The following is a 54,136-nucleotide window of genomic DNA, read 5'->3' as shown; positions in this document are numbered from 1 at the left end:
CGTGCCGCAGTTGACGCTGGTTACATCACCTATTCACATCAAGTGGGTCAAACGGGTAAAGTCGTTTCGCCCGATCTGTACATTGCCTGCGGTGTCTCTGGCGCCATTCAACATATTGTTGGTATGCGCAATGCAAAAGTCATCGTAGCCATCAACAAAGATGCTGATGCACCGATCTTTAAAGTGGCACGCTATGGCGTAGTTGGTGACCTGTTTGCGATTGTCCCAGCTTTGACCGAGGCGTTGAAAAAGAAACTTGGGAAGTAGTAAAGTAGACAAGTAAGCAAGTAGACAGGTATACAAATTGAAGGCCTCTGAGTCGATATGGCTCGGAGGTCTTTTTCTTTACTTGTTTCCTTATTTACCTGTTTACCTATTTCGTTGTTTACTCGTTTCCCTCTTTACTCACTCCCAAACCCTGCGGGCGGAATCCCCAGCGCCTGAATTAATCGCGCCCAATAATTGACTTGCGCGGCTGTGCTGGCAAGAATGACAAACTCTCGCTCTGTAAAAGCAGATTTAACCCGCTCCACCAGATCAGGCTGGAATTTCAATGGTGTTTGCGAAATGACGCGTGTGTAAACGATGGCCAGTTTCTCACGTTCTGAAAAAGTAGTAACCGCATCAATATCTCCGCGTAGGGCTTCGGCTTCTTCGTCTGTGATTCCATGCTGGCGGTGCTCATATGAATTCATGTCAATGCAAAACGGGCAGGCCGCTGCATGTGACGCCGTCATCCGAATCAGTTTGAGCATACGCTGATTCATTTGCCCGTCTTCGTGGGCTACCAGTGCTTCCATGATGCCTGAGCCGATGGCGGCTTTGGGGTACCAGGCTAATATCCGCGCGGGGAGCATGGTTTTGCCGGTTATTCTTTCTGAAATTAAGATGCCAAGTTTTAGAAAGAAGGGAATGTGTTTTGGTTGATTGATGAATGTTTCCATATTATTATCTCCGGCCTTATTGTAAAGCAATGATGCAAAGAGGGTCGAACGCCAATTAGCATCCCAACTCTCTTTGTATCATATATTAATGGTGCTGGTGACTGGCTGAACCAAATGCGTGTTCATAAGCAAGCATGGCGTAGTAATACCAGTCAAATTCTGCTGCATAAGAAATGGATTTCCCATTGCGTGATGAGGGCGCATTCTTGAGGTTTTCATCAAGGAATTCCAGCATCTCTGCCCACGCCTTGCCCTGCGCCCCACCGGCTTGAATTCCTGCAACATCTTCAACAAAGGCATGTGGTTGATCGGCGTAAATGGATACTGTATGGGTTACGCCAGCATCAGTGAGTGCATCATCGAAAGTCCGCACTTCTTCCACAGGAATCGATTGATCTGCATCGCCGAAAATCCCCAAGATGGGACCTGGTAAATTCTTTAGGACTTCGGGGTCTGTTTCAGGTGAGCCATAAAACACGACTGTCGCGGCCAGTTTGTTGTTGTGCAAACTGTACACGAGTGAGGTCCGCCCGCCGTAGCAGAATCCTGCAATCGCGATGCGGTTTGCATCCACATCTGATTGGGTTTCAAGCCAGGCATATATGGAATCCAGATCGGCATTGACATCTTCCGGTTTGGTATTACTCACGAGATAAATGGCACGCGGGATCCATGAAGTTGTTGAGCCGCGAAAAGTATCTGGCGCAATGACTATATAGCCTTCTTTCGCCAGCAAATCCGCTTTGCCGATGATGGATTCGCGCAAGCCAAAGAATTCGTGAATCATGATGACGGTTGGGAATGGTCCTTCGCCTTCTGGTCTGGCGACATAAGCCCGTACGTCAGGTCCGCCGTTTAGGCCGGGGACTGTGGTGTTCACCAGTGCGTCGAGACGACTCGCGCCGAGGAGCGAGTCTGTAAAAATGCTGAGGGGAAGGAAAAGAATCAGAATCGCCAGAACAGCTAAAAGTCCAAGAAGGATGCGTTTGAACGTCTTCATAAACAACTCCTAAAGTGAGATTATCCAATTATACAGAAGGGGCCAGCCAATATCTATCAAGTTCAAAAATATTAACCTTAAATCAAGAAAATCAACGCGGGAAAGGCCTTTTTATTCATTTTATTAAAAAATTATTGACATTTGTAAACATTTCTGTATAATATATTGATATTTACAAACAAGACTTATGTTTTCTGGAGGTAAAATGGATAATATTAATCAACCTATCCCCCAACGATGGGCTGTGAAGTACTACACTATTTTTGCTGGACAGGCTGTTTCACTTTTTGGAAGCGGACTGGTGCAGTTTGCGCTGGTTTGGCACTTAACACAAAAGACGGGCTCTGCCACAGTCCTGGCGATGGCGACACTGGTGGCGATGCTGCCGCAGGTTATCCTTGGTCCGCTAGTTGGCGCATTGGTGGATCGCTGGAACCGCCGGATGATCATGATCGTGGCTGATGTGGGAATAGCCGCTTCAACGGCTGTGCTGGTTTATCTATTTTATACAGGCCAGATCGAAGTCTGGCATATTTATTTGGTGATGTTCGTGCGCTCGGTTGGTGATGTCTTCCATCACTCTGCGCTTGGAGCTTCCACCGTGTTGTTGGTGCCGTCAGATCAGTTGACACGTGTTTCGGGCATCAACCAAACTTTGCGCGCAGCGATCAATATTGTTTCGCCTCCCACCGGTGCATTGCTGCTTGGTATTATGCCAATGCAAAGTGTTTTATTTATCGACATCGTGACCGCTTTGTTCGGCGTCTTGCCCTTATTGTTCCTGTCCATTCCACAGCCTGTGCGCGAATTGACCGAAGAGGGAAAACACAAGACAAGTGTTTGGGAAGATATGAAAGAAGGCATTCAATACATCAGGTCGTGGCCGGGATTAATGGCGGTCATTGCTCTGGCTTTGGCATGTAATTTTCTTCTTACACCAACCGGTTCACTGATGCCATTGCTGGTCACAAAACATTTTGGGCTGGGCGCGCTGGAATTTGGCCTGATGGATTCGATCTGGGCGTTTGGCATGGTGATCGGCGGAATCCTGCTGAGTGTATGGGGCGGTTTCAAGAAAAATATCATCACCGCAATGGTGGGTATCATCGGGATTGGCGTGGGCATCACAATTGTTGGATTTGCTCCTGCAAACATGTTCTGGCTGGCAGTCGTGGGCATGACCATATCCGGCATTACCAATCCTATTGTGAACGGTCCGCTGGGGGCCATTCTTCAAGCTTCTGTAAAACCTGAGATGCAGGGCCGTGTTATGGGCGTTGTAATGAGTCTGGCCACGATCATGACGCCGCTGAGTCTGGCATTCGCCGGGCCTGTCTCTGATGTGATTGGGATTCGGACATGGTATTGGGTTGCAGGTATCGCCACTCTGCTGATGGGCATTGGTGGATTCTTCACACCAATCATTATGAATGTTGAGCAAAATAGAAATGAAAGTTCGCCGCCTTTACCACTTCAGGCTTCAACAGACTGAGCATCCAAAATACCATCCACTAAGCGGATGGTATTTTCTTTTTATCAACAGGGTATAATTTTATTCATCAATGAAAAACAATAAATTTACTCACAAAATATCCCCCTACCTTTGGCAGGCGATCTTTCTCCTTATATCAATCGTTATTTTTAGCCTGATCCTGATAAATCGTTCACCCAATTTTCTGCGTCCGATGAGCATGGCGTTACGGACCGGTTTCGGATTGGTGATTCCTGCCACAGGATTAATCCTATATCTTGCATTTCGCATCCCAAACCGCGTGGGAGATTTTATTGGGATGGCTGTCACTCTTTCACTTTTTGCGATGCCGCTGGCAGGGCTGTGGGCTTCGGGACAGTCACAGTCGGTTGCCATTAGCGGACTCGTCCCCTTAACAGATGCATCGTTTTATTATGTTCAGTCTGGCAATTATTACTCTGATCGCGGCGATCACCATTTACTTTAGTGTGCGCGAGATTCAACGCACACATGGTGCAGAAACAGCTGTCTTTCTGCTTGTCATTCTTTTTCTGTATTTCAGACATCATTCAGGAACGAGTCTGTCTGAAACGCTTGGCGTTCCGATCGGGATGCTTGGAATAGGACTGATCTGGCGAGGAATGGAAAAGAACTCTCAATATCTGGCAATTTTTGGCTTATTTGTGATTGCTTTTTCACTCAATATCCGTCCGGGCGCCATGTTTACCCTGCCTTTCATATTATTGTGGCTGGGGTGGGTGTTCAAAAAAACAAATGAATATATCTCAATCAAGGTTTTATTTTTGGGAGTAATTGTAATTCTTGCAAGTTTTGCCTTGAATTCATTTTTCATTCGATTATTGGCAGGACCGTCTGGAACGGCATTTTCCAACTTCTCATGGGCTTTATACGGACTAGCTTCAGGCGGAAAGTCATATACCTACATTTTTGAAAAACACCCTGAAGTTTTTTTGTTACAAAACCCGGAACAATCTCAAGCCATCTACCGCCTTGCATTCGACCTTATTATTCACAGCCCTGCTTTATTTATCAAGGGTATCTTATACGGCTGGTCAATGTTTTTCTCCGACACTGTATACGGCGCTTTTTCATTTCTTGGCGGCGAAAATGCTGTCGTCAATACGATCACTCGCTGGATAATATATACGTTATGCATATTAGGTATTCTGAAATGGTCTCGCAAACCAGATGATCCCTTTAGCGGACTCGTTATCATGGCGACTTTTGGTGTCCTGGCATCGGTCCCATTTGTGCCGCCTACTGATGCGTATCGAGTGCGCCTTTACGCCGCCTCCATCGGGATTTTTGGTCTTCTACCCGGTATGGGACTCTCCCTCATTGTAAGCCGCATAAAAATCGGTCTATTTGCCCAGTCCAACCTGAAGTTTCAAGAGTCAAATAGTACTGCGGTATTTGGCGCGCTTCTCATTGCCCTGATCCTGTGTGGAACCTTAATCACACGCGCCACAAGCCAAACCCCACCGGTATTTAATGCTTTTTCCTGCACTCCGGATAGCGACAAAATCTTAATTCGTTTCGATGCGGGAACATCTGTAAATATTATGCGTGAAAAAGACCTGTTTCTCGATTGGATGCCGAACTTTCATCAGGGTCTCTTTAACCAAAGCGTCCACAGTCTGGCAGATATTCATCTTATTCATTACCTCGAATCGCTTACTTCCCAAACATCCGTTTTTTCTTCGTTGGATTATCTTTCAAATCAATCCGCGCTCATCATCATCCCGACTGATCTATTACCTCCACACGGAACACATATTGGAATATGCGGTCATTGGGAAACAGATCCAAATTTAAAAAAGTATGCTGTTTTTGCCGCAAAGAGTGTGGTTGGTTTGACACAGGCTGCAAATTTAAATATTGCCACCTCAATAACACGTGGTATAATTCGCCCGCTCAAGTAGAGAAATGGAGAGGTCGCGTAGTCTGGCTTAGCGCGCACGCTTGGAAAGCGTGTAACCCACAAAGGTTCGCGGGTTCGAATCCCGCCCTCTCCGCCAACAAAAAGACGTCCCTTTTCAGGGACGTCTTTTTGTTGGCGATAAATCTTCCCAGTAAAAACAGAAAAAAATAGACCTGACAAATTGTCAGGTCTATTTCATAAATATCTTAAATTACGGTGTTGGTGTTGGAACAGGCAATGGCTTCCCTGCAAAGACAAATGAGGCGAAGGAAACTGCTTCGGTATGACCGGGCACATCCGCTTTGCTGGTGACGAGGAAATCATACAATAATGATTTCTCCCAATTACCAGCGCCAAGGATGTCTGTGCCCTTGGATTCAGCATCAGCACGGCGGGAGCCTGCGATTATGCCGGCATAACTACTCAGGTCTAACTGGGCGGGAGAAATCGCCACATCCACTGAATGACATGAGACGCAAGCCAATGAGCCGGAATTCCAAAGATTGGGTTCATTGAAGAGCGGTTCAACATCAGCAAAGGTTGCTTCACAATTATTTCCATTTGCGTCAACAAATTGGAAAGAGTCAGTTTCAGGTGAATTTGCAGAGACCCACGCACCCACCAGATCAGTGGCAACAACGCGACATGCATCACGATCAGATGCGGCTTGTTGTCCATTGCTCATATCCATCGCGGGGAGCGTTGCAGGAATTAAGGTTGGGATGGGAGTGCGATCAACTGGCTGCGCTGCCTGGTTGCAAGAGAGTGTAACCCCGCAAGCTGACACGTAAACGATACTAAGCCAGATAAAAACACCCACAAGGAACACTACGATCGTTCCATAAATATATTTACGTACATCGTCTTTCATCAAAGACCTTCCTTACGGTTGTACTACAACTTTGAGCGTGCGGATGTAATTGATTACGTCCCAGCGTTCGCGGACGGTAAGGTTCTCACTCAAGGGCGGCATTTGACCAGAGAACTCAACATCAGGAAAAAGCGAGTTGTTCGGATTAAAAACACCATTGGAGATGGAAAGGAAAAGAGTGCCGTCACTTTTATCTTGAACCAGATCGCTGCCAAGGTTGGAAGGTTTCTTTTTAACCAGGAAGGCAGAAACGGTTCCATTCCCTTCGCCGGTAGCTCCATGACACATCACACAATGTATTGTGAAGAGTTCCGCACCACGCGCAATGGAAATTTCGTCAGCGGGGACCGGATTGGTCGGTGCTCCATTACCTGGGATGTAGGCCGCGCCTTCCACTGGAATGGATTGTGCAGGGACTGCCAGGGGGTTTTCCTGCGTGCCATAGGAATCCTGAATTTCCATAAAGACAACCCAGTCAATCTTAATCACGTCAAAAGCAAATACTGCCAAAGCGCCGATAACAACGCCGAGTACTGCAAATACGACTACGAGCTGCTTGAACAATCTCATAGGTGCTCTACCTCCGCAACCTCAACCTTTTCCGCGCCGAGGGCGGTCATGGCTTTGGTAAATTTATCCTTGCTCTCTTCTGGACAAATAAAGAAGATGGCAATTTTTCCGTCACTGATTTCCTTCACATATTCCATCGGGCGATAGTTGGGGAAATAACTATCAAGAAACACGCCGAGGAAAGTTGAGAGTAACATACCGAGCATGGTTAACTCGAACAACACAACAACAGTGGGAGGACCGGGAATAAAGGCTTGCCTGCCCACCTGAATTGGAACTGGGTACAGATAGGGTGTGACAAAAGCCAAAAATGCGCCGGCTAAAAAGCCCAGAGCTGCACCACCGCCAGCGAGGCGGGGAACATTCGTCCACTGGGCGGGGCGCCCGAGCATGGCTTCGGTGACAGGAATGCCAGAGATGACATTCATGTGATCGTCGGAAAGGCCCAAAGCGCGGAGTTGGTCAATCGCGTCCGCAGCAGGTGCGAGGTCAGGAAAGACCGCTAACAGGGACACCTGTCCAGAATTCTCTTTGCTGGAAATATTGTCAGCCATGTGAGTCACCTATTCCAATTCGCTGACCGATACAACGGTCTCGCGTCCAAATTTCTTAAGTTCGTGCGCCATCTGGCCTTCTTGCACTTCCCAAACAGGAATGAGAGGGATCAAACGGGAAGCCGCCATATAAAGCAGGATGAAGAAGGCTAATGTTCCAATTCCAAGTGGAATTTCCACACCGGGCGCGTAAAGGCGCCACGTGAAGGGCATACGGTTGATGCTAAGAGAAATAGGAACAATAATATAACGCTCAAACCACATGCCGATATTGATCAAGAAACCAACAACGAAAACGATCCAGGGTGTGGAGCGCCATTTTTGATTCCATAAAACAGCCCATGGAATAGCTACATTGAAGATCAACATGGCAAACCACATCCAGCCCATCGGACCGGCTTCATGGAAGTGCAAAAGCTGCTGCGTCCATTTGTCGCCGCCATACCATTGCACCATATAATCATTGAAGAAAAAGTAAGCCCAAGCCATCGAGATGATGAGCATAAGCCTGCCGATGCCGTCAAAATGTTCAGCGCGAATGAAGTATTTCATATTCTTCATTGTGCCGCGTACAACAGCAAGTACCATGATGACCGCGCCCATACCTGAATGCAAAGCACCTACAACGAAGTATGGACCGAAGATCGAGGAGTTCCAACCCGGGCGTGTGGCGGCTGCAAAGTCCCAGGAGACGATGGTATGTACCGAGAACATAACCGGGATAATGGCAAAGGCGAAGATGTTCATCGCATTGCGTAAATGTGCCCACTCGCCTTCAGTACCACGGAAGCCAAGCGCCAGTATTTTGTAGAATGTCTTACGCCAGCCAGTGGAACGATCACGCGCCATGGCAACATCAGGAATAAGCGGCAGGAAGAGATACATGGTAGAGGAAAGCAAGTATGTGGTGATTGCCAGCAAGTCCCATGTAAGGGGTGAATGCAGGTTGGGCCACAACATACGTTGATTTGCATACGGCATAAGCCAGTAGGAAAGCCAAACACGGCCCATGTGCATGAACACGCTAAAGCCAGCCTGCACCAGACCAAAGGTGGTCATCAATTCTGCGGCACGGGTGAACGGGCGGCGGAATTCCGCTTTGAACACACGCAAAATGGCAGAGATGAATGTACCTGCATGGCTGATACCGATCCAGAAGACGGTGTTGACGAGGAAGATTCCCCAGTAAGACGGGCGGTTCACACCAGCGATACCGAGACCTTCAGCGATCATTTTGCCCCAGGAAAAGAACAGACCATAGGCCACGATCACGCTCAAGGCTGCGAACACAGCCCAGAATTTCCATGAGGTAACGTACATGGATTCCATAACCATGTCGTTCATCTGTCCGCGGGGAAGCGGATCAAGCATTAAGTGCTTTTCGCGGAAGTGCTCTTCACCATGGTTATGAGATTCAGCCTTGGCGTGAGCATGTTCTTCTTTTTTGTTATATCCAGCCATAATTACCCTCCCTTGAAGTAGGTCACATTTGGTACTGTGCCAAGTTCTTCAAGATGTTTCAGACCATTACCGCGTTGAGCTAATTGCGAGACAAGCGATTCAGGATCATCGACGCGGCCAAAGGTGATGGCGCTTGCCGGGCAGGCCTGTGCGCAAGCAGTAGTGAATTCACCATCTACTACTTCGCGGCCTTCTGATTTAGCTTTATCTTGAGCCTTGTGAATGCGCTGAATACAGAAGGTGCATTTTTCCATCACACCACGGCGGCGCACGGTGACATCAGGATTCAATTGATTCGACAAAGGTTCAGGGCGTTCATAATCACGCCAGTTGAAGGAACGCACCTGATAAGGGCAGTTATTACCACAGTAACGCGTACCGACACAACGATTATAGATTTGCAAATTCAATTGCTCAGCCTGTGAATGAACCGTTGCAAAAGCCGGGCAAACAGGTTCACAGGTTGCACTATTGCATTGCTGGCAAAGCATTGGCTGATTGGGCGTCATCTTCACTTCAGGATACTCACCCTCCCAAAAGCGTTCAATGCGAATCCAATGCATGGAACGGCCATAGCCAGAGTCTTTTTCGCCGACGAATGAAATATTATTTTCCATTGCGCACGCGGCTACACAAGCCTGACAGCCTGTGCAAATATCCTGATCAATGACCATGCCCCACTTACCGACATGTTCAGCGCTCATCTTAATTTCTTCAGGTCTAATCATGATTAATGCTCCTCTCCAAGACCCACGCCGTAGACACCCATAATACTTTCAAGGCGTGAAAGGGGTTGTTTCTTTCCAGTCTTTTCGATCTTGACTTTCATACCAGCAAACGCAAGATCGCCAGCTTCATTAAAATGTTGACCAAGCAAGTCGGCGGGATTAACACCGCGATTTGCAGCATATTGACCATAAGCAGTGTGGCCCTGACCAAAAGGAATCGCGATCGTATCGGGACGGATAGCTGGGTAGCGGTAAACAGGCACTTCCAACACGCCCGCTTCGCTGGTGATCTTCACTACATCATCATCTTCGAGACCAAGTTCATGTGCGGTTTCAGGATTGATCTCAACCCATGTGTTCCACATGACTGTGGTGGTTGGGTCGGGCAATTCCTGTAACCAGGGTTTGTTCGCGCCTGCTTCCGCCAGGGTCGGCGAGACGAAAGGCACAAAGAAGAATTCACCTTCGCCAGCAAATTCGGCTTCAGCACCAACCAGATTGCGATTGAGCACATCAGCAGTATTGGGAATAGCACGGGCGTCAGTGGTCTTCCACCAGCCGCCATATTGCTGGAAGTAAGCCATGAATGTATTGATATCGGGAGCAGCAAAGAAACCATCGGTTTCACTCATGAGTGAAGCGACTTTGCTTTGCAAGAACTCAACTTCATCCTTGAATGGCAACGCTTCTGCAAATTTACCACCGGCGAGTTGAGCGGCGGCAATCAAGACATCTACTGTGGCACGGGTGTTATAAAAAGGTGAAACAACCGGCTGTGAACCTGAAAGAACAGGCTGCGCAGAGCCGGTGACTACACGCTGGTAACCCCATGATTCAAGTGCGTGGTGATCGGGGAATACATAGTCAGCTTCCAATGCTGTCTCATCGGGGAAGGTGGCAAATGAGATCACTTGCTCAACACCCTTTAAGGCATTCTTGAAATCTGATGAGGCGGGCAATTCAAAGACAGGGTTGACGCCATGGACGAACAACGCTTTGAATTTACCGTCTGCCATCTTCTGTACAAATTCCTGCATTTCTTTTACAGAAGCGGATCGTTGATATTCTGTCTGATTGGGAGCAAGTGCCGAGAAGAATACGCCGCCGGGTTTACCGAAGTTATCAGCAATTGCATTCAGAGCGAGCACGGCTTCTGCAACAGCGAGGCCGTTGCTCTGGCCGAGCGCAGTACCGCCGGGGATAGCCAACGCGCCAGTGGAATTGGCAAACATCTCAGCAAGATGTTCAAGTGTTTCGAGTTTAATGCCCGATTTCGATGCAGCATCAGCGGGATCAACATCAGCGAACGCGCGAGGCAATGGACCGCCGCGTAATTCAGAGGCGAGTCTGCCGATTGCCAGCACAACCAGAGCTTCAGTTCCGGGGCGAAGCGGCAGCCATTCATCCGCCTTTCCGGCAGTTGAAGACATGCGTGATTCAAATTGAATGAAGGTCCCACGCTTCTTGGATTGAGCCTCGCGCAGACCTGCGAATCCGCGTGTATATGAAACAGGCGAGAGCCACGTCTCAAGGAAGTTGGCGCCAAAGGAGAAGACAACCTGCGCCCCACCCACATCGAATAAAGGCATTCCTGCTTCGCCAAAGAGATTCTCGGCAGCCTTGCTCAATGTAGCGCGCGCTTCAAACATGCTCAACGCACCAAAGCGGACCGGGGAGTTGATTCCTGTTTGGGCTGACAGATCAGATACAAGGTCAAAGAGATGATCCGATGTTGTGCCCATCAGGAAGGCGATCTCTTCGGGTTTGTAATTCTTGAGGGCGTCGGCAACTGTCTGCGTAGCGTCATCCCATGTGACGGTTGTGCCTGCGGCATTTCCGCGAGTGCGTTTGATGGGGTCGGTCACGCGGTCTGGGTTATACAAACCATGCAAAGTTGCCTGTCCACGGGCGCAGGTCTTGCCGAGGTTCAATGGATGATTCGCATTGCCTTCGGTCTTGATCGCGCGCCCTTGTGATGTGCGAACTACGAGTCCGCAGCCGGCCGCGCATTCGCGGCATGTCGTGGCGTAAAATGTGCTCTGGCCGTTGTAGTTGTATTCAGGCATTAACATGTATGGCTCGCGTGTTACATAACGCGAAGCCGGCCCGCAACCTGTGAGGATCGCAGTACTTGCCGCACCCACACCAGCCAGTTTTAGAAAATCACGCCGGGAAAATTTATCGCTCATAATGGTTTCCTTTCACCGGTTAATAATGACACGTGCCACAGTCGGTGAGTTTGACCAGTTTTACATGATCTTCACCGGCATTTTTGACGTGACAATCCAAACACCAACCCATATTAAATACCTGCGGGTTCTCAGCGATGTTTACTTTGGTCATATCACCATGACAATTTTCGCAGTTTTGTCCTGCGGCAATATGTGCGCGATGATTAAATTGAACAAAGTCTGGCACCTGAGCTACAGGCACCCATTCAATGGGTGTTCCACTTTCCACTGCCTCTTTCAAAGGCGCTAAAAGCAAACTGGTTTGAGTCTTCACAATTTGATTATGGCAGCCCCAACATTTGGCTTGTGTCGGAATACCAGCGGCTGGCCCTCGCGCAGCGCCCGGGTGGCAATATAGACACTGAATGCCAAAAGCAACATGCGTTTTATGAGGGAATTGGATGGGCTGTTCAGGCGGCTGTTGAGTCGTGTAAAGTCCGTAGGCTGCGATACTGAACAAAGTCAGAACCGCAATGCCAACAGCAATCAGACCTAGCGGCTGCTTCAGCCAGTCAAAAAATCTTTTGATCATGGATGCTCCTGAAATAATCTTTAAGCACAAAACCGCCGGGCACAGAACACGCGGCGGCAAAGGCTAAATTAACTTAATTTATTAAACAGAAAAAGACAATCAAAATTATTATTGGATGAAAAAAGTACTGACGTCTTGTGTGCATACATAAAACCCGCCCCGATGAAAACCATCAGGACGAGATCAAAATACACAGTTTGCATCGTAACAACCATACCATTCTCCATAATATATAATTGCTGAACCCCGCCAGCAATTAACTCGGCGGATTATACATTGAAAGTGCAGAAAAGTACATATAAGGGTTAAATTGGTGTATTCGAGGCGTGATACAATCATAACCAAGGTCATAATGAAAACATCTCACATTCTTGGCATCGTTTTTTTATTCGCCAGCCTGGTTTTTGTATTGATCACCGCGGCCTTCAATCAACCCACGGTATCTGCGCAAAATCTGGGCGCAACCGCGCTTCGTCTGCAAATCACCCCTGCCCCGTTTGAAGAGGGTATTTCCGAGATCGGTTCAACAGACGGCATTCTGATTATGGGTTTTGTCATCATGTTTATCATTCTCGTACCGATTATCATTTATAAAAACAAGAACTAACTCCCTTAAAAGAAAAAAAATAACTCACCCCCGAAATTAAGGTTTCGAGGGTGAGTTCGTTTTTAAGAACAAATTGGACGCAGATGAACGCTGATTCACGCTGACAAAAGCGAAAAGTCAGCGTTTTCTGCGTGAGTCAGCGTCCCAAATTAAATTAGGGATATGTCATGTTTTTTATATTTACAATGAAATCAAACCCAGCTCGATCCCGCGCTTGACAGCTTCTGTCCGGCTGGAAATTCCCAGTTTTGCATACAAAGATGAAAGATGAAACTTCACAGTATGCTCGCTGATACTTAGTGAAAGCGCGATCTGTTTATTTGCCAACCCTTGCGCCATAAGCTGGATGACTTCCATCTCGCGGGCAGTTAGCTGCTCAACCAGAGACTCTTCACTCGAAGATTCCCTCCGCCCAGACAAGCGGATCAGACTCTGCATCAGGCCTGGTGCGCCAACCCAAAGCCCTTCCCCCACCGCGCGGACTGCCGCCGTCAACTCATCTTCTGTGGCATCAGGTGAGAGTATGCCCCATGCCTGTGTATTTGAATTCAACATGCTGCGCACAGGTTCAACATCATCTGTCAAAAATAAAATAGCGAAATTTGATTTCCTGTTTATAAAACGCGCAGAAGAGACCGAGGCGAGCACAGCCACCTCGGTCTCCATTTCATTGACGCTTTCAAGATCAACTGTCTCACCAACAACTTTGATATCGGGTTGTCTGCCGAGTAATTCACGCAAACCGATCCGTAAAGCAGAGTTTGGCGAAACAATCGTAACTCGGATCAACTATCGTTCTCCAATTTCCACTTTGATGGCTTCCAACTTACCACCGCGCAGCACATCAATTGCCACAGACTTACCCACCACATCACCACTTAAGCGGACGAAAAGATCATCCTGATGCGCAACAGATTCACCAGCCACGCCCACCAGAATATCGCCAACGATTAATCCGCCTTTGCCGGCAGGACTATCCGCTTCGAGGCCGACGAGTAAAAGGCCGGTATCCTGTTCACGCTTCAATGCTTTCTTTGCATCGGCAGAAAGTTCCACGCTCTGGCTGCGGATGCCAAGATAGCCGCGTTTGATCTTGCCATGTTTGGCGAGAGTCTCGGCGATCTTCCAGGCAATGTCAGCCGGGATGGTAATTGCGCCGCCGTTTCCAAAGCCTGAAGTATTAATGCCGAAGATCGTACCATCACCATTCACCAAAGGTCCACCGGAAAAACCGGGATAGGAAACGACATCGGTTTTGATGTAACTCTCAAGCATACTGCCGCGCCCTGTGCGTACCGGACCACCAATGGAATTCACTGATCCAAAACTGGATTCGATTCCTTTAGTAGAAGGTCTGCCGATTGCCAATACAAATTGGCCCACGCGCGCGGCGGTCTTTGAAACTTCAGCGGGAGCGGCTAGAGGTTGATCCAACTTGAGAACCGCCAGATCAGTTCCCGGGTCCCGACCGACGATGCGGGCTGTGACTTCGGTTCCGTCCGCAAGAATCACTTTGATATCTTCTTCACGTTCAACGACATGATCTGCTGTCAAAATTAAATCCTTGGCGAAGGCAATACCGCTGGCAGGAAAGCGGCGGCGCGCATCGACCAATACTGTGGATTTTCCAGCACGCTCGGCGGCGTCTGCGATTGCATCAGAAAGTTCTACCAACATATTTTTAGACATAATTATTTATCTCCTTGCGCATCAGTATAGTCAACACGCAATTGGAGTGTATCGCCTAAATGGACAGCTTGCTACTGGACATATGGGTAGGGATGAAAAATGATGAAAGATGATTTTTTTGTAGTTCGACACAATGTCACATTTCAAAACCTGTAACCACAAATTCACAAAGAAGAACAAAATGCTATTGTGTCATTTATGGTTTAGAACTTTGGTTTCAGTTTTAATGTGACCTTGTCAAAATAATTAGGCCGGTGAGACTGGCAGTTCATCGTGATCTGGCAAAATATCTTCAGCGTTACGAATGGCGGGAGAAAAATAACCGGCCACACCTACCAGCGCGCCAAACACGCCGCAGATGACGAGTAAAAGCCCCATGCCAGAACCAGGCCCGGTTCCAACGAGCCAGCCAAACGTTAAAGAAAGACCCGAGTCTGTCCGCATAGCAGGCTCAAGCACAAAATCAGCCAGGGATCCGGCGATCAGTGGTGAAATCGGATTCGTAAACCAGGCGATTAATCTTCGGGCAGAAAATACCCGCCCTTGCACATCGGGGGCAACTTTCGCCTGCCAGATGGCTTGATTCGATCCATTGATCAGCGGAGAAATAAGCGAGCCTAAAATAATGCCCGTGATCCAAACCGGCAGTCCGCCGGTGAGTCCGATCACTGCCATGCCAATGCCGGCCCAGATCCAGCCGATCAATACGCCATGTACGCGGCGCTTGAAGCCGCCCCAGGCACTCATGATAAGGCCACCAACCAGCCCGCCGATGGCGCCGGCTGTTTCAACGGAACCAAAGATTAAACTGTTGCTGTCTGTGCGCGCAAGGATCATGGGCGCTAAAACTGTATACCCAATGCCAGAGAAAAGATTCCCGATGAAAAAAATTAATTGCAATCCCAATAAACTCGGGCGTGCAAAAATATATTTAAATCCATACGCAGCCTCTTTCCAAACACTGCCCTGCCCTTGCTGACCTTCTTCAGTGCGGACAGGTTGTGGAATGTAGACGACCAACAATGCGCCGATGGCAAATATAAAAGTAGCCACGTCCAGAAACAGAAGGCCGGTCAGCCCAAGGACTGGTAATAACGCGCCCGCCATTAACGGAGCGAACACACCGGGGCCGGCTTCAATAATAGACATCATGCCATTGGCGCGCCCATACTGTTCCTTGGGGACCATGGTGCTGATGGCCGCGGAATATGCCGGCCATTGAAACGCCATTCCCAACCCGTAAATAATGGACGTGACATACAAATGCCAAAACTCCAGGATACCAAAATATTGCAACGCAAGAATTGAAAGCGTGGCAAGCCCCGCGCCAAGGTCGCTGACCATCATCATCATTTTTCGATTATGACGATCCACCATAACACCCGCAATAGGCGATATCAACAAAAAGGGCGTAATGAAAAAGACCTGCATCACACCCATTGCCAAAGCACTTTTGGTCTGGTCATACATCCAGATACTTAAACCAAACTGACTCATCGAACTGGCAAGCACCGAGACGATCTGTCCCAGCCAGACAATGGTGAAGCCAAACATCCCTGTTGGTCGTTTTGTTTTATTTTCCATAAGTTTCCTCACAGTTTTTTTGTCAATCACATTAAAAAAATAACATACCCCATAAAAATAAACAACCCTCATAAGGGTTGTTTATTGACTATTTACAACATCAACTTATAGATGGGATTGCAATATAACAACATGACACACTCTCCTTGTTTATCAAAAGGAAAAGAACCACATTTTTTCTGGCTTTAAAGATTTGGGTTACTCCACGTAAATTTCCACGTGTTCGCCGTCTTCTTCATCTACTACATCAATGATCTTGCCCATTACACCCATGCGCAGGGCTTCCATCACATTGGTCATATCCACGCCTTCCACCTCGGGGGCAAAATGCGCGCCGATCTTCATGCCCGCATCCACCAGCGCCAGCGGAATTTGCACCGATGCTTTTGAGCGTCCTGTGCGAGTATCTGTCACGCGGATGCGCAGCCAGCGCGCAGTCCCACCGCCTGTGCCAGGCGGGCGCGGCGGCACGGGCAGCCCTCTGCGTGATTCACTCAAAGCCGCGAGCAGCTTCGAGCCTTCATCTGCACTGATCTTTCCCTCCTCGATCATCTTCAATATCTTCATTCGTTCTTCACTATTTGCCATGTTACACCTCTTATCCTATGAACACTTGCACACGTTCGCCGCCTGTATGGCTCTCATCCACATTAATGATGAGCGGCTCTTTAATGGTCTTCGCCATATTAATGGCATTGATTACTTCATCAATATTGGTTTTCTTAAATCCGTCAATGTGGCGTCCGAAATTTTTGACGAACCAGCTTGCCAGTCCAAGTGGAAGCGGAAAGGCGATCGAAATTCGTTTCGGCCAATCCTCCGCTTGTGAACGGTCTACATTCACATACAACCAGCGTGAAGTGCGGCTGCCCGCGCCAAGTGAAATAAATACGATCCCTAAAAAAAGAGGCATTGCAAAACAAAAGAACCAAAAATTTAATCCTGCATTCTGCTGAATGGAAAACATGATCCATGCGCTCAAAACCGTAAAGAGGATGCCCAACCCGAGAAAGCCCCTTGAAAAACGGGACGCCCGCCTGCGGACTTCTTCAAACTCTGGAGCTTCGGGTCTTTCTGACCATGAGCCTGATTCTGCTTCGATGATTTGAATCTCCTCTTCAGCAGAGTCATCATCCAGCGTGCGCATGAGAGTCGCAGCTTCTTCTGCGCTGATCTTTCCATCCGCGACCATTTGCAAAATTTTCCTGCGTTCTTCAGATGACATGATGAACCTCCATCCAATTTGACAAGCCTTTTCCTTCAATTGATGTCATGGAAACCTCCTTCAAAATTTTAAGTCGAACGATCAACTGTTTTCCAACACTTCAGCTTTTGCGGGCAAATGAAACTTAAGCATAATGGGAATGATCGACAGCAGAACCACAATACCCGTCACCATAAATGGAAAGCGCGGACTCACCCCCGCCCACAATTGCGCTCCGATCCACGGAGCCGGCAGCGAGATAATTCCCAAACTGGTGCTAAACAATCCAAAGGCAGTGCCGCGCAATTCCGCCGGAACAGATTTACTGATCAACGATTGATACGCGGGCGTCAGCATCCCCACACCCAGGCCTGCCAGCGCCCAACCCGCAAAATACATCCAGATCAAACCTGAGGGAGTTCCGATCAGCATAAATAAAGAAAGACCAACAAAAACCATGCCGATGGAAATCACCAGACGTTCGCTTGTCTTATCTGCCAGCCAACCGCCCGGAATGGTCATCAACATCATGCACAGTCCAAAGACACTGTTCATCCAGCCGATCTGGATCATGCTCATCTGACCGATATCCTGCAAATAGATCGGCATCAGATTCATCGAAAGCGCAAACGACGTATCCCGCACGCCATCGGTGATCAGAATCCAGGTAATCAGTCCGCCGGCGAAGATCATGCCAAACATTGAGGAAAGATTTTGCTTCAAACTCGCGAATGAAAGTTTTTTGGGCTGCGAGTTGCCGCCTTTCGCAGCTTCACGCGCCATGCCCACACGAATGAGCGTGGCAAGAATATAAAAGAACGCAGCTACCAACAACATTCCTTTGAAGCCATACGCGCCAGCTAGCCACCCGCCGAGCGGCGGCCCGATGACCGAGACGATCATAAAGATGGCCTGTGTCACACCAAATACCTTGGCGCGATTTTGTTCCGTTGAATGTTCCGCGATAAACGCATCAAAACTCGGTCCAACCAGAGAACGCGTGATCGCGCCAAGCGCTTCGCCAAGCAGAAGCCACTGCCACGTTTGCGCAAGAATGAGAGGGAAAAACACAAAAATCCCAAACACACTGCCGATCGCAATCGCGCGCAAACGCCCGATCGAGTCACTTAACCAACCACCCAAAATTTGTAACAATAAGGGAATAATCTGCGAAAGCGTAAAGAATAAACCGATCTGTGGAACACTCGCCTTTAGGTCACGCAAATAAAGCGGCATCAATGGACCATACATGTTCCCGCCCAGGTTGGCAAAGATCATCGCCACCAAAAACAGGATCAGGACACCGCTTAACAAAGGTTGCTTTTTGACCCGGGCAATCGTTGTTTCCATTTTCATCCTATAAAATAATAATCGTGTGATCGATCAATTTAATCAGTCAAATTCAAAGTAATGCTAATCTTTCGTTCCGTTCCAAAATCTTCAAATTGGTCATCAGCAGGCTCATCGAGCGCATGCATTAATACGGCAGCCTCTTCTGCGCTGATCTTTCCATCAGAAACCATTTGCAAAATTTTTCTACGCTCTTCAGAAGACATTATTTACCTCCTTCAAGGGCTGATAACAAATTATCGGCTTCTTCTGCAGTGATCTTTTTCTCCTGCAGCATCTTCAAGATCAACAATCGCTCGTCTTCTGAAACGGACGGCTTGGGAGGCATGGGCACACCTTTCGATGAAAGATCCCAGCTCCAACGGCCAACGTTCACAGCAGCACGTACCTTGCCGCGACCCACACGCTCATCCACCCGCCTGCGCGCTTCATCTGCGCGGCGCAAGGCATCGTCTGCCTGTTTGGTTGCACGACGTGGACTTGATCCACTTGTTTGGAAATACGATCGCCAAACCCAGACCAGTCAAAGCCGATGCCTGCAAAGTTCCCAAAGTCTTCGGCGGTTTCACCGGCATTCGATTGATTGGTCACACGGATATCACCGCCCGCGCTTAATGTCACATTGGCAGAGCCATCACCAACTGTGATAACACGAGCAGTCGCATCTTCTTCATTAATTACGCCCTTCCAGTTAATGTCAATTTCATCGGCATTAAGAGTCAGTGTGGCATTGGCTTTGGGCGGCATGACAAGCAAAATATCATTGCCCGCAGCCACAGAATATTGATTACCGGCCTGCGGATCAAGGTAAAGGACAACATCCTCAGCCACATTGGCGCTGACATTGCCGCGCACATCGCGCAGGGCCAGATCATCCGCCACAGATTCAAGAGAAACATTCCCGTCCACATCGCGGACAGACACATCGCCGTGGGCGCTTTTGATGGACAAGTTTCCCTTTGCACCGCGCAGACTAAAATCCGATTCAACAGTTTCAATCGCAACTTCACCCACATCACGAATGGACAGGTCACCGGCAATATTTCTCAATTCAATGCCGCCCATCACACCGCGAATGGATGTGTCACCTTCAACGTGTTGAATAAAAACAGAGGTCAACTTCGGAACACGTAGTGAGACATCATCCTCACAGAAAATAGTGACATTCTCGCCATCCTGTTTACAGCGCATTTCTTCCTCATCGTCGCACTTAAGCAGAATATCCTCCCCTTCCCAGCCAACGAGACTGAGGTCACCGCCAATTTTTTCGATAATGATCCTGGGATTGCGTCCAGCAGAAATTGTTTTTGACATGGGAATTACTCCTCGCCGCGCAGAATGCGCATGGCCTGGTCGGCTGTGATCTTGCCGGCTTCGAGATCGGCAATGGCGCTGCTGCGTTTTTCAGCTTCAACTTCGCCAGAGTCATCCTTGCCCGGCTCATATCCCAAAGCACGGATCACTTCATGTAAACGGTTGCGAATGGTGGGGTAGGACAGCTTAACTTCCTGCTCCATGCGATTGATCTTGCCTTCACAGCGCACAAAGGTGAAAACAAAATCCAATTGTTCAGAAGTTAGGTTTGCGAACTGACCAGAAGCGAAGTTACCTTCAATGGTGGTATCGCAGGATGAGCAATGTAATTTGGCAACAGTTAATTCAGACTGACAGATCGGGCAATTCGTAGGGGCTGGTCGCATGGTTTGGTTCCTCCAAATTTTATAATGCCGTAACATTCGGCATGGTTTCCAATTCAAGTTCCTGATTATGGCGAATACGATACAAGGCAAGGAAGGCAAATGTGGATAACAATCCTACAAAGCCCGCCGCATACCAAAGCAGATTTGGCTTCGGCCCGTCAATGATCAACCCGGCAAGATAGGGGCCGACAGCAAAGGGAATCGCCCATGAAAACCCTGCAACTGCCATGTACCGTCCGCGCATATCTTCGGGCGCAAATGATGCAACCAGGGCTTGTGAAACAGGCGAGACGATCATTTCACCGATAGTAATGATAACCATCGCAACGATGAACATGGCATAGGTATTTACATATCCATACATGGAGAAACCAATCACATACAGGAAAGTCCCCAGCGCCATCATCAACATCGGCGGGAATTTTGTAATACGGCGCGTGATCGGGAATTGCATCAGCACCACCATCGCAGCGATGATGCTCAATAAAATACCGTAGCTGGATTCAGGAGTGCCGTGTACATCTCGTAAATAGACGCCCAGAACTGTGTTCATGTTCATATAAGTGAAGACTTGCAGCAACACTGCGCCAAGGAATAGCATAAAGGCCGCGTTGCGAAAGACTTGCCCGTAACCGGCGAAGGTATTGGTCATGGATTCTTTGGGAGCATCGGGGTGAGCCAGAGGCTTGGTTTCGGGTAGGAAGATGGCGATCAGGATCACTGTCAGCAGGGAAATAACTGCATCGGACAGGAACAGCAAAAGGTAAGAGCGAGCCGCTAAAAATCCGCCGATGGCAGGCCCGATCACTACAGATAAGTTGAATGCCACACGCAGAATCCCGTATCCATCCGCCCGTTTTTCTTCGGGCAAAATATCCGCGATCATGGCTTGATGCGCTGGGCCGGCCACATCTGTTAAAATACCAATGAAGAAGGCCAATACAATAAAGAATTGGAATGAAGTGACGAAGCCCATCGCAACCGTACTAAAAGATGAAGCGATCAGGCCAAACATAATGATGCCTTTGCGTCCAAAACGATCTGTAAGCGCTCCGCCAATTGCAGAACCGGCAAAACTTGAAACTGAAAAAGCAGCGAAGAGCACACCCACATCAGCCATGCCGACATTAAATTTACTGGTAATATAAAGTGCGAAGAATGGAAAAAGCAATGAGCCGCCGATGCGATCAATAAAAGTAATGACGATCACGGTCCAGAAGGTGCGTGGATATTCGTGGTAAATTTTTGAGATGTTTTGAAGGTAGTTTTTTATCATGTCAGTTCCAATTTTTTGAAATACCAATATTAAGGAAAACTTCAACGAAATTAATGTCTACAACCTGATTTCTAATAAAATTATACTCATAAAATAAACTTTGTCAATAGAAAAGTTAATAATTTCAATATAAACATAAATATTATCAATTATCAACAGGAATATTCTCAATTTCAGCCTGTTTTTGGAGAAAAATTCATGATTCGTTCCATTTTCTTTTCACCTGGAAAGCCAACACGAAAAGACGTCCCTCCTGAAGAGTTCCCCCGCTTAATCCGTGACAAGCGTGGACTGCTCTGGGTCGACTTTATATCAGAACCGCCAGAAACAGCGCTGCCTATTTTACAAAGTTTTAATTTCCATCATTTGGCGATCGATGACGCCTTGCAGGAAACGCACGCACCAAAAATAGATGATTGGGGCGATTATCTTTACATCGTCTTAAACTATATGCATCTGATAAAAGCAAGCGAACCCTGGGATACTGAAATTGACGAACTGGATATTTTCCTCGGGCGCAATTATGTCATCACGCATCACGACAACCCCGTTATGTCGATCGATGAAATCTGGGATATGTGTCAGCGCGATCCGCGCTATGCAAAAGATGGGCCAGACCATTTGCTTTACAAGATCATCGACGCAACCGTTATGAATTACATGCCGATCATCGAAAAAATAGACGAGGAAATAGACTGGATCGAAGACCAGGTCTTTGACCGTCCCAGCTCACAAACACTCGCCAGGTTGTTCACTCTTAAACGGGTGCTGCTTGCAATGCGCCGCATCCTACTCCCCCAGCGCGAAGTGTTGAATAAAATGGCGCGTGATGATTTTCAGGTCATTGACCAAAAAGATCGTATCTTCTACCGCGATATTTACGACCATCTCGTTAGATTGCATGACGTAAACGAAAGTCTACGCGATCTCGTAGGCGGCGCAATGGACACCTACCTTTCCGTCATCAACAATCGCATGAACGAAGTTATGAAGACTCTCACCATTATCACTACTCTCTTTATGCCGTTGACCTTTGTAACCGGATTTTTTGGGATGAACTTCTTCGCTGCGAATCCACCCTACGAAAGCTGGACCACCCCCACGATCTTTTATGGAACATTGGGCCTGATGCTCTTTACTCCAGTCATCATGTACTTCTGGATGCGCCGCCGCACCTGGGTTTAAGTCCCATTTTCATCTGTTTTAAACCCGCTGCAAAATCCTTGACACAGAACAGGCGTTCGAGTATTATTTGTAGCACAAATGAGCGAAGAATGCTCACGAATGTCAGCCGTTGCTGGCAGGAGGCTAAAAATGATGATGGTTAGAAAAAGCAAAGGTCTGGGCGAACGTCACCAGAAAATACTTGATTTCATCGCGAGTTATCAACGCGAACACAAACACCCGCCATCAATCCGCGAGATCGGCGAGTATTGTGATATTTCATCCACTTCTGTTGTTAATTACTATCTTGATCAACTTGAAAAATCAGGCAACATTGAACGTGACCGTAAAATATCACGCGGCGTGCGTTTAACCAATGGCGCTCCCATCGGTGATATGTTCCGCGTCCCAATGATGGGCGTGATTCAAGCCGGTGAACCAATCCCCGTCCCATCGAATGCAGACTTCGGTTCCTTTACCCCGGAAGACTCTGTTGAAGTAGCCATGTCCCTTATGCCGGCAAAGGAAAAAGGCAAGGAATTATTCGCCTTGAAAGTACAGGGAGAATCAATGATAGATGCCATGGTCAACGATGGCGATATCGTGATCCTCAAACCAACACAAGACGCCCGCAATGGTGATATGGTTGCCGTCTGGTTATCTGATCGAAACGAAACCACCTTGAAGTTCTTCTTCAAGGAGAAAGACAAATATCGTTTGCAGCCAGCCAATCCCACCATGAAGCCGATCTATATTGATAAAGGCGAATCGCTTGAGATCAAAGGCAAAGTGGTCATGGTCATTCGGAAAGTGGAACGATATAACTAAAAACAAGCAATAAAAAAGACGTCTCTCGCGAGACGTCTTTTTTATTGCAAACTATAATGCTTATTCGACGACGATGACGGCGCCAGCTTCTTCAAGCTTCTTCTTGGCGTCAGTCGCGGCATCTTTACCAACAGCGGTGAGAACTTTTCCGCCGGCGGTTTCAGCGAGGGTCTTGGCTTCGCCAAGGCCGAGGCTGGTCAACTGACGGATGACTTTGATCACGTCAATTTTCTTGGCGCCGGCATCTTTGATGACCACATCGAACTCGGTCTTCTCTTCCACAGGTTCAGCAGCAGCGGCAGGGCCACCGGCCATCATCGCTACAGGAGCGGCGGCGGAAACGCCCCACTTCTCTTCGAGCATTTTTACCAAATCAGCCGCCTCGAGGACGGAAAGTGTGGAAAGTTCATCCACGAGTTTTGCGAGCTTGTCAGACATTGTTTAGTACTCCTTGCTAAGTAAATTGAAATTTGAATATTTTAAGTGAGATAAACTCACCGAAAAACTGAAAACTAGGCCGAAGCCTGTGCGCTTTCTGAATGCGCCTTGATAACAGCCGCGAGACCACGAGCGGGCTCTGCGAGTGTGCGGACGAGTTTGCCGGCAGGAGCCTGCAAAACGCCAAGCAATGTTGCGCGCATAACAGGCAACGGGGGCATATCAGAAAGGGCTTTCACTTGCGCCGCGGTCAGGGACTTGCCGCCCATCAAACCGCCTTTCACTTTCACGAATTCATTGCCTTTTGTTGCATCGGTCAATGCTTTCGCTGTGGAAGCCGGGTCTTTGAACGCGAACGAGATCGCCGTGGACTTTACGAGATAGTCCGCAGGGATTTCCATGCCGTGCTCTGCAAAGACACGACGAGCGAGTGTATTCTTAACGATGTGGAATTCGCCGCCGGTTTCACGGATCTTCGCGCGGATCGCATCGATCGACTTCATATTTGCGCCGCTATATTCCACAAGAATCACTGCTTCACTGCGCTTGACCCAATCTGCATAACGGGCCTGCACTTCTTCCTTGCGTTGTTTAGAAATTGCCAAAGGGTATTCACCTCCTTTCAATTAAAAAGTCTTTGCCACTTACACAGGCAAAGACTTTTAGCCCTCGAAAGGGAATCAGCACTTTCGTACTGAAATTTTCTATCAGTCTCCACCTGAGCAGGAAATTAAGTCTCAAATTATTGTTATTTGAGACACCCGCCTTCAACGGCGAAGTGGTTTTAGGGATAAACGAGTACTACTACTCGGCACCTTCAATATGTTCGTTCGGATCAGCCTTCACGCCAGGTCCCATGCTTGAAGCAATGGTAATGCGCTTGACGAAATTACCTTTTGCGCCTGAAGGGCGGGATTTGTTAACCGCGTCCATCAAAGCAACGTAATTCTCAAAAAGTTTGGCGGCATCAAAGGAAGCCTTGCCAATGGAAACATGAATGTTATTGGTCTTATCAAGACGATATTCCACACGACCGGCTTTCGCTTCCTTAATGGCGCGTTCCATATCCTGTGGGCCAACGACCGTACCAGCCTTCGGGTTTGGCATCAAACCGCGAGGGCCAAGCACACGACCCAAACGACCGACCTTACCCATTGCATCTGGCGTGGAAATGGCGACATCAAAATCCAATGCCCCACCTTCGATCTTCTTCATGGTCTCATCATCATCTGCAACGAGATCAGCGCCGGCAGCACGCGCCGCAACTGCACCTTCACCCGTAGCGAAGACGAGCACACGTACTGTCTTACCCAGGCCGTGAGGGAGCACAACTACATCACGCAACTGTTGATCAGCCTGGCGTGAATCAAGTGTGGTACGCATATGAACTTCGATTGTCGCATCGAACTTGGTGAAGGAGGTTTCCTTCGCAAGGGTAACTGCTTCTTTCGCAGAATATATCTTGTCAATATCAACTTTGGCAGCAGCTGCCGTGTATTTTTTTCCGTGTTTGGTCATATTATCCTCCGTGGTTCAAGCGGACAGCGCAAGCCATCCTCCCACAAAATTAATCGGTTACTGTGATGCCCATCGAGCGAGCGGTGCCTTCGATCTGCTTCAACGCGCCTTCCATATCCACCGCATTCAGATCTTTCATCTTCAACTCAGCAATTTCCTTCACCTGAGCACGGGTCACCTTGCCGACCTTATCTTTATTCGGCACACCAGAACCCTTCTCTACCTTGGCAGCTTTGCGAAGCAAAACAGCGGCAGGAGGAGTGCGGAGAACAAATGTGAATGAACCATCGGTATAAATGGTAATTTCTGCAGGAAGTGTTTCGCCCGGACGGTTGGAAGTACGAGCATTATATTCCTTACAAAAAGCCATGATGTTGATACCATGACTTGCCAGCGCAGGGCCGACGGGAGGCGCAGGATTGGCCTTACCGGCTTCAAGCTGAAGACGCACGATTGCTTTTAATTTCTTTGCCATTTTGACTTAACTCTTTGTGGTTATAACGGGTCATTTTGGGAGACCCTCCCACCGCATCAGGCCTACGGGAGGCCTGTTACTGTCTAATAATTTTTAGATTCCACTTTTGGTTGAATCTACTAAGCTTTCTCAACCTGTAAGAAATCCAACTCTACAGGGGTTTCTCGTCCGAAGAAACTCACCATCACACGTACTTTTGTGCGCTCCATATCGATCTCAGCAACCACACCACGAAAATCGTTGAAGGGTCCATCCACGATACGTACACGCTCACCCACTTTATATGTGACCTTAACAGTGGGAGCTTCCGCTTCCATACGCTTCACGATCTGCGCAACTTCTTCAGGCCGTAAAGGCGTGGGATTGTTTCCCATACCCACGAAACCTGTCACACCGGGAGTATTTCGAACCACATACCAGGATTCTTCTGAAAGCGCCAAATTCACAAGCACATAGCCCGGGAAAATATGGCGTTCCACGGTGCGGCGTTTGCCGTCTTTGACTTCGATCTCTTCCTGTGTAGGAATAACAACATCAAAGATCCTGTCTTTCATACCCATGGTTTCAATACGCTGCTCAAGGTTATGGCGAACTTTGTTTTCATAACCTGAATAACAGTGGATCACATACCAAGCTGGACCTTCAACTGTCGCTTCAATGGGAGGCAGATCGGTAGGGATCTGCGTCTCGGAGCGCGTGGCAGGTTTCGGGTCCGGGGTGACATGCGTAACATCCGCAGGGGCAGACTGCTCCTCGGTTATTTCATCCGTCGGTTCCTTTTCAAACTGCTCTTGCGGTTCCGGTAAATCCATCAGATCCTCAATTCAAAAAACTAAGACCAGGAGCCAAACAATACCAAATTCATCAGCCCATGCGCGAGATAATCAATACCCGCAAGGAAAATACCCATGATTAACATCACCAGGAGTACAAGCCCTGTCAGGCGTTTGGCTTCGGGCCATGTAGGCCAGTTGACTTTGCGAAGTTCACCCGTAGTTTCACGGAAGTAACGCTGAATAGCGTTCTCAGTTTTCTTGACTTTCTTCTCTTTCTCAGCCAAGGCAATACTCCTTCTCTAATTTACGGCTAAAACGCCGCAGAACGCGGCGTTTGCCACAGCAGGCAGGCCAGGTAGGACTTGAACCCACAACCACTCGTGTTGGAGACGAGGACTCTGCCAATTGAGCTACTGGCCTAAATGTGGGTGGAGATTATACCCCACCCAACGATTCTACTTGGTCTCGCGATGTTGTGTATGCTTGCGACAACGTGAGCAGTACTTGTTGAATTCCAACCGATTGGGATCATTACGACGATTCTTCTCGGTGGTGTAATTGCGTTCCTTGCAATCATTGCATTGTAACGTAATTACCGGGCGGACATCTTTCTTCTTGGAAGCCATCTTACTACCTTACTTTCTACTTACTCAATGATCTTGGTAACGACACCCGCGCCAACGGTCAAACCGCCTTCACGAATAGCGAACTTGGAACCCTGTTCAAGAGCCACAGGCACAATCAACTGAACTGTCAAGTTCACGTTGTCACCAGGCATAACCATTTCCACGCCTTCAGGCAGGGTAATGTCGCCGGTCACATCCATTGTGCGAAGATAGAACTGGGGACGATAGCCGCTGAAGAACGCCTTGTGACGTCCGCCTTCTTCCTTCTTCAACACGTACACTTCTGCCAAAAACTTCTTGTGCGGAGTGATCGATTTCGGCTTGGCCAATACCTGGCCACGCTCCACATCTTCACGCTCAATACCGCGCAGCAACAAACCTACGTTGTCGCCAGCCATGCCTTCATCCAACTGCTTGTGGAACATTTCCACACCAGTGCAGACTGTGCTCTTGGTGTCACGCAAACCAACGATTTCAATCGGCTCACCCACTTTGATAATGCCGCGATCAATACGTCCTGTCACCACAGTTCCGCGTCCCTTGATCGAGAATACATCTTCAACCGACATCATGAACGGCTTGTCTGTCTCACGCTTGGGCTCGGGGATGTACTCATCCACCACACGTAGCAATTCTTTAATGGGTGCATACTCTGGTGCGCTTGGATCGGTGCTGGCGCTTTCCAATGCCTTCTTGGCTGAGCCGCGCACGATCGGGGTCGTATCACCGGGGAAGCCGTAGCTGCTCAACAGTTCGCGCAGTTCGAGTTCCACCAGCTCTAGCAGTTCCGGGTCGTCCATCATGTCCACTTTGTTCAGGAAGACAACGATGGATGGTACTTCCACCTGGCGGGCGAGCAATACATGTTCGCGCGTCTGAGGCATTGGGCCATCGGGCGCTGCCACTACCAGAATCGCGCCGTCCACCTGTGCCGCACCTGTGATCATGTTTTTGATATAGTCACGGTGACCGGGCATATCCACATGCGCATAATGGCGCTTGTCGGTTTGATATTCCACGTGCGCGATGTTGATCGTGATACCGCGCGCTTTTTCTTCCGGCGCGTTATCAATTTGATCGTATGCACGGAAATCTGCCTGACCCGAAAGTCCGGCTACTTTGGTGATCGCCGCTGTCAATGTGGTCTTCCCATGATCGATGTGCCCCATGGTGCCCACATTCAAATGCGGTTTACTGCGGTCAAATTTTTCCTTCGCCATTTTCTAACTCCTTTTTTATAAGTAGACAAGAATGCTTTTCAGCAACTGAGCCCTCAACGGGACTCGAACCCGTGACCTCACCCTTACCAAGGGTGTGCTCTACCAACTGAGCTATGAGGGCTTAACGTGCTGACCGAAAATTTCTCGGTAGTGGGCAGTGAAGGATTCGAACCTCCGAAGTCTTCTGACAACTGATTTACAGTCAGTCCCCTTTGGCCACTTGGGTAACTGCCCAGAGAAAATATTTTGCTGATCATTAACCGACATTTTCTTCAGTCAACAACCGCAGAGCCGACGACGAGAATTGAACTCGTAACCTCCCGCTTACAAGGCGGGTGCTCTGCCAATTGAGCTACGTCGGCAAGTGATTAAGCAGGCGGATTATACCAAAACAACGCACCACGTCAAGATAATTACGCTTTCATTATTAAACAAATAAATGGCAATTGCATCTTGACATTCAAATCCTTTGGTTGTATTATTAGAACAGGTGTTCTAATATGGATGAAACCAACCGCTTTGCCTTGATGATCGACGCACTAACAGAGCTTGCTGAAGAAGAGCAGACGCATCTTACTTCACCCGCGCCTGGTCTGCCCACGCTGCATTCTGTTCTCGCTGATGCATCTCCCCTGCCCCCTGAAGCCATCTACCTTGGTTTTGCTGAAGATGGTTTGCCTGTTCTCTTAAATTTGTACGATCCCATTCCAGGACCCGTACTTATCTGTGGAGATCAAGCCAGCGGAAAGACCGCACTCCTGCAAATGATCGCCCGCGCAGTGGAATTGCTTCACATCCCATCAGATGTTCAATCTGCGATCATCACTCAATATCCCGATGAATGGAAAAAATTCCAGGGCCATCAAAATACCGTAGGAGTTTATACCACTCAGGAGAATACTACACAAGAGCTTTTACAATCTCTTGTTACATGGGCTCATAACAATAAAGGTGACGGGCAATCCATTTTACTTCTAATTGACGATCTTGAGGTACTCACAAAACTTGACCCGCAAACTGAACAAAATCTGCGCTGGCTGTTCCTGCGCGGACCCAGCCGCCGTGTATGGCCCATCGTCACCATAAACGCAAGCCGCGCACGTAACGTTGAAGAATGGCTGAACTTCTTCCGCACACGGCTATTCGGTTCCATGCAGGAAACAAACGACAGGCGGCTGGTAACCGGCGCATCTGCAGATTTTCCTGCACAGATTGTTCCAGGCTCACAGTTTGCCATGCGGGAAGGAAATGACTGGCTTAAGTTTTGGAAACCAGCTATCAATTAAGTATCGTAACTTTTTCGTTTAGCAAAAGGAAAAACATCATGCATACTGGAATGTTATGGTTTGACAATGATCCACGCACCACGTTGAGTGTTAAAATTCAAAAAGCGATGGATTACTACAGCAAAAAATTTGGTCATATTCCAGATCTTTGTCTTGTAAATCCTGGCATGTTGGAAAGCGGACAGAAACAAATCGAACTTGGAAAACTCACCATTCGTTCTTATCGGCCTGTAATGCCCGGCCACCTTTGGATCGGCGTCGAGGACCAGAAATAAATTTGGAATACAGTGGGACTCCGAAGTCCTTCGCCAATGACTGCATTCCAACATGTCCTTACGAACATCCCGCGAATACTGGTCGCGGGATGTGTTCTTTTAATTTATGTCTTTTCTACTTTCCAACCGCCACCACAAAAGCAATCGCCTGAGTTTCTGTGTGGCTCAAACTCACAGACCAATCAGACAATCCCAACTTCTTTGCCAGCCTCTCCCCTTCACCATGCAAATACAAATGCGGCGCGTGGTTTTCATCGCCTCTAACTTCAATATCCAGCCAACCCACATCACCGATTCCACAACCTAGAGCTTTGGCGGCAGCCTCTTTAGCCGCGAAGCGCGCCGCAAGGGACGAGAACCTTCCATTGCACTCACGCTGCTCAGTCTCCGTAAAAATTCGTGCGATAAATCGCGCGCCGTGGCGCTCAATCGCATCACGAATGCGGGAAATATCAACAAGGTCAACGCCAGTCGCAAGTTTCATAAAACAATGATTACGGTCCCGCCGTTGCGATCACCAAACGGTCTGGGTCAATATACTTGCGCGCAGTCGCCAGCACATCATCACACGTCACACCGCGCACCAAGCCTTCATAACGCTGATAATAATCCAACCCGAGATTGTAGCGTTCAATACTTAAGAGCGCACCAGCAACGCCGCTATTTGACTCGAACGACAGAGGCAAACGCCCAATATAATTTGCCTGACTATCCGCTAACTCGTTTTTGGTCACACCACTCTTAACAAAACGCCGCAACTCTTTTTCAATCAGATCAATCGCCTTCTTTAAATTCTTCGGATTCACACCCGCACTCACTTCCCAGGTACCGGGGCCAATTCCTGCGCTCAGACTGGATGATGCATAATACGCAAGTCCGGATTTTTCACGCACTACTTCGCCAATGCGTCCCATCATGCCAAATTGACCCAATACCGAATTACCCAGAGATGCCGAAAAATATTCGGGGTCTCTGCGTCTCGGACCGATCATCCCGATCACCAGATCAGATTGAGACTTGCCAGCAATCGAATGGTGCCGCTTGACCGTCTTCTTAACCGGCTTGTGTGGAGGAAGTACCGGCGATCCAACCTGACCTGGAACCTGCCACCCACCCAAAACACGACTCACCGCCTCAACCGCTTTCTTCGGCTCAATCGCACCCACGATTGAAATGACCATGCCCATCGGTCCGAAATGAGCGCGATGAAATTCCTGCATATCTTTGCGCGTGATGGATGGGATCGTCTCCACGAATCCATCAGCAGGACGGCTATAGGGATGCCCGGCAAACAACATGCGATCAAACGCCATGGATGCCATATCAGAAGTATCCTGTGCGCGGATGGCGAGACCGGTCAGCATTTGCGCGCGCAATTTTTCGATTTCGTGTTTGGGGAAGGCCGGTGTTCGTAAAGATTCAGATAGCAGTTTGAGCAAAAGCGGAAGTTCCTCCACCAGGGAACGTCCGCCAAAACTTGTATTATGTACGCCTGAATCAAATCCCATAGTCGCGCCAACAGATTCGAGCGCATTATAGATCGCATCAAAACTGCGTGTCTTCGTACCGCGCATCAAAGAAGATGAGACAAAATCCGCGAGGCCGAGTTTTTCGTCGCTTTCAAAGATCGCACCTGCGGGTAAATATCCACCCATGCTGACAGAGGGGCTATTAAAATTGGAACGTGCCAGTACAGTAATTCCGTTTGAGAGCACAACGCGATAAATATCATCAGGCCCCGGCAGGGATGGTCTTGCAGTTTGCTTCGCCATATTAAGCCTCCTTGCCTTTCGGGATATAGGTGCCGATCACGCGGCTTTTTGGTTGAAAGTATTTTCGCGCCACACGCTGCACGTCCTGCGGCGTGACCTTTGCCAGTTTATCCAAATAATTGGTAAACCAATCATAGGACGCGAAAATTTCCACGTAGCCCATCCAGAAGGCTTGATTGGTAATGTTTTCGCTGCCGTAGGCAAACACAGCGCGTGCCTGCTTAACCGCGCGTTTGATCTCACTGCTTGAGACCAAAACGTCCTGAAGCTTTTGTATCTCTTTATCCAAAGCAGCCAGCGCTTCTTCAGGTTTTGCGCTTGGGATGTTTGGTAATCGTGATGCGATATAGATACGGGTCGATCGTAGCCTCAGACCAGCCAGAAACATCCACAGCAAATTCTTTATCGACTAATGCACGATACAGGCGTGATGTTTTATAAGATAATCCACTGGCTCCGCCAAGCAGACTATCCAACACTTGAAGCGGGAAATAATCGGGATGTGTGGCATTTGGAAAACGATACGCCACTTGAATAAAAGTAGTTTCTCCCGGACCTTCCACAGAGAGGCGCACCTCCCCTTTTTGTTCAGGCTCAGGACGGGAAAGCCTCGGTGGAACGGCACCCTTGGGGATCGGCTCAAACAATTCCTTGATGCGTTTCAGCATGGACTTGGTTTCAAAGTCACCGGCAATCGAAAGCACCGCATTGTTCGGAACGTAATATTTTCGGTAATGGTTATATAGATCGTCACGAGTAATGGTATGCAGGTCCGCCATATCACCGATGATCTCATGGTGATATGGATGCACATGAAAAGCCGTTTGCTGAACGGCTTCGGTCAAGCGGAACATGGGCTCGTTCTCGTGTCCTTCACGCTCCGAGATGATAACCGTGCGCTCTGATGCGACTTCTCTGGCATCAAAGATGCTATTTTGCATACGGTCTGATTCGAGGCGCAAGGCCAGATCGATCTTGTCTGCGGGCATGGTTTCGTAATAACGGGTTGAATCATGCGAAGTGGATGCATTCCAGCGCCCGCCTTCGCGCGAGATGGCTTTATCAAGCAGAGACGCCGGAAATTTCTTTGTTCCCTTAAATTGCATGTGCTCGGTCCAATGAGATACCCCCGTCCTGCCAGTGGACTCGTCTCTTGAGCCGACACGATACCAGACCCACGATGAAATAATGGGCGCGGTGTGGATCTCTTTCAGCATGACCTTCATGCCGTTCTTCAATGTAGTTTGTGTAATTTTATTTACCATTTAGCTCCATGATTTGTTACAAATAAAAACAACGCCATATACCTGTTGACGGTAAATCCCCGTAAAACTTACCCATAAAAATTGGATTACTGACAGGCTGGCCGGTTATCCAGGGTTAATGCATCGGGTTTGAGCATGCAATAGTACGGCTGAACCAGATTACGCAAACCGAGAAATGGATCGTGTAATTCAGTCTTTTCCAGCGGAATATCCACCGGGACATTTAAAACAACAGGTACGGTTGTATCCACAGGAACGGTCAAGTTTAGCACAACGGGCAGGTTCGTCCCCTGCGGCAGGACGATGGTTGTTAATGCTCTGGTGATGTTCAATCCACCGGTGTTGACGGTGACCAGCGCATTAGTGATCGTCACATCCTGACTTAAGATGACGTTGGTATTCTGATTCAGTTGAAGATCAAACTTAACCGGGATCGTGGTTTCCACGGGAATATTGGTAATAATATGAGCGCGATCCATCTTTTCAAAATTCGTATACAACCCGCCCAGCAGGTTTGTGCCCAGATCCATCACACCGGAAACCTGTAAGGTTTTTATGTTCAAGAGCAAAACACCAAGAACAATGAGCAGCACCAGATTTACAATCATTGAAAAAATGCTGGCGATCGTCCAAAAGGCCGGGAAGAAATTAAATTTTCTCTGCGACAAAGCATCAGGGTCGAGTCGCTTTTTTGAAACAGGAGCAGGTTTCAGCGGAGTCTGATGCGCGGCATCCTTATGGGCTGAAGCAGCCGCTTGCTTATCCTCCTGTTCGGGAAGAAAAGAGGATGCAGAAGCGTCCGTCTTTTGGGAAGGCGTGTCAGCGGAGATGTGTTTCCAAGCAATTTTCGTAAACGTGCGCCCGGATCATTTTTGGAATTGTTATTCATGGAGCCTCCTATTGGGAATAAATTTGAAGCAATGATGGCATTTGGTCTATATTAACACAGATGCACAAGTGCTTAATAAAATGGCATCGGGCATAAATCATTATAGCAATAATAAAGGCGCCATTAGAATTTAATTTGGTGGCTTGTAGTTTGTCCAAATACGAAATATAATCTCACCGTTTTTGTCTAATTTATTACGGAGGAAGAAAGTGAACGAGTCTCGTTATTTTGTTGCAGTGATCGGCGCAGGGCCAGCAGGTCTTTTTGGCGCACGCGAATTGGCCAACCAGGGCGCACATGTTGTATTATTTAATCGCGATATAAAACCGGGCGGTTTGGCAGAGTATGGAATTTATCCTGAAAAGCATACGATGAAAGAGGGTCTTCGTAAACAGTTTCGCGGCGCGATGGACAATCCTAATCTTGATTATTATGGAAATGTTGTCGTTGGCAACAATGGCGATATTACTCTTGATGAATTACGCAGTTTCGGCTTTGACGCGATTCTTGTCAGCGCGGGAGCGCAAGGCACCAAGTGGCTGGGATTGCCGGGCGAGAACCTTGAAGGCATCTATCATGCGAAAGAGATCGTTTATGGGTACAACCATCTTCCGCCGTTCAGCCAGAAAAATTTTCGTTTCGGAAACGCTGCGCGATCATTGGCGCCGGCAATGTGATGGTGGACATTGCACGTCATTTGATCAACGAACAAAACGTGGAGGAAGTGACCGCCATTGTGAGACGCGGCCCCGCAGAAGTGAACTTCACCAAAGAAGAAATGAAGCATCTCATCTCCTATTTGGATTTGGATGACTTTGAACGTGAGTTGGCGCGCGTAAAGCCCGCTGTGGAAGCGGTTCAACAGGACCTGGAAACTGGTCGCAAAAAAGTTTTAGATTCTCTCGCGAAAGCAGACCCCAAAACCGCCAACGCGAAATTCCGTTTTGACTTCCTCGCCTCCCCCATTGGCATGAGCGGAGAGAACGGCCTGCTCACCAAACTGGAAGTGGAAGATAATTTTCTGGTTGAAAAAAATGGCGGCCTCAGCGCTGAAGGCACCGGCAATAAACGTACGATTGATGTAGACACAGTCATCTTTGCCATTGGCGATAAAGTGGATGGTTCCTTTGGTCTGCCGACAGAACGGAACGAGTTCATCAAGAATAAAGAACCGCGCTTCCCGGTGGATGATATTTCCTATGAATCCACAATAGACGGTATTTTTGTGGGCGGTTGGTCACGTAAAGCCAGCGAAGGTTTGGTTGGTTACGCGCGTAAAGATGGCACGAACGCGGCCAAAGCGGTTTTGCAATATCTGGAAAGCAAACAACCTACCAACGCAAGCAATGAAGCGGTCACAGCCAAAATCAAAAGCTTGAACAAGCCTATCGTCACAAAAGAAGATGTCAGACGGCTTGAAGCGGTTGAGGCGGAAGAAGCCACCAAACGCGGACTTGAAGAGTTCAAGTTTGACAGCAACGAGGAAATGTTACAGGCAATGGGCCTGGCAGAAACCGCATAATTATCTACTCTTAATTTAGGACGCAGATAAACGCTGATTTACGCTGATAAAGCGGATATCAGCGTTTTCTGATTTATCTATATCCGATTTATTTTTTATGAGGAACTCATGAAACTATCAACCCCTGAATTTCGCGCCATGCAATCCATTCCCCGCAAGCTGGGACAGCGATTCTTCGAAATGCCCACCTTCCGCCAAATGGGGCTGGAGTTACAAAATAAGGATGTGCTTGAGATCGGCTGCGGCTCCGGCTACGGCGCATCTTTACTTGATCAACTTCAACCCAAAAGTTATATTGGTCTGGATGTAATGACCGAGCAAGTGGAATTGGCGCGGAGAAATTATCCGCGGTTTGAGTTCTTGATTCAAGACGCCGAGAATTTAAGCCAATTTGCAGATGAAAGTAAAGATGCGGTCATCATCTTCGGTGTGCTGCATCACATTCCCAACTGGCGCAAAGCGATCGAGGAAATTACGCGGGTGCTCAAACCAAACGGCAGCCTCTTCCTTGAAGAACCACGCGGTGTGGATATAAAGTTTTTTGATTCCATCTTCCGCTGGGGGCATCCCGATACAGATTTTGGTTTGAAGGCTTTGGATGAACATCTTTCAATACAGGGATTAAAAATCGTCAACAAGAGATGGACTCCGTTGTTGACGATGTATCATGTGAGAAGAATCAACAGCGTGAAAACTGTCTGAGAAAGTGTCTGAAAGTCAGTTTTCTTTACCACAAAGACACCAAGTCACGGAGACACCAAGAAAAAAACTTTGTGACTTTGAGTCTTTGAGACTTTGTGGTTAATTTTTCAGACACTCTTTGAGATCTGGAATCCGCTGTGGTTATATCAGGATGCGTGGTTGTGATCCAAAACGATAACTACGTTTCCTTTTACTTTCCTGATTCAACGTAGCGGTGAGCCTCGGGGATTTGTTCCAATGGGAAACGTTTGTCGATGATCGACTTTAACTTCCCGGCCTCGATCAACTCTTTGATGGAATGCAGGTCTGCGATATTTTCACCAGACAACGCACAGATCACTTTTTTATCGCCGATCTTTGAAGTCCATAACATTTGAAGGAGTTGTTTCATTTTGAAACTGGCCAGTAGATAACGTCCGTTTGGATTTAACGAGCTTTTACACTGCGCAAATGAACTCCTGCCCAGGATGTCAAAAATAAGATCATAGGTTTCGCCGTTTTTGGTAAAGTCCTCTTTGGTGTAATCAATCACCTTGTCAGCGCCCAGAGACTTAACAAATTCGAGCCGTGGCGTGCCGCATACTCCGGTAACTTCTGCGCCATAATGTTTGGCGAGCTGCACCGCAGCAGAACCGATCGCGCCTGAAGCACCATTGATCAGGACTTTTTGTCCGCGTTGAATGTTTACTGCTCGAAGCAGATTCAAGGCGGTCAGCGCTCCATACGGGACAAGAGCAGCTTCATCGTATGTCATGTTCGCGGGCTTGATTGCCACCAATCCATTTTCAGGCATACAGATATATTCGGCATTCGCGCCCATGCTCTGAGCACGATATCCAAAAACATCGTCACCGGTTTTAAATAGTTTTACATCTTTGCCGACAGCTTCGATCTTTCCTGCCAACTCGCTTCCCAGAATTCTATTTTTGGGTTTGTTAAATCCAAATGCAAATCGCGCAAGTATCCAAAAAAGAAAAGGCATATTGAATCTGCCAGGGGGAGTTCCCTTAAAGTTTCGCGCCAAAGTATCACCATAATTTACTGAGACCGCGTATATTTTTATCAGAACTTCATTATCCTTCGGTGCAGGTTTTTCAACTTCTGCGAGATGAAGAACATCGGGTGAACCGTATTCGGTGTATATGATTGCTTTCATGATGACATCCTCTAACTTCCTATGCCGTCGCGTTTACAGCGGACGGATTAAATCCTTTGGCGATCAGCCAAATTCCCATAAAGATCTCATTCAAGATGATAGGGAGGGCAAAGATCATGCTTATTCCCATGCCGGCTTCCAAGCCGAACGTTGACAGCAAGTTCAATGTCAAAATCAACACAGCCGCGAGGAGTCCCCAAATTGGGATAAATCGCGGCAGGAGTTTCGATTGAATCAGCGAGAAGTAAAGCAGGAGGGCACCGAGGCTGAAAAAGACGGGAACCAGCAGCCCCGAAATGCTCGCACGTCCGCGATGGACAAAACAGCCGACGCTTGAGGCTGGTTTTGCCCCAACCGAATCAGCGACAACGGGCTGACAACAATCAGACTGCAAAACACTGTTTCCACAATTCTGAGGCTGAGATATCCAACAGCCTGGGTTTCATTGTGCCGCTTCAAGACGGTGAACATGAGAACACCAATTCCAATTACCGCAATGGCATTGACCAGTTCAAGCAGCACGCCCACGACCAGCACTGTCTCATTTTCGGAAACAGCGGTGAAGAGTTTGGGGGCAGAGATAACGGATTCGACCAATCCCCCGCCGAGCAGGCTTGCCACCATCGCAACTAGAAACAACATTCCCACAGTTGAGGCTGTCTTTCTATCTGAAATCATTTTTCATCTCCTTCAAGTTCATATGAAAATACTTCCTGCAATGGCACGCCGAAAACGAGAGCAATCTTGAAAGCCAATTCCAGCGAGGGGGCGTACTTTCCGCCTTCGATGGCGATGATGGTCTGCCGCGTCACGCCGACCTTTTCAGCCAGTTGTTCCTGCGTTATTTCGTCGTGGTTGAATCTCAACTTGCGAACATTGTTTCGGACTTTATATTTATCCATCCTAGAACCCCTTTTGATAAAGATACAGCTGCGAAATATCTCCGATGATTTCGCCAAGGATGGATGAGAGAATCAGCAGGCTGAACATCACGAGCGGCGGCTGACCAAAGGCAAAACTCAGCATGGCAATCAATACCCCGATCGAAAACGCAATGTACGAAACCTTGCTGCCTTTCAGCCCGATCAGGTTATCCCGCTCGTCTTCGATGAACTTCTCCACATGTTCCGATCTTGTCTTTATCGCATGGACGATGCTCAACAAAATGTTGGTCAGAATGTTGCCGATGATGTTCACGATGATGGTTGACACAATGACGATCGCCCAAAGGCTGAAGACTTTCGTCGAGACCAGTCCGCCCGCCTGTTGCATTTGGAACAGATTGACCAGATAGTAGACCACGATCAGCAGGTGGCTGACCAAAGAAACCGCAATACTTTTCTCTTGATATGTCATATTTTCCTCTTTTTGTATACTTATGTTTACTTTATGTAACTTTCGATATACATATAGTATTACAAAGCATACATAATGTCAAGTATTTTTTACATTTTTTTAGGAAAATGGACTGTTGACGGCTGGAATCGCGACTTGCCGCCGAAAAAAGGAACAGCCGCCCAAACGCGACCGTTCTCCAAACTGCTTCCTTTCCTTTTGTGCCACTGACGAATTCTTTTAAACCCAAGTCCACGCATACCAAACTGTGACGACATTGAAAGCCAGGCTGACAGCCACACAGAAACCTTCTCACGGGGGGCAACCCCCCCCCCCCCCCCCCCCCCCCCCCCCCCCCCCCCCCCCCCCCCCCCCCCCCCCCCCCCGACCCCCCCGCCCCCCCCCGCCCGGGGGGGCCCCGCCCCCCCCCCCCCCCCCCCCCCCCCCCCCCCCCCCCCCCCCCCCCCCCCCCCCCCCCCCCCCTCTTTCCAAAGATAAACAATCATCCGCACTCCTGCAGCGCAGGTTTTCATTTGTTATTTATGCTCTACAGTGATGACTACTTTCCCACGCGCCCGGCTTGTTTCAAGATAGCGGATCGCTTCGGGCGTCTCACTTAACGGGTAGGCTCTATCAATAACAGGGACTATCTTCCCGCTTTCAAGAAGCTCCTTGATAAAGAGCAAGTCTTTTTTGTTTGCACTCGCTGTCTCCATCAAACCAACCTGTTTGCCGCCAAAGAACATAGCACTGAACAAAAGAGGCAGGGATGTGAACCCGGCAATGGAACCAATCCCATTGGGAGTTAAAGCGCGCTTCAAATCTGAAACCGAACGATTTCCGATCGCATCAAAGATGAAGTCATAATGCTGACCATTATTCGTAAAATCCTCTTTGGTGTAATCAATGATATGGTCCGCGCCGATCGAGCGCACCAGTTCCAAATTTCGTGTGCTGCATACGCCTGTGACTTCAGCCCCGTATGATTTAGCGATCTGCACCGCAAAGGTCCCCACCCCACCGGATGCGCCGTTGATCAAAACTTTTTGACCGGATTTAATCTGTCCTTTGTCGCGCAGTCCCTGCAAAGCAGTGAATGCCGCCAAAGGAACTGCCGCCGCCTGCTCAAAGGTCATATTGACCGGCTTCAAGGCAAATGTGTCTTCACTGGCGCATACATACTCAGCAAAACTGCCCATTTTATTTAATGACAGTTCCCCAAAGACCTCATCCCCTGTATGGAATTGCGTCACGTTTTTACCTGTTGCTTCCACACGCCCGGCGACATCCGCACCGAGTCTTGGGTGTTTTGGTTTGAAAAGTCCATTGACCAGGCGGGCCAGAAATGGCGCGCCGCGCATAATGTGCCAGTCAGCGGGATTTGCAGATGCCGCATGGACTTTTACCAGGACTTCATCATCCCCGGGGATGGGTTTTTCCACATCCGTAAACTGAAGGACATCCGGCGATCCGTATTTTGTGAATAGTATGGCTTTCATGCTGCTCCTTATTAAAAATAGCCCGAGTAAATCTTTTCTTTCTTTACGTGTTATCTCATAAAAAGGTTTCACAAAGTGCAGGGAGAATCAAAATATGAAAATCGCAAACATTTGATTGATGCAGATATTTCCCGCTATACAAAGTGACCACATCCCTGCCAGAAGATGCGGTCACAGTTTTTACTTGTAGTTTTAAAGCTCTTATGCAAAATCAGTTACGACATCCCATCGCACTCCATCGCCGTATTGAACACAATCACTTGCACCATGCTCCTACGAAGGCAGTGCAGGTGCTTCTGCGAAAAGGCAATAACTTGATTGATTTAAACGTGCTTTAAAATGCTCAAAAAAAAGCGGAATTAAAGTGCAGTGACAACTATACCGATAATAGCCATAACGATTCCGAGACCTTGAATTTTGGTAATTTTGTCTTTCAAGAAAACAATAGCCAGTGTTATCGTCACTATTGATAATGCGGAGGCAATCGGCGTAATTAAATATTGCATCTCCAATTGTCAACCCATAATTAACGAGCGCCACTGCGCCAGCTTCAACTGTCCCCATCAATAAAATTATGCGTTTTGTTTTCGTCGAAACTTTATTCAAACCAATTTCTTGTTTTACAAGAAGCGAATAGATTAACAAGAATAAGACAATTCCAAGTTTTACAAACAGAGTCGTTAATAACCACCCGGCTTGTTCAGAAATAATCTCGCTAATATTCCAAAAAACACCAAAGAAAAAAGCCCCAAAGACAGCTTCTTTGACACCAGCGGAAAGTTGGAATCTTTGATTCCTAATTTCATTCCAATTTAAAGATGCAAAAGCAGCGCCCAAAATAATCATCAAAACACCTACAGTTTGCAAGGTGGAAAGCCGCTGCCCCATAAATATAAACGCAAACAACATGGTGAACACAGCCCACAAATTCATCGTCGCGGCAATAATTGACACATTGCCTATCTCAAAACCTTTGAAGAAAAACAAATACCCGGCAGAATAAAGCGCTGCTGCGATCAAGGACAAAACGAATACCAAAAGAGAACTATTGACGTTTGATTTAAAAACAATGGCAAGCAGCAAGACGGAAATTAAACCAGCCAATTGCGACCAAAACAAAGATTTGAAAGCCCCGATTTTTTTAGCAAAAACGCCGCCGAGAAAGTCATATACGCCCCATCCAAACATGCCGCCTATTCCCAACAATATACTTAGGATGGTTGTACTCATGGATGTTATGAACCTTCTTTGTATCTCAATTAATTTATTTATGACAAAACGAAGCGCTCAACCATTTGTGCAGACTGTCCGCCTGGGCGGCGTGGACCCTGTTCGGAAGCAGAAAAAGCTCGAAGTCACATGTACACGAAATGCTTGAGGTTGGTGCGGCAAAACTCCCAAAGTCCAATCTGCACTTTGTTGGAGCGGTTTTTAAGTCTTACTAAATACTTGATTGTTATATTCCCACTCGTAATTTCCGTGGACATTAAACTGCATACGATCCTGATTTTTTTGGAAATGCAATTCCACAGGAAATGATATTAACTCAAACACATGATCTGCCATACATCGCATGGGCATATAGGGCCAAAATAAGGACGTATATAGACATTTGTTTTATCGTCATAATTAATGATCCATTCTCAGTCTCGGGCTCCATTCTCTGCCATCGATAGGTGCCAAGATATTGCGGCATGTCACATGGATGAGGATCCACTTTCCCATACTCCAAACCCAAAAAGGTGGTGATTTCCTGCGAATACTGATCCCATTTTTCTTCGCTTGTATCTATTTTAATCTTTGAACACTGTAATCGATCAAATATCTGCATCATCTTGATCTGTTCATATTCAATGGCAGCAAACATACTGTTTTCGTTTACATAATCATGATGCTTAAAGTACACATGCAAATCATCTCTTCTAAGCATTAGGTCGCGCCACCATTTCCCCCGGGCGAGAAAGGCTTTTTCCAGGCTTGCCCGAAGATTCGGACGATGTAGGAAAACCAGGATGGGATTTAATTCGTTGATGACCTCCAATACCTGCGAAGAATAGGTAACGATATCATCCTCATTCCAGAGACTATGAATAAAATACCGGTCGTAGGCATGCAAAAAACATCCTTCAGTAACACACACTTTCCCAGACGACTTGATTGAATCTCGAAATGCCATCCACTTCTGTAACATCCCAACCCTATTTAATTCCATGCCTTCAGTAGTATTCAATTCGCCAAAGGTGAATTCTTGATGCCGTATGGGATGAGTTTCGCACTCTTCATGCAGCCAGTAGACATCATGAGTCAGGGCGATCTGTTTATATACACTTTTTGAAATACTGGATTTACCTACTGAGCAGTGTCCATCGACGATGAGTAGTTTTGTGTTCATTCAGGATCTCCATCGATTCTTTCTAGTTCCCTTAACGTTCAACCGTTTACGTAGACTGTCTGCCGGGGCGAAGACGGCGAAGCGCCCCAGCATCAAGTGCATGGTTTGTTGGACGGTGGTTTTAAAATGGCTCTACGCTACTCGGTTTCATAATCTTTTCGATATACGAGAACATCTTGTATCGTCTGAAAATCAAACGACTCGTAAAGCCGAAAAGCAGTATTCCGATAGTTATCTGTTTCAACAAAAATATTCTGCGCTCCAAGAGACTGGAGGCGGCGTAATCCTTCTGAAAGAGCGACTCGCCCAAGAGCATATTGTCGAAAATCTTTATGGCTGCCTAATGGCTCAACATGCCCTGTCATTGAATTTTCATCGAACCAGCAAATACAAAAAGCAACCAGACGTTTATCAGGAGATTCAACAACTATATCTAAATCTGGCTTGTAACCAGGATGCTGAAGTGTGCGAGTGCGCCAATCTAATGTCATGTTTTTGCTTTCAAAAACAGATTGATGAAGTTCCACATATTTCTGAACTTCTGCCAATGGGCGAACAATAAAACCTGAGCGAGCTTCATATATTTTTACAGGTGTCTGAGATGAGCGACGCATGAGCACTTTTGACCAAGAATCTTCGCCTACATCCGACTGACATTTGAAACCTGCATTTTCCAAGTCGCGAATACGGTTATTTTGGCCGGAGAAAACCATGACAAACCATGCAGGACGCGCATACAGCGTATTCTGTGTTGCTTGCGCGCGTTGATCTGCCCATGAAAGGATTTCTTGATGCAGATGCGATTCTTGTTCAGGATGACATACATAATCAATAGTCCAAAAAGGTGTTTGAAGTACCGCCCAAGCAACAAGTTGTTGGTTTTCATCAAACCATAAACTGATGTTTTCAGGATTGTCAAACGCCCATGAACTAAAACGGTAGGGCAAATCTACATTATGGAGATTGCTTTCTGAACATTGGCGAGCCAGAGCAGACATTAGATATTTGTCTTGCTCGGTTGAAAAGGGGCGTTGAGTTATAGCCATACGATAATCATCCATAATTATTCTGAAATTTCTACTGAGTGAACCGCCCAACCGTTTGCGTAGACTGTCTGCCGGGGCGGAGACAGCGAAGCCATCCAACTGAAAAACTGCTCGACACGAAGTTTGCCGCAGAATACCGCACATCAGATGCACGCTTTTTAGGCTGCCTATTTAGGCTGTTACGGCTGGAGAGCATTATCACCGCTCGACTCTCAAACAAAAAGCGTCTTCTGATTCTTCATAAACTTTCATACCTGCTTTATGTAATACTCGCTGTGAAGCCAAATTCGACTTCCTGGTATTACGAGCAACAACTGCGCGACAAGATGTTTCTTCAAATGCCCACGCAATCATTGCTTTCACTGCTTCAGTCGTGTAACCTTGTTGTTGGTAACTTTGATCCATTCCATACCCAATTTCAGCTTCGCCATTCTGGTCGGGGGGTCCTTTAAAACCAACCAGACCTGCCCCGAAAGATACAGCACGAATAACGAGCAACCAATATGTATACCAGGCCAATTGGGCTTGATCAGCATGAGACATCTTAGAGAGTTTTTTACGAATAGCACGCTGTGTATCTTCGGTAACTATTTCTCGTGAGATCGGAATACCTAATTCCTGCTCCAACAAGTCTGGATATTCAAGATATTGTCGTAATTGAATCCGGTAAGTGGAATTATATCAAGCCGTTGAGTCTGTAATTTATACATCGACATTGTGACCTGCTTATTGAGCCGCCCGCCCCGGCGTCCAATTCGCTATTTGCCAGCCGGTTCACCGAAGTGTTATATTTTTGCCTTTGGGAAAAAGTCCATTGTCCAGTTCGTTTCCCAGGTAGCTCCCCCATCAGCAGAGAAAGCTTGTTCCCAACGGGGTTGATTTAATTTCAACAACTCCCACTTGAACTGAATCTTTATCGGCATGCCTTCGAGTATTTCATCGGCGAAGAATAAACCGATGCCGTTGGAAAACTCTCCCACCACAGGAGTATCCAGGGAATCAGAAAGCGACCATCCAACCACCAAATAGACCACTTTTTTGTCTCTGCATTATAGGAACGCAAGGCTATGGCGCGAAATGATAAGGCTGGAAAGTGAAGAAGGTTATCTTCCAGGTTCCCAAACCTCCAAGAATTTTCTTTGTGGAAGATTCCATCAAATTTTCCCATCTATTGCAGCCTTTAATCTTTCCTTTAGTCTGCGATGTTTAACCTCCCAATCACCAATTTCAAAATCAAAGTCATCTGGCGCACCCGGTAATAATTTCAGTAACATTAATCACCCCTGATAGTTTTAAATTTGGAAGCAGGAAACTGCTCGACGCGATTTTTCCTGTGCAAGTCAGCATCGCTTTGTTGAGCGGCTTTTTTGCCTTGAAATACCTGTAGGTTGCTTATGACTTTCATCTGTATGATTTCTTAAAGAAAAAATAATTATAAATACAAAGACCTAATGTCAATATCAGCATGAGAATATCAATGGTTGATGCTTTTGCTCCAATTACATTCCAACGATTGAGAAAACCAAATGTGGTGAAATCTAACCAACAGACAGGAAACAACAGACAATAAAACGCTATTTCTTTTTTCATCAACATTAATAACAGCGTAACTACGCCGCCAAAAACGTTGATAGTCCAAAACACAAATGGAACTAGGGGATAATTTTCAAAATAATCGATAACGACTTGATTGTAACGAAGATACTCAAAATAAGTTTGATTATGACTGACGGTCATAATGTAATCATACACAGCAATCCCATAAAGAAATAGAAACACCGCAACTATTAGAAGTAGATGCCAACTATACCGAACATTCTTTTTTTCTTTGCTCATTTCAATACTCTATCTGGCTCGTTAGTCTTTATATCTCCTGACTAACTAACCGTTTTGTATGTCCACAATTGAAAAGCAGATTACGTTTGCTTCACTTTTCAGCGTACAGTCTCACCTAACCGTTTGCATGGACTACGCTGACGCTGGAACAGCGAAGCCGTCCTAAAGTCAGATGTACGCTTATTAGGTGCTTTATCTCTTTAGCCAAACGATTATTAAATTCTAGGATTAGTTATTATCTTTTTGCATTATTACAACCCGGTACTTTTGGATTTTGCAAATTATCAAATTCTCAACAGTCCAATGAAACCAGCGTATTAAGAATAATCTTAAGGTCATTCCATGAGTTGGCTATCAATGTATTGTCTCGATAATTTTGTTTCCAAAATCTCGATAAAGTGTACGAGAAAAAGCAACTCCTATCTAAAACATCTGCGCAAGATTCCTCCATCTGGGATCTGATAATAAAGGTGCCGTATTTATCTCGATCTTTGTCGTCTCTTCGCCTACTTCGAGGTGGCGAAAATGTCCCCAGTCTTGTTCTCGTATACGATCTTCAAAGACTTTAATCACGTGGGCTACAATGTTTTTAGCTATTTGCGCATAAGTTTGTGGAGGTGATAGAAAGGCGAAAGGTATACGTGGACGGATCTTGTCCAATAATTTCTTTAATCTCTTTGCCGTAGTATTTAAGGCTTGATTAATACCCTCCTCTGTGAGGTTCAAAGCAAAATCAGGAACATTTTCATACTTGCGTTTATCAACATTACCTTCTGATTGACCATGTCGAACTAAAATTATGCGTTTTGATCCATAGGCTCACTTGAAATGGAGGAAAACACCCAACCGTTTGCATGGACTGCGCTGGAGCAGGGCCAAAGGAGCCGTCCAATTAGAAAGATGATGAGGCGCAGGAAACTGCTGAGGTTTTGCACGCGAAGCGCCCCAGCGTCAGATGTGCACGCTTTGTTGGGCACGTTCTGGAATTACTGCTAGCGAGATTTCTTGGCAGTTTCTTCTTGACAATCGTCCGTTACTTTCATTGTGTTTGACTTTTCTTTTCTCTTGAGTTCGCATCCAAATTCCAAGTTTGAATATCCATTGAATTTCTTCTGCGCCATAGTGCCATCGTAGCCTATTGCATATAGAATGTGCAGGCAGGTAATCTTCTTCCGCGCAAACCTAATTCGGCAAGAGTTGGCTCGTGGTTATACATCGTGAATGCGCCTGACATATCACCATCGAGCGTCCATCTTTCTTCAAGAGTTTTGAAATTTTTAGCAGAACCTTCATCTTTTACAGTCTTACTACCTTTTTTCATTTTATCCTCCATTTCCAGTTGAACTACCCAACCAGTTGTTATACAGCAATATTAACGCGTCTAACAACTCATATATAACTTCCCGATAACCCTGAAATTAAACACAGCCATGGTTATATACCCAATTAGTTCGCCAACTCCCTCAACACCTCATCAGTGTGCTCCCCCATCAACGGCGGAGGCAGGCGATATGTCACAGGCGTAGCGCTCATCTTAAGCGGCGAGCCGACCAGCGGCAGCTCGCCAATCGTGGGATGAGTCACCTTGATCAGCATCTCACGTTCCTGCACAGTTGGCATCGAAAAGACCTGCTCGAAATTCTGTATCGGTCCGCATGGAATTTCAGCCTCGTCCAGTTTTTTGCAGCTAATTCAGTAGCGTAGAAGCTGTTTTGAAAATTAAAACCAGCAAAGCAACGATCTCTTTCACGGTTTTGCACACGCGCAGCATCTGTGACGAATTTTTCATCCATGCCAAGCTCGGGCTTGCTAAGCATCTCGCATTAAGCGGGCGCGAACTGAGGTCATTTCCCACCGCAATTGCGAACCAAATCCGTCACTGGCTTGAAAACTTTGATAGGGAACAATATTCGGTGAAGAGGCCGTGACGTTTCGGCAGATCTCCCCGAGATCAAATAATTACCGGCCACATTCGCCAGCCAGCCCAATTGAGAGGCAAACAAGGCAATATCCAAATACTGCCCCTCACCTGTCAACGTGCGGGCTTGTAAGGCCGCCAGAATCGCAATGATCGCATTCTGCCAGGCAAAGAAATACACGAGCGCCACGCCTGTTTTCATGGGCTCACCCTCGTCTACCGCCGGGTAATGCCTATCAATCCGCCCATTGCCTGAATTGTCATAAAACGCACCGCTTATCCTTCATCGAACCCGTTTGACCGAAGCCCGTGATCGAACAATAGATCAATTTCGGATTCAACTGATGCAGGTGGCAAAATCCAAACCAAATCTTTCCAATGTCCCGGCGGAAATTTTCCACCAGCACATCACTTTGCAGCGCGATGTCACGCAAAATCTTTTTGCCTTCGTCCGTTTTTTAAATTGATCACCATGCCGCGCTTGTTACGATTGACGGACAAATAATACGCGCTCTCCTTTCCGCCAGAAACGGCGGCCCCCAACTGCGTGTCTCGTCACCTTCGGGCGGCTCCACTTTGATCACATCCGCACCCCAGGTCACCGAGAACCATCGTACAATAAGGGCCAGCCAGCACACGACTTAGATCCAACACACGAATTCCTTTGTGGGGTTTGTATAATTTTCCTCCATAAAAACCTGACAGGTCTTCATAAATCATTTGAATCGTACGGCTCTTATGAGACCCGTCAGGTTTGGGCATCAAACATGAAACGTGACTTATATTTCTGCAAAACCAATCATGAACACAGCGGGATTATTGGGATCTGCCCCGACCCACGCGCCGCTTATTAACTTTGACGCGTTCGGCGCCTTGTTACGAATCCGATCTCTCTGCGCTCGCGCCTGCCCTCGCCCAACCGGCCTTGATCGAATTCCCCGGCGGATCCTCGCTACATTCGGCTGCCAAATCCCGGCCTCTCAGCAGTGCTCAAAACAGTGAAGCAGCTGGAACCGGCGCTGACATGCCCATCATCGTCAACCTAATGGCAGACCGCCCCGAAGAGACGATGCGCATGTAGGTGCAAATGCTCGGAAGGCGTTGATAATATTGGTTGTTGAACTCGGTTTCGCTCCCTATCAAACGATATTATTCCCATTAAATTTGGAAACGTGTGTCGGGAGAAACCCTTAATATTCGCCAACCTCCCCCGCTGAACAAGTGCTATCCTCGGCCCGCGTTTAATTCAGTGAAGCGGCAGCGCCACAGCATCACCACCGCGCGGCGATGATGAACGATGAAAACAATAACAACTGGCAGATTGTATGGTCGGCCGTTATTTCCGCGCACGCTGGATATTGTCTACCGCTGCGACGATCGGAATGGCTCATCATCGGCGCAGGCGGCATCTGACGCAAACAAGACACGGCGGATAGCGCTGTCAGCGGGGGCAATGGCTGTCGAAATGGATGCCAGTTTCTGGTCCCGAAAGAAGCGAGCTAACAGTGGTGGAGAAAGCCGGGGCGTGGAATTCATCAAAATTTTTTTCGGACTGCAGACTTTAGTCTGCGGTTTCAGTAAGAGCGGACTAAAGTCCGCAGTCCATTTTTTGCGTAAGCTCTGGTAAAAGAAAAGAGTCCCGCTTTTCAGCGAGACTCTTTTGTGCGGTTCAGAATTAGAGAACTACGACGTCAGCAGCTTGCAAACCTTTGGGGCCGTTTTCGATGGTGAATTGACTTTCTGGCCTTCCTGGGTAAGTTTTTGAAGCCTTTCGCCCCGATTGCCGGAAAATGGACGAAGACATACCGGGCCGCCTTCACGTTCGATGAAGCCGAAAACCCTTTGAAATTACCTTGAACCATTTTACTGTACCGATTACACGATCAGACATTTTTTGCCTCCTACAGCAAATAAAAATAAGGTGACGCAGTATGTCTTTCATCGGGCGGTTAAAACAAAACACTTCAAAGGTTGTGCTTGATCATTATCTTCATATTTCCACAACGAAAAGCCACTTGCATCCTACAAGCGCAACTTTATCATGAAATTCTCATCTTGACAATTATTTTATTGGTTCCGAAATCATCACCGAATCCATGATGCGCGGCTCGATCTTGTATAGCGCGTACCCACTTATAGACCGAGACGGCCATCTGCCAATATTTTTCGCGTTCCTCGCCTTGTGTCTCGCGGCAACTATATTCGCCTGCCCGACCGTTGAGATTCACGGCATTGCGGGTGCGCTTAAGGTTGTAATACCAACCGGGACTATTCTTCTGTCCGAAGTTTGAGCCGATCAATGCGATCTTCTCGCCATCGATCAGGCTGACCAATGGCATGGTGCGCGGCCCGCCGCTTTTGGCGCCAATGGTTGTGATCTCGATCATGGGCAGGCCGACCAGTTCTGCGACGGTGTGTTTGCCTTTGCTAACTTCAAGACCACTGTATCCAGACGATGAAGTCCGATTGAGAGAAATGCAGAAACCGAGCGCATCATGGCGAAACGATGGGTAAAACGTTGAAAAGAGTAGTGTTTTTGGGTTGTCATATGAGTTTATCCATTTACCTTTTTAGTGGATTTTCGTTGCAACATAAACTGATCAAAAAAAAAGAAAATTGCGATCCAAAGACAAAGCGCCAATTGCAAGCCAACAGAAAGTGCGTGACGTTCCGGGCCATGGCGTTCCGTGCCAGGTGATGAAGAGATGCGGCAGGATGGGCAGATTGAGCAGAATGTACACACCCCACAGCGGATTAATGGTCCACGCGCGTTTCCAGATCGCGATCAATGCGCCGATGGTCAGAATGATCCACGGAAGCGATGAATTTCACCGATAAATAAACGGCTCAATGAACCACGGCAACAGCGGATCATATCCGCGGGCGAAGAATTTGCCGATATCTGCAAAGGCGATCAATCCTTGAAATTGATCAAGCGAATGTCAACCTAATACCGCGTATCGGGTTGGATAACAGCCACTTCATGTAACAGGTTTTGCCATGCGCTGCCAGCCAGATGCGATAATCTTTCAATTCTGGGTTGGGAGAGAAGGCGCTGTCTTGACTGTGCCCATAATTGTTGACCATCTCTAGCAGCGCCGGTGGGACGGGCATTCCGCAGGCTTCAAGAGAACGCAACGCTTCTGTGTTTAAGAGAATGCGGCGTCCAACAATATATTCGAACGGGAAGATCCAGGCGCGCACCGGTTTCGGAGTTGATGTTATTTAATGCGTAAAGAGAAAAAAGCAGCAAGGATTACGACTCGCGGCTGCGCCCAACGAAACAGCACAGCAAGAATCAGCATACCGGCCAGCATTTTCATAAAAGACAGGCATTTGTATCGTGGGTAAATGCAAGGAAAAGGCCGGCGACACACAGAGCGATGACCTTGTTCCACGCGCCAGCCGTGAGGGAGCTTCAGATGCCGAGGGCGAGGAAAAAGTACGAACCACGAGACAGAGACTCGGTCACTTCATGACATAAAGTCCCAGCTGGCGAGGTGCTCGAGACTCAAAGCGAGGATCACGCCAAAGGATAACAGTTGCAGTTTTCAGATTATCCGCATGGATTGCGCTGGACGAAGGAGGGCAAGCAGGCCCCAGGCGAGAATCGCGAACTGGCTTGGTGAAGCAAAGATGTCAGCGAGGTATTTTGTTCTTGAAATTCTTTAAGAGAAGAACATCAGCGGACGTTTATCTCCTAAAAGCGAATGTCTGAAGCGGGCTGTTGTGAAATTTAAGATAGGCGGTGGTATCCACTAACCACGCGGCGCAGACCGCAGCAGATTTGTTAAGCGGATGATGGCGCAGGCCAGAAAAAATAAACGCGAGCAGTATTTTTACTTTTTGGTTGGAGCTCGACATTTTATTTTCCAGCCAGATGGTAACCGGCCCGTCGTTGTGAATCCTAACTTTCATGCGCACGCCGAATTGACCGGTTTGAGTTTGCACGCCGTGACTGCGCAATAATTCGATGAAACGATCCACCAGCGGGGATGCAACCTCGGGCAGCGCGGCACCGCCAAGGACGGTCGGCGGCCTTCGCGCGCATCGGCGATAGCAACCAAACGACAACCGCCTCGCCTTTACATCGAGAACTGAGAGATTGGTCTTGCCTTGTTCATCTTCAAAGATGCTGCGCAGGCTGGCAGTTTCTCAGCGAGGAAAGTAGCCCGCTCTTCCCCATCGCCGTGACTAATGCCCACAGAAATCAGCAGACCATTTCCGATCTGGGGAAATAGTCTGCTCAAGTTGACTGTGACACTGGCCTGTGAAACTCTGGTTGGATTAATAAACGCATGGGGAAGAGAATGTAGACAGGAAACAGTAGGCAAGCAGGCATGTATACATGTTCACTTCGCCTACTTTTAAAATCCTACGGCAACTGCATGGCTTCGCGCACTTCGACCATGGTCTGTTCGGCAATGGCACGCGCGCCTTTGGCGCCGTCGTGCAGAATGTCTTCAATCTTATTGGGGCCGGCGGCCACCTTGGCGCGTTTGGCGCGGAACGGCTCCAGATGTTTGTTAAGGCTGGCGGCAAAGGCATCTTACAATCTACACAGCCGATGCCCGCTTTACGGCATTCGCTGTTGATCATATCCACTTCCTCTTGAGGAGAAAATAGTTTGTGCATGGTGAACACATTGCACACATCAGGATTGCCTGCATCGGTGCGGCGCTGACGTGCAGGGTTTGGTGACCATTTCCCTTCACGCGCTTCACGGTCACTTTCGGGCGTAGTGGCAAGTTCGATGTGGTTGTTCAAACTCTTGCCTCATCTTATCCTTGCTGTCACGGCCGACCACTTTCAGCACTTCGGTATGGTTTCACTTGCGGCCTTGACTAAGACCTTGGTCTTATAGCGATAATTGAAGAACGTACGATCTCACGCGCAAATTCGATATGGGGAGCCTGATCAATGCCGACGGGAACCACGTCCGTTTTGTAGAGGACAATGTCAGCGGTCATTAATACGGGATAGCCGACCAGCCCATAATTGATATTCTCAGGCTGTTGGCGCACCTTTTCCTTAAAGGTCGGCAGGTCGGTCAATCCTGCCGAACTGCGTCACCATTGAGCGTAGGTGTGCAACTCCATCACCTGCGGCACATGCGACTGCACAAAGATGATCGAATCTTTCAGGGCGCATCCCCGCCGCGAGCCAACTTGCGCCATTTCCATTGTGTTCTGTCTAATTTTGAGCGGTCTCCACGTGGTCAGCGCGTGGACATCCACAATAGACGCATTCATAATCTTCCTGCATCGCAACATAATTTCTTCATCGCACCCAAATAATTCCCAAGATAAGTTGACGACCGGTTGGGCGCGCGCCCGAAAAACTCTGCCTTTTTGCCATTCTTTATCCTTCAACCATTTTATGAATAAGATTGACGATCTCGCCCGCTTCTGCCTGACGCGTTTCGCCTGTAATTTCGAGAAGACTAACTCCCTGGGTTCACGCTGACCTCGAACCTGCCTCCGTCCGAGGAATGAGCGCCACCGACTGAATCATGCTCGTAATCTCTTGAGCAATTCATCCACCAGACTCACGGCCCGGTTGGTGGGGCCGTCAGACTGCGCAGATGATCTCGATGAAGTAGCGTGATATCCCTAAAAGACTGTTTTAATAAGTTTGGTTTTTGACCAAAGACACAAAGTCTCAAAGACTCAAAGGAAAAACTTAGTGGCTTGGTGCCTTTGTGACTTTCGTGGTGAAATTATTAAACAGTTTCTAAGACTTCGGAAGTCTATCAAAGTCTATATAATGGATCTGTTATCAACGATCCTTCGGCTGCGGATTTTCGGTGCAAAAGAACGCTCAATCCTTCGCTCAGGATGGCTTACGCTTATGTTAGAAAATTATAACATGGCGCGTTCAAGGCTTGCCCTCACTGTCAAATCGCGCTAGCAATCGCGCAATGCTGTTCCGGAAAGTTATGCAAGGAGAGAATTAAATGCCAGTCTATACTTATCGCTGTGAAGCCTGTGGAATCCACCCGAACGCCACCAACTTCTTCACCGACACCCCATTAAAGACTCCGCCCTGGGAATGCCGCAAGAAGGCATTAAAGAAGGTCATCACCCCGACCAAGATCATCTTCAAGGGGTCGGGCTTCAACGCTACAGATCACAAGTCACCTTTCGGGAGACACATCCAGCGCAAAAAGCTGAAAAAGCCGAGAAAGCTGAGAAGAAGGAAAGCGCTTCCCGGAGCACGGAGGGCAAGCCTTCAAAGAGCGAGAGTCGGAATAAAATAGCTTGGAAAGCGCAGCAAATTGCGCCGCGCTTTTGTTATCATTTTTATGCAAGTAAATAAGTGGAGAAAACCTCTGCGTTCATGGAAGAAGATATTCTTAAAGCGCTTGTCGATTCCGTCAACAGGAACGACCCAAAATACAGCCGACCCGATGACCGATCTGATCGGCGCGGGCCTGCTCGGCGGACAGCCACAAGCGGCGGGGTGAACCTGTCTGATGGGTGTG

74 protein-coding genes, 5 tRNA genes and 1 pseudogene (1 of these 80 cut by a window edge) are annotated in these 54,136 nt (G+C 47.7%); 17 read left to right on the top strand and 63 right to left on the bottom strand.

What is annotated here, in order from left to right; all coding sequences use genetic code 11:
* On the top strand, positions 1-267 hold the 3' portion of the coding sequence (locus tag IPL71_RS17220; RefSeq protein ID WP_345323734.1) for an electron transfer flavoprotein subunit alpha/FixB family protein. Its footprint begins 723 nt before the window's first position; 267 of the gene's 990 nt are visible here — the last part of the coding sequence; its start codon lies beyond the left edge, outside the window; its stop codon occupies positions 265-267.
* 134 nt (positions 268-401) lie between these two features.
* On the opposite strand, the gene IPL71_RS17215 is transcribed toward IPL71_RS17220, so the two are convergent.
* Positions 402-944 (bottom strand): carboxymuconolactone decarboxylase family protein, encoded by a 543-nt coding sequence (locus tag IPL71_RS17215; protein ID WP_345323732.1) that lies wholly within the window; start codon positions 942-944, stop codon positions 402-404.
* A gap of 85 nt (positions 945-1,029) precedes the next feature.
* Entirely contained in the window at positions 1,030-1,944 is a 915-nt protein-coding gene (locus tag IPL71_RS17210) for a dienelactone hydrolase family protein (RefSeq protein WP_345323730.1), read from the bottom strand.
* 205 nt (positions 1,945-2,149) lie between these two features.
* On the opposite strand from IPL71_RS17210, the gene IPL71_RS17205 reads away from it, so the two are divergent.
* The 4 genes from IPL71_RS17205 to IPL71_RS17190 all read left to right on the top strand — a co-directional run bounded on the left by IPL71_RS17205 (position 2,150) and on the right by IPL71_RS17190 (position 5,454).
* Positions 2,150-3,436: an MFS transporter gene (locus IPL71_RS17205; protein WP_345323728.1), complete on the top strand. Its 1,287-nt coding sequence runs from the start codon at positions 2,150-2,152 to the stop codon at positions 3,434-3,436.
* A gap of 70 nt (positions 3,437-3,506) precedes the next feature.
* Complete coding sequence (locus IPL71_RS17200) at positions 3,507-3,902, top strand: hypothetical protein (RefSeq protein ID WP_345323726.1); 396 nt, start codon at positions 3,507-3,509, stop codon at positions 3,900-3,902.
* Positions 3,835-5,358: a hypothetical protein gene (locus tag IPL71_RS17195; protein ID WP_345323724.1), complete on the top strand. Its 1,524-nt coding sequence runs from the start codon at positions 3,835-3,837 to the stop codon at positions 5,356-5,358. Before IPL71_RS17200 ends, IPL71_RS17195 begins: the two co-directional genes overlap by 68 nt.
* Positions 5,359-5,364: 6 nt before the next feature.
* Positions 5,365-5,454 (top strand) — tRNA-Ser (locus IPL71_RS17190).
* Between the two features lie 114 nt (positions 5,455-5,568).
* On the opposite strand, the gene IPL71_RS17185 is transcribed toward IPL71_RS17190, so the two are convergent.
* Genes IPL71_RS17185 through IPL71_RS17155 form a run of 7 tightly spaced genes read right to left on the bottom strand, consistent with a single transcriptional unit; the run spans position 5,569 to position 12,304 of the window.
* Positions 5,569-6,228 (bottom strand): hypothetical protein, encoded by a 660-nt coding sequence (locus IPL71_RS17185; protein WP_345323722.1) that lies wholly within the window; start codon positions 6,226-6,228, stop codon positions 5,569-5,571.
* A gap of 12 nt (positions 6,229-6,240) precedes the next feature.
* Positions 6,241-6,798, bottom strand: coding sequence for a c-type cytochrome (locus IPL71_RS17180; protein ID WP_345323721.1), 558 nt, complete (start codon positions 6,796-6,798; stop codon positions 6,241-6,243).
* On the bottom strand, positions 6,795-7,352 hold the full coding sequence (locus IPL71_RS17175) for a quinol:electron acceptor oxidoreductase subunit ActD (RefSeq protein ID WP_345323719.1): 558 nt from the start codon (positions 7,350-7,352) through the stop codon (positions 6,795-6,797). The genes IPL71_RS17180 and IPL71_RS17175 overlap by 4 nt, the downstream gene beginning before the upstream one ends.
* A 9-nt stretch (positions 7,353-7,361) precedes the next feature.
* A complete protein-coding gene (gene nrfD / locus IPL71_RS17170) occupies positions 7,362-8,813 on the bottom strand; it encodes an NrfD/PsrC family molybdoenzyme membrane anchor subunit (RefSeq protein ID WP_345323716.1) in 1,452 nt (483 codons plus the stop codon).
* Positions 8,814-8,815: 2 nt separating this feature from the next.
* A complete protein-coding gene (locus IPL71_RS17165) occupies positions 8,816-9,541 on the bottom strand; it encodes a 4Fe-4S dicluster domain-containing protein (RefSeq protein ID WP_345323714.1) in 726 nt (241 codons plus the stop codon).
* 2 nt (positions 9,542-9,543) lie between these two features.
* On the bottom strand, positions 9,544-11,730 hold the full coding sequence (locus tag IPL71_RS17160; protein ID WP_345323712.1) for a molybdopterin-dependent oxidoreductase: 2,187 nt from the start codon (positions 11,728-11,730) through the stop codon (positions 9,544-9,546).
* A gap of 19 nt (positions 11,731-11,749) precedes the next feature.
* On the bottom strand, positions 11,750-12,304 hold the full coding sequence (locus IPL71_RS17155) for a cytochrome c3 family protein (protein ID WP_345323711.1): 555 nt from the start codon (positions 12,302-12,304) through the stop codon (positions 11,750-11,752).
* Between the two features lie 352 nt (positions 12,305-12,656).
* Here IPL71_RS17155 and IPL71_RS17150 point away from each other — a divergent pair, with 352 nt between their 5' ends.
* Entirely contained in the window at positions 12,657-12,911 is a 255-nt protein-coding gene (locus IPL71_RS17150; protein WP_345323710.1) for a hypothetical protein, read from the top strand.
* A gap of 180 nt (positions 12,912-13,091) precedes the next feature.
* Here the strand turns inward: IPL71_RS17150 and IPL71_RS17145 are convergent, their stop codons facing one another.
* The 11 genes from IPL71_RS17145 to IPL71_RS17095 form a co-directional block, all read right to left on the bottom strand.
* Entirely contained in the window at positions 13,092-13,700 is a 609-nt protein-coding gene (locus tag IPL71_RS17145; protein ID WP_345323708.1) for a response regulator transcription factor, read from the bottom strand.
* Positions 13,701-14,600, bottom strand: a complete 900-nt coding sequence (locus IPL71_RS17140) for a S1C family serine protease (protein WP_345323706.1) — start codon at positions 14,598-14,600, stop codon at positions 13,701-13,703.
* Positions 14,601-14,846: 246 nt separating this feature from the next.
* Positions 14,847-16,184, bottom strand: coding sequence for an MFS transporter (locus IPL71_RS17135; RefSeq protein WP_345323704.1), 1,338 nt, complete (start codon positions 16,182-16,184; stop codon positions 14,847-14,849).
* Positions 16,185-16,382: 198 nt separating this feature from the next.
* A complete protein-coding gene (locus IPL71_RS17130; RefSeq protein WP_345323703.1) occupies positions 16,383-16,772 on the bottom strand; it encodes an SHOCT-like domain-containing protein in 390 nt (129 codons plus the stop codon).
* A 10-nt stretch (positions 16,773-16,782) separates the two neighbouring features.
* Entirely contained in the window at positions 16,783-17,409 is a 627-nt protein-coding gene (locus IPL71_RS17125; RefSeq protein ID WP_345323701.1) for an SHOCT-like domain-containing protein, read from the bottom strand.
* 81 nt (positions 17,410-17,490) lie between these two features.
* Positions 17,491-18,738, bottom strand: a complete 1,248-nt coding sequence (locus IPL71_RS17120) for an MFS transporter (protein WP_345323699.1) — start codon at positions 18,736-18,738, stop codon at positions 17,491-17,493.
* Between the two features lie 38 nt (positions 18,739-18,776).
* Positions 18,777-18,944 carry an SHOCT-like domain-containing protein gene (locus IPL71_RS17115; protein WP_345323698.1) on the bottom strand — a complete coding sequence of 56 codons (168 nt, stop codon included), beginning with the start codon at positions 18,942-18,944 and terminating at the stop codon, positions 18,777-18,779.
* A complete protein-coding gene (locus IPL71_RS17110) occupies positions 18,944-19,141 on the bottom strand; it encodes an SHOCT-like domain-containing protein (RefSeq protein ID WP_345323696.1) in 198 nt (65 codons plus the stop codon). Before IPL71_RS17110 ends, IPL71_RS17115 begins: the two co-directional genes overlap by 1 nt.
* Positions 19,111-20,052, bottom strand: coding sequence for a DUF4097 family beta strand repeat-containing protein (locus IPL71_RS17105; protein WP_345323695.1), 942 nt, complete (start codon positions 20,050-20,052; stop codon positions 19,111-19,113). The genes IPL71_RS17110 and IPL71_RS17105 overlap by 31 nt, the downstream gene beginning before the upstream one ends.
* A 5-nt stretch (positions 20,053-20,057) precedes the next feature.
* On the bottom strand, positions 20,058-20,438 hold the full coding sequence (locus IPL71_RS17100; RefSeq protein WP_345323693.1) for a DUF2089 domain-containing protein: 381 nt from the start codon (positions 20,436-20,438) through the stop codon (positions 20,058-20,060).
* Positions 20,439-20,457: 19 nt separating this feature from the next.
* Positions 20,458-21,714 (bottom strand): MDR family MFS transporter, encoded by a 1,257-nt coding sequence (locus tag IPL71_RS17095; protein ID WP_345323691.1) that lies wholly within the window; start codon positions 21,712-21,714, stop codon positions 20,458-20,460.
* Positions 21,715-21,912: 198 nt separating this feature from the next.
* On the opposite strand from IPL71_RS17095, the gene corA reads away from it, so the two are divergent.
* Entirely contained in the window at positions 21,913-22,899 is a 987-nt protein-coding gene (gene corA, locus IPL71_RS17090) for a magnesium/cobalt transporter CorA (RefSeq protein ID WP_345323689.1), read from the top strand.
* A gap of 129 nt (positions 22,900-23,028) precedes the next feature.
* Positions 23,029-23,706, top strand: coding sequence for a transcriptional repressor LexA (lexA, locus tag IPL71_RS17085; RefSeq protein ID WP_345323688.1), 678 nt, complete (start codon positions 23,029-23,031; stop codon positions 23,704-23,706).
* A 60-nt stretch (positions 23,707-23,766) separates the two neighbouring features.
* Here lexA and rplL read toward each other — a convergent pair whose 3' ends face one another.
* From rplL to IPL71_RS17025, 12 genes are all read right to left on the bottom strand, one after another.
* Entirely contained in the window at positions 23,767-24,144 is a 378-nt protein-coding gene (gene rplL / locus IPL71_RS17080) for a 50S ribosomal protein L7/L12 (protein WP_345323686.1), read from the bottom strand.
* 74 nt (positions 24,145-24,218) lie between these two features.
* On the bottom strand, positions 24,219-24,749 hold the full coding sequence (gene rplJ / locus IPL71_RS17075) for a 50S ribosomal protein L10 (RefSeq protein WP_345323684.1): 531 nt from the start codon (positions 24,747-24,749) through the stop codon (positions 24,219-24,221).
* A gap of 199 nt (positions 24,750-24,948) precedes the next feature.
* Positions 24,949-25,662, bottom strand: coding sequence for a 50S ribosomal protein L1 (rplA, locus tag IPL71_RS17070; RefSeq protein ID WP_345323683.1), 714 nt, complete (start codon positions 25,660-25,662; stop codon positions 24,949-24,951).
* 49 nt (positions 25,663-25,711) lie between these two features.
* On the bottom strand, positions 25,712-26,137 hold the full coding sequence (rplK, locus tag IPL71_RS17065; RefSeq protein ID WP_345323681.1) for a 50S ribosomal protein L11: 426 nt from the start codon (positions 26,135-26,137) through the stop codon (positions 25,712-25,714).
* 119 nt (positions 26,138-26,256) lie between these two features.
* On the bottom strand, positions 26,257-26,949 hold the full coding sequence (nusG, locus tag IPL71_RS17060; protein WP_345323679.1) for a transcription termination/antitermination protein NusG: 693 nt from the start codon (positions 26,947-26,949) through the stop codon (positions 26,257-26,259).
* A 20-nt stretch (positions 26,950-26,969) separates the two neighbouring features.
* The gene (secE, locus tag IPL71_RS17055) at positions 26,970-27,197 is read right to left on the bottom strand and encodes a preprotein translocase subunit SecE (protein ID WP_345323677.1); all 228 of its coding nucleotides are present in this window, start codon (positions 27,195-27,197) and stop codon (positions 26,970-26,972) included.
* Positions 27,198-27,260: 63 nt separating this feature from the next.
* A tRNA-Trp gene (locus tag IPL71_RS17050) sits at positions 27,261-27,333 on the bottom strand.
* Positions 27,334-27,368: 35 nt separating this feature from the next.
* Positions 27,369-27,539 carry a 50S ribosomal protein L33 gene (gene rpmG, locus IPL71_RS17045; RefSeq protein WP_345309548.1) on the bottom strand — a complete coding sequence of 57 codons (171 nt, stop codon included), beginning with the start codon at positions 27,537-27,539 and terminating at the stop codon, positions 27,369-27,371.
* A 20-nt stretch (positions 27,540-27,559) separates the two neighbouring features.
* A complete protein-coding gene (gene tuf, locus IPL71_RS17040; protein WP_345323675.1) occupies positions 27,560-28,759 on the bottom strand; it encodes an elongation factor Tu in 1,200 nt (399 codons plus the stop codon).
* A gap of 48 nt (positions 28,760-28,807) precedes the next feature.
* Positions 28,808-28,880, bottom strand: a tRNA-Thr gene (locus tag IPL71_RS17035).
* 30 nt (positions 28,881-28,910) lie between these two features.
* Positions 28,911-28,993: transfer RNA gene (locus IPL71_RS17030), tRNA-Tyr, on the bottom strand.
* A 55-nt stretch (positions 28,994-29,048) separates the two neighbouring features.
* Positions 29,049-29,121 (bottom strand) — tRNA-Thr (locus tag IPL71_RS17025).
* 138 nt (positions 29,122-29,259) lie between these two features.
* Between IPL71_RS17025 and IPL71_RS17020 the strand changes: the two genes are divergently transcribed.
* A complete protein-coding gene (locus IPL71_RS17020; RefSeq protein WP_345323673.1) occupies positions 29,260-30,045 on the top strand; it encodes an ATP-binding protein in 786 nt (261 codons plus the stop codon).
* Between the two features lie 38 nt (positions 30,046-30,083).
* Positions 30,084-30,320, top strand: coding sequence for a hypothetical protein (locus IPL71_RS17015; RefSeq protein ID WP_345323671.1), 237 nt, complete (start codon positions 30,084-30,086; stop codon positions 30,318-30,320).
* Between the two features lie 115 nt (positions 30,321-30,435).
* Here the strand turns inward: IPL71_RS17015 and acpS are convergent, their stop codons facing one another.
* From acpS to IPL71_RS16990, 5 genes are all read right to left on the bottom strand, one after another.
* Positions 30,436-30,804, bottom strand: a complete 369-nt coding sequence (gene acpS / locus IPL71_RS17010) for a holo-ACP synthase (RefSeq protein ID WP_345323670.1) — start codon at positions 30,802-30,804, stop codon at positions 30,436-30,438.
* A gap of 10 nt (positions 30,805-30,814) precedes the next feature.
* Positions 30,815-32,092 carry a M16 family metallopeptidase gene (locus IPL71_RS17005; RefSeq protein WP_345323668.1) on the bottom strand — a complete coding sequence of 426 codons (1,278 nt, stop codon included), beginning with the start codon at positions 32,090-32,092 and terminating at the stop codon, positions 30,815-30,817.
* Position 32,093: 1 nt separating this feature from the next.
* Entirely contained in the window at positions 32,094-32,381 is a 288-nt protein-coding gene (locus IPL71_RS17000; protein WP_345323666.1) for a peptidase M16 family protein, read from the bottom strand.
* Between the two features lie 16 nt (positions 32,382-32,397).
* Complete coding sequence (locus IPL71_RS16995) at positions 32,398-33,357, bottom strand: M16 family metallopeptidase (RefSeq protein ID WP_345323664.1); 960 nt, start codon at positions 33,355-33,357, stop codon at positions 32,398-32,400.
* Positions 33,358-33,443: 86 nt separating this feature from the next.
* A complete protein-coding gene (locus IPL71_RS16990) occupies positions 33,444-33,965 on the bottom strand; it encodes a hypothetical protein (protein ID WP_345323662.1) in 522 nt (173 codons plus the stop codon).
* Between the two features lie 490 nt (positions 33,966-34,455).
* Between IPL71_RS16990 and IPL71_RS16985 the strand changes: the two genes are divergently transcribed.
* From IPL71_RS16985 to IPL71_RS16975, 3 genes are all read left to right on the top strand, one after another.
* On the top strand, positions 34,456-34,923 hold the full coding sequence (locus IPL71_RS16985; RefSeq protein ID WP_345323661.1) for an FAD-dependent oxidoreductase: 468 nt from the start codon (positions 34,456-34,458) through the stop codon (positions 34,921-34,923).
* Positions 34,923-35,768, top strand: coding sequence for a hypothetical protein (locus IPL71_RS16980; RefSeq protein WP_345323660.1), 846 nt, complete (start codon positions 34,923-34,925; stop codon positions 35,766-35,768). The genes IPL71_RS16985 and IPL71_RS16980 overlap by 1 nt, the downstream gene beginning before the upstream one ends.
* 108 nt (positions 35,769-35,876) lie before the next feature.
* Positions 35,877-36,470: a class I SAM-dependent methyltransferase gene (locus tag IPL71_RS16975; protein WP_345323658.1), complete on the top strand. Its 594-nt coding sequence runs from the start codon at positions 35,877-35,879 to the stop codon at positions 36,468-36,470.
* Positions 36,471-36,660: 190 nt separating this feature from the next.
* Here IPL71_RS16975 and IPL71_RS16970 read toward each other — a convergent pair whose 3' ends face one another.
* The 18 genes and pseudogenes from IPL71_RS16970 to IPL71_RS16895 form a co-directional block, all read right to left on the bottom strand.
* Entirely contained in the window at positions 36,661-37,626 is a 966-nt protein-coding gene (locus IPL71_RS16970) for an NAD(P)-dependent alcohol dehydrogenase (RefSeq protein WP_345323657.1), read from the bottom strand.
* A gap of 19 nt (positions 37,627-37,645) precedes the next feature.
* A complete protein-coding gene (locus tag IPL71_RS16965) occupies positions 37,646-37,861 on the bottom strand; it encodes a DUF4386 family protein (protein WP_345323908.1) in 216 nt (71 codons plus the stop codon).
* Positions 37,861-38,304, bottom strand: a complete 444-nt coding sequence (locus IPL71_RS16960) for a DUF4386 domain-containing protein (RefSeq protein ID WP_345323655.1) — start codon at positions 38,302-38,304, stop codon at positions 37,861-37,863. Before IPL71_RS16960 ends, IPL71_RS16965 begins: the two co-directional genes overlap by 1 nt.
* Positions 38,301-38,528: a helix-turn-helix transcriptional regulator gene (locus IPL71_RS16955; RefSeq protein WP_345323653.1), complete on the bottom strand. Its 228-nt coding sequence runs from the start codon at positions 38,526-38,528 to the stop codon at positions 38,301-38,303. The genes IPL71_RS16960 and IPL71_RS16955 overlap by 4 nt, the downstream gene beginning before the upstream one ends.
* Position 38,529: 1 nt before the next feature.
* Positions 38,530-38,982 (bottom strand): hypothetical protein, encoded by a 453-nt coding sequence (locus IPL71_RS16950; RefSeq protein ID WP_345323651.1) that lies wholly within the window; start codon positions 38,980-38,982, stop codon positions 38,530-38,532.
* Positions 38,983-39,497: 515 nt separating this feature from the next.
* A complete protein-coding gene (locus IPL71_RS16945) occupies positions 39,498-40,460 on the bottom strand; it encodes an NAD(P)-dependent alcohol dehydrogenase (RefSeq protein ID WP_345323650.1) in 963 nt (320 codons plus the stop codon).
* Positions 40,461-40,733: 273 nt separating this feature from the next.
* Positions 40,734-41,690, bottom strand: coding sequence for an EamA family transporter (locus tag IPL71_RS16940; protein WP_345323649.1), 957 nt, complete (start codon positions 41,688-41,690; stop codon positions 40,734-40,736).
* Positions 41,691-42,006: 316 nt separating this feature from the next.
* Positions 42,007-42,852: a P-loop NTPase family protein gene (locus IPL71_RS16935; RefSeq protein WP_345323648.1), complete on the bottom strand. Its 846-nt coding sequence runs from the start codon at positions 42,850-42,852 to the stop codon at positions 42,007-42,009.
* Between the two features lie 137 nt (positions 42,853-42,989).
* Positions 42,990-43,913 (bottom strand): GNAT family N-acetyltransferase, encoded by a 924-nt coding sequence (locus IPL71_RS16930; RefSeq protein WP_345323647.1) that lies wholly within the window; start codon positions 43,911-43,913, stop codon positions 42,990-42,992.
* 183 nt (positions 43,914-44,096) lie between these two features.
* Positions 44,097-44,525, bottom strand: coding sequence for a GNAT family N-acetyltransferase (locus tag IPL71_RS16925; protein ID WP_345323646.1), 429 nt, complete (start codon positions 44,523-44,525; stop codon positions 44,097-44,099).
* Positions 44,526-44,683: 158 nt separating this feature from the next.
* Positions 44,684-44,932, bottom strand: coding sequence for a hypothetical protein (locus tag IPL71_RS16920; RefSeq protein ID WP_345323644.1), 249 nt, complete (start codon positions 44,930-44,932; stop codon positions 44,684-44,686).
* Between the two features lie 367 nt (positions 44,933-45,299).
* Positions 45,300-45,734, bottom strand: coding sequence for a hypothetical protein (locus IPL71_RS16915; RefSeq protein ID WP_345323642.1), 435 nt, complete (start codon positions 45,732-45,734; stop codon positions 45,300-45,302).
* Between the two features lie 423 nt (positions 45,735-46,157).
* Positions 46,158-46,532, bottom strand: a complete 375-nt coding sequence (locus IPL71_RS26105; protein WP_514130811.1) for a histidine phosphatase family protein — start codon at positions 46,530-46,532, stop codon at positions 46,158-46,160.
* A gap of 337 nt (positions 46,533-46,869) precedes the next feature.
* Complete coding sequence (locus IPL71_RS16910; RefSeq protein ID WP_345323640.1) at positions 46,870-47,055, bottom strand: hypothetical protein; 186 nt, start codon at positions 47,053-47,055, stop codon at positions 46,870-46,872.
* 125 nt (positions 47,056-47,180) lie between these two features.
* Positions 47,181-47,381, bottom strand: coding sequence for a CoA transferase (locus IPL71_RS16905; RefSeq protein WP_345323906.1), 201 nt, complete (start codon positions 47,379-47,381; stop codon positions 47,181-47,183).
* Positions 47,382-47,578: 197 nt separating this feature from the next.
* Positions 47,579-47,854 (bottom strand): CoA transferase, encoded by a 276-nt coding sequence (locus IPL71_RS16900; RefSeq protein WP_345323638.1) that lies wholly within the window; start codon positions 47,852-47,854, stop codon positions 47,579-47,581.
* Positions 47,855-47,912: 58 nt separating this feature from the next.
* Positions 47,913-48,227 (bottom strand): annotated as a pseudogene (locus IPL71_RS26100) (CoA transferase).
* The gene (locus IPL71_RS16895) at positions 48,208-48,372 is read right to left on the bottom strand and encodes a CoA transferase (RefSeq protein WP_345323904.1); all 165 of its coding nucleotides are present in this window, start codon (positions 48,370-48,372) and stop codon (positions 48,208-48,210) included. Before IPL71_RS16895 ends, IPL71_RS26100 begins: the two are co-directional and overlap by 20 nt.
* 136 nt (positions 48,373-48,508) lie before the next feature.
* On the opposite strand from IPL71_RS16895, the gene IPL71_RS16890 reads away from it, so the two are divergent.
* Positions 48,509-48,733: a hypothetical protein gene (locus tag IPL71_RS16890; protein WP_345323637.1), complete on the top strand. Its 225-nt coding sequence runs from the start codon at positions 48,509-48,511 to the stop codon at positions 48,731-48,733.
* Between the two features lie 958 nt (positions 48,734-49,691).
* Here the strand turns inward: IPL71_RS16890 and IPL71_RS16885 are convergent.
* The 6 genes from IPL71_RS16885 to IPL71_RS16860 form a co-directional block, all read right to left on the bottom strand.
* Positions 49,692-50,039, bottom strand: a complete 348-nt coding sequence (locus tag IPL71_RS16885; RefSeq protein ID WP_345323635.1) for a nitroreductase/quinone reductase family protein — start codon at positions 50,037-50,039, stop codon at positions 49,692-49,694.
* Positions 50,036-50,200, bottom strand: a complete 165-nt coding sequence (locus IPL71_RS16880; RefSeq protein WP_345323633.1) for a hypothetical protein — start codon at positions 50,198-50,200, stop codon at positions 50,036-50,038. The genes IPL71_RS16885 and IPL71_RS16880 overlap by 4 nt, the downstream gene beginning before the upstream one ends.
* 52 nt (positions 50,201-50,252) lie before the next feature.
* Positions 50,253-50,441 (bottom strand): hypothetical protein, encoded by a 189-nt coding sequence (locus IPL71_RS16875; protein ID WP_345323632.1) that lies wholly within the window; start codon positions 50,439-50,441, stop codon positions 50,253-50,255.
* Positions 50,442-50,583: 142 nt separating this feature from the next.
* Positions 50,584-50,856: a hypothetical protein gene (locus tag IPL71_RS16870; RefSeq protein ID WP_345323630.1), complete on the bottom strand. Its 273-nt coding sequence runs from the start codon at positions 50,854-50,856 to the stop codon at positions 50,584-50,586.
* 489 nt (positions 50,857-51,345) lie between these two features.
* Entirely contained in the window at positions 51,346-51,726 is a 381-nt protein-coding gene (locus IPL71_RS16865) for a D-aminoacyl-tRNA deacylase (protein ID WP_345323629.1), read from the bottom strand.
* 11 nt (positions 51,727-51,737) lie between these two features.
* Positions 51,738-51,902: a hypothetical protein gene (locus IPL71_RS16860; protein WP_345323628.1), complete on the bottom strand. Its 165-nt coding sequence runs from the start codon at positions 51,900-51,902 to the stop codon at positions 51,738-51,740.
* On the opposite strand from IPL71_RS16860, the gene IPL71_RS16855 reads away from it, so the two are divergent.
* Positions 51,850-52,023: a hypothetical protein gene (locus IPL71_RS16855; protein WP_345323916.1), complete on the top strand. Its 174-nt coding sequence runs from the start codon at positions 51,850-51,852 to the stop codon at positions 52,021-52,023. The genes IPL71_RS16860 and IPL71_RS16855 overlap by 53 nt on opposite strands.
* Positions 52,001-52,267 (top strand): hypothetical protein, encoded by a 267-nt coding sequence (locus tag IPL71_RS16850; protein ID WP_345323627.1) that lies wholly within the window; start codon positions 52,001-52,003, stop codon positions 52,265-52,267. Before IPL71_RS16855 ends, IPL71_RS16850 begins: the two co-directional genes overlap by 23 nt.
* Positions 52,268-52,496: 229 nt before the next feature.
* Here IPL71_RS16850 and IPL71_RS16845 read toward each other — a convergent pair whose 3' ends face one another.
* A complete protein-coding gene (locus tag IPL71_RS16845; RefSeq protein ID WP_345323626.1) occupies positions 52,497-52,706 on the bottom strand; it encodes a hypothetical protein in 210 nt (69 codons plus the stop codon).
* Between the two features lie 15 nt (positions 52,707-52,721).
* Entirely contained in the window at positions 52,722-52,904 is a 183-nt protein-coding gene (locus IPL71_RS16840) for a hypothetical protein (protein ID WP_345323625.1), read from the bottom strand.
* Between the two features lie 704 nt (positions 52,905-53,608).
* On the opposite strand from IPL71_RS16840, the gene IPL71_RS16835 reads away from it, so the two are divergent.
* Positions 53,609-53,911, top strand: a complete 303-nt coding sequence (locus IPL71_RS16835; RefSeq protein ID WP_514130808.1) for an FmdB family zinc ribbon protein — start codon at positions 53,609-53,611, stop codon at positions 53,909-53,911.
* The last annotated feature ends 225 nt before the right edge of the window (positions 53,912-54,136 follow it).

The organism is Candidatus Villigracilis proximus (assembly GCF_016717045.1).
Classification (GTDB): domain Bacteria; phylum Chloroflexota; class Anaerolineae; order Anaerolineales; family Villigracilaceae; genus Villigracilis; species Villigracilis proximus.
This window is presented reverse-complemented; position numbering and strand designations above follow the sequence as displayed.

Excerpts from the sequence above, each read along its gene's own strand:
- IPL71_RS16915 (WP_345323642.1), bottom strand. The coding sequence starts at position 45,734 with ATGAGCAAAGAAAAAAAGAATGTTCGGTATAGTTGGCATCTACTTCTA.
- IPL71_RS17095 (WP_345323691.1), bottom strand. The coding sequence starts at position 21,714 with ATGATAAAAAACTACCTTCAAAACATCTCAAAAATTTACCACGAATAT.
- IPL71_RS16970 (WP_345323657.1), bottom strand. The coding sequence starts at position 37,626 with ATGAAAGCAATCATATACACCGAATACGGTTCACCCGATGTTCTTCAT.
- IPL71_RS16910 (WP_345323640.1), bottom strand. The coding sequence starts at position 47,055 with ATGAAAAAAGGTAGTAAGACTGTAAAAGATGAAGGTTCTGCTAAAAAT.
- IPL71_RS16995 (WP_345323664.1), bottom strand. The coding sequence starts at position 33,357 with ATGGTAAATAAAATTACACAAACTACATTGAAGAACGGCATGAAGGTC.
- IPL71_RS17140 (WP_345323706.1), bottom strand. The coding sequence starts at position 14,600 with ATGTCTAAAAATATGTTGGTAGAACTTTCTGATGCAATCGCAGACGCC.
- lexA (WP_345323688.1), top strand. The coding sequence starts at position 23,029 with ATGATGATGGTTAGAAAAAGCAAAGGTCTGGGCGAACGTCACCAGAAA.
- IPL71_RS17195 (WP_345323724.1), top strand. The coding sequence starts at position 3,835 with ATGCATCGTTTTATTATGTTCAGTCTGGCAATTATTACTCTGATCGCG.
- IPL71_RS17210 (WP_345323730.1), bottom strand. The coding sequence starts at position 1,944 with ATGAAGACGTTCAAACGCATCCTTCTTGGACTTTTAGCTGTTCTGGCG.
- IPL71_RS16950 (WP_345323651.1), bottom strand. The coding sequence starts at position 38,982 with ATGACATATCAAGAGAAAAGTATTGCGGTTTCTTTGGTCAGCCACCTG.
- nrfD (WP_345323716.1), bottom strand. The coding sequence starts at position 8,813 with ATGGCTGGATATAACAAAAAAGAAGAACATGCTCACGCCAAGGCTGAA.
- IPL71_RS17150 (WP_345323710.1), top strand. The coding sequence starts at position 12,657 with ATGAAAACATCTCACATTCTTGGCATCGTTTTTTTATTCGCCAGCCTG.
- IPL71_RS16945 (WP_345323650.1), bottom strand. The coding sequence starts at position 40,460 with ATGAAAGCCATACTATTCACAAAATACGGATCGCCGGATGTCCTTCAG.
- IPL71_RS17135 (WP_345323704.1), bottom strand. The coding sequence starts at position 16,184 with ATGGAAAATAAAACAAAACGACCAACAGGGATGTTTGGCTTCACCATT.
- IPL71_RS16900 (WP_345323638.1), bottom strand. The coding sequence starts at position 47,854 with ATGAAAACAGGCGTGGCGCTCGTGTATTTCTTTGCCTGGCAGAATGCG.
- IPL71_RS17115 (WP_345323698.1), bottom strand. The coding sequence starts at position 18,944 with ATGTCTTCTGAAGAGCGTAGAAAAATTTTGCAAATGGTTTCTGATGGA.
- IPL71_RS16855 (WP_345323916.1), top strand. The coding sequence starts at position 51,850 with ATGCCCACAGAAATCAGCAGACCATTTCCGATCTGGGGAAATAGTCTG.
- IPL71_RS16885 (WP_345323635.1), bottom strand. The coding sequence starts at position 50,039 with ATGATCGAGATCACAACCATTGGCGCCAAAAGCGGCGGGCCGCGCACC.
- IPL71_RS16880 (WP_345323633.1), bottom strand. The coding sequence starts at position 50,200 with ATGACAACCCAAAAACACTACTCTTTTCAACGTTTTACCCATCGTTTC.
- IPL71_RS16940 (WP_345323649.1), bottom strand. The coding sequence starts at position 41,690 with ATGAGTACAACCATCCTAAGTATATTGTTGGGAATAGGCGGCATGTTT.
- IPL71_RS16975 (WP_345323658.1), top strand. The coding sequence starts at position 35,877 with ATGAAACTATCAACCCCTGAATTTCGCGCCATGCAATCCATTCCCCGC.
- IPL71_RS16960 (WP_345323655.1), bottom strand. The coding sequence starts at position 38,304 with ATGATTTCAGATAGAAAGACAGCCTCAACTGTGGGAATGTTGTTTCTA.
- IPL71_RS17120 (WP_345323699.1), bottom strand. The coding sequence starts at position 18,738 with ATGGAAACAACGATTGCCCGGGTCAAAAAGCAACCTTTGTTAAGCGGT.
- IPL71_RS17175 (WP_345323719.1), bottom strand. The coding sequence starts at position 7,352 with ATGGCTGACAATATTTCCAGCAAAGAGAATTCTGGACAGGTGTCCCTG.
- IPL71_RS17185 (WP_345323722.1), bottom strand. The coding sequence starts at position 6,228 with ATGAAAGACGATGTACGTAAATATATTTATGGAACGATCGTAGTGTTC.
- IPL71_RS17155 (WP_345323711.1), bottom strand. The coding sequence starts at position 12,304 with ATGATCAAAAGATTTTTTGACTGGCTGAAGCAGCCGCTAGGTCTGATT.
- IPL71_RS16930 (WP_345323647.1), bottom strand. The coding sequence starts at position 43,913 with ATGGATGATTATCGTATGGCTATAACTCAACGCCCCTTTTCAACCGAG.
- IPL71_RS17165 (WP_345323714.1), bottom strand. The coding sequence starts at position 9,541 with ATGATTAGACCTGAAGAAATTAAGATGAGCGCTGAACATGTCGGTAAG.
- IPL71_RS17105 (WP_345323695.1), bottom strand. The coding sequence starts at position 20,052 with ATGTCAAAAACAATTTCTGCTGGACGCAATCCCAGGATCATTATCGAA.
- IPL71_RS16935 (WP_345323648.1), bottom strand. The coding sequence starts at position 42,852 with ATGAACACAAAACTACTCATCGTCGATGGACACTGCTCAGTAGGTAAA.
- rplK (WP_345323681.1), bottom strand. The coding sequence starts at position 26,137 with ATGGCAAAGAAATTAAAAGCAATCGTGCGTCTTCAGCTTGAAGCCGGT.
- rplA (WP_345323683.1), bottom strand. The coding sequence starts at position 25,662 with ATGACCAAACACGGAAAAAAATACACGGCAGCTGCTGCCAAAGTTGAT.
- IPL71_RS16840 (WP_345323625.1), bottom strand. The coding sequence starts at position 52,904 with ATGAATGCGTCTATTGTGGATGTCCACGCGCTGACCACGTGGAGACCG.
- tuf (WP_345323675.1), bottom strand. The coding sequence starts at position 28,759 with ATGGCGAAGGAAAAATTTGACCGCAGTAAACCGCATTTGAATGTGGGC.
- IPL71_RS17100 (WP_345323693.1), bottom strand. The coding sequence starts at position 20,438 with ATGCGACCAGCCCCTACGAATTGCCCGATCTGTCAGTCTGAATTAACT.
- corA (WP_345323689.1), top strand. The coding sequence starts at position 21,913 with ATGATTCGTTCCATTTTCTTTTCACCTGGAAAGCCAACACGAAAAGAC.
- IPL71_RS17005 (WP_345323668.1), bottom strand. The coding sequence starts at position 32,092 with ATGGCGAAGCAAACTGCAAGACCATCCCTGCCGGGGCCTGATGATATT.
- IPL71_RS17015 (WP_345323671.1), top strand. The coding sequence starts at position 30,084 with ATGCATACTGGAATGTTATGGTTTGACAATGATCCACGCACCACGTTG.
- IPL71_RS16895 (WP_345323904.1), bottom strand. The coding sequence starts at position 48,372 with ATGATTTATGAAGACCTGTCAGGTTTTTATGGAGGAAAATTATACAAA.
- nusG (WP_345323679.1), bottom strand. The coding sequence starts at position 26,949 with ATGGATTTACCGGAACCGCAAGAGCAGTTTGAAAAGGAACCGACGGAT.
- IPL71_RS17020 (WP_345323673.1), top strand. The coding sequence starts at position 29,260 with ATGGATGAAACCAACCGCTTTGCCTTGATGATCGACGCACTAACAGAG.
- IPL71_RS17160 (WP_345323712.1), bottom strand. The coding sequence starts at position 11,730 with ATGAGCGATAAATTTTCCCGGCGTGATTTTCTAAAACTGGCTGGTGTG.
- IPL71_RS17125 (WP_345323701.1), bottom strand. The coding sequence starts at position 17,409 with ATGTCATCTGAAGAACGCAGGAAAATTTTGCAAATGGTCGCGGATGGA.
- IPL71_RS17215 (WP_345323732.1), bottom strand. The coding sequence starts at position 944 with ATGGAAACATTCATCAATCAACCAAAACACATTCCCTTCTTTCTAAAA.
- IPL71_RS17205 (WP_345323728.1), top strand. The coding sequence starts at position 2,150 with ATGGATAATATTAATCAACCTATCCCCCAACGATGGGCTGTGAAGTAC.
- IPL71_RS16850 (WP_345323627.1), top strand. The coding sequence starts at position 52,001 with ATGTTCACTTCGCCTACTTTTAAAATCCTACGGCAACTGCATGGCTTC.
- IPL71_RS16980 (WP_345323660.1), top strand. The coding sequence starts at position 34,923 with ATGGTGGACATTGCACGTCATTTGATCAACGAACAAAACGTGGAGGAA.
- IPL71_RS17130 (WP_345323703.1), bottom strand. The coding sequence starts at position 16,772 with ATGGCAAATAGTGAAGAACGAATGAAGATATTGAAGATGATCGAGGAG.
- IPL71_RS16955 (WP_345323653.1), bottom strand. The coding sequence starts at position 38,528 with ATGGATAAATATAAAGTCCGAAACAATGTTCGCAAGTTGAGATTCAAC.
- IPL71_RS16990 (WP_345323662.1), bottom strand. The coding sequence starts at position 33,965 with ATGATTGTAAATCTGGTGCTGCTCATTGTTCTTGGTGTTTTGCTCTTG.
- rpmG (WP_345309548.1), bottom strand. The coding sequence starts at position 27,539 with ATGGCTTCCAAGAAGAAAGATGTCCGCCCGGTAATTACGTTACAATGC.
- IPL71_RS17180 (WP_345323721.1), bottom strand. The coding sequence starts at position 6,798 with ATGAGATTGTTCAAGCAGCTCGTAGTCGTATTTGCAGTACTCGGCGTT.
- IPL71_RS17200 (WP_345323726.1), top strand. The coding sequence starts at position 3,507 with ATGAAAAACAATAAATTTACTCACAAAATATCCCCCTACCTTTGGCAG.
- rplL (WP_345323686.1), bottom strand. The coding sequence starts at position 24,144 with ATGTCTGACAAGCTCGCAAAACTCGTGGATGAACTTTCCACACTTTCC.
- IPL71_RS16835 (WP_514130808.1), top strand. The coding sequence starts at position 53,609 with ATGCCAGTCTATACTTATCGCTGTGAAGCCTGTGGAATCCACCCGAAC.
- acpS (WP_345323670.1), bottom strand. The coding sequence starts at position 30,804 with ATGAAACTTGCGACTGGCGTTGACCTTGTTGATATTTCCCGCATTCGT.